We start from the raw sequence: 56,444 nt of genomic DNA on the forward strand, positions 1-56,444 counted from the left end.
CCGCCAATCCCACGCCGGCGCAGCCGGCACGCCCGCTGCGCGCTGCCGCGCACGGCCTCGCCACCTGCGAGCGCTGCGGGCTGTTGGCACGCATGCCCAGTACGCAAGTCGCCAGCGAGCCCACGCTCGCGCACGACGACGCGCCAGAGCCGACCGCCGCGCCGGTCTGCCCGCGCTGCCTGTCGCCCATGCACGCGCGCAAACCCGACAGCCTGATGCGTTGCTGGGCCCTGCTGATCGCCGCCGCCGCCATGTACCTGCCGGCCAACGTCTTGCCCGTGATGATTACCGAGACGCTGCTCGGCGCGCAGCAGGACACCATCATGAGCGGCATCGTCTATCTATGGACGACGGGCTCGTGGCACCTGGCCATCATCGTGTTCATCGCCAGCTTCTTCGTGCCGCTGGCCAAGCTGGGCATCCTGGCGGTGCTGTGCCTGTCGGTGCAGCAGCGCTGGCGCTGGAACCCGCGCCTGCGTACGCGCCTGTACGTGATCGTCGAGGCGATCGGCCGCTGGTCGATGCTCGACGTGTTTGTCGTGACGCTGCTGGCGGGGCTGGTGCACCTGTCCACGCTCGCCATCATCAAGCCCGGCCCCGGAGTCGGGCCGTTTGCCGCCGTGGTGGTGCTGACCATGTTCGCCGCCCGCTGTTTTGACCCCCGCCTGATCTGGGACGCCGTCGACGAGCCAGATCCCGAAGAGACCGACGCATGACCGATCCCGTACAACCCGACAACGTCCCGCCGCCGCGCCGCATGAAACGCAAGCGCTGGCTGCCTTCGCTGATCTGGCTGGTGCCGATCGTCGCGCTCGCGGTGGGCGCCACGCTCATGGCACGCGTGATCCTGGCGCGCGGCGCGCAGGTGGCGGTCACGTTCAGCTCCGCCGAGGGCATCGAGGCTGGCAAGACACGCGTGAAATACAAGAGCGTCGACATCGGCGTCGTCAAGGCCGTCGGCCTGACGGAAGACCGCTCCGGTGCCGTAGTCCTGATCGAACTCACGCACGACGGCAAAGCCTTCGCCTCGGCGGACACGCGCTTCTGGGTGGTCCGCCCACGCGTGGCGGCCGGCAGCATCTCGGGCCTGGGTACGCTGCTCTCGGGCGCCTACATCGGCGTGGACGGCGGGCGTTCGCACGAGAAGAAATCCAGCTTCAAGGGCCTGGACACGCCACCGGCCATCTATGCCGACACCCAGGGCAAGCAATTCAAGCTGCGCGCGTCCGATCTGGGTTCGCTCGACATCGGGTCGCCGGTGTACTTCCGACGCGTGCGCGTCGGGCAAGTGACCGCCTATGACATCGACCCTGACGGCAAGGGCGTGAGCCTGCACGTCTTCGTGAACGCGCCATTCGATAAATTCGTCACGCGCGGCACGCGCTTCTGGAACGCCAGCGGCATCGACCTGAAGGTTGACGCCAATGGCCTGAAGCTCGATACGCAATCGCTGCTGACGGTAGTGCTGGGCGGCATCGCCTTCCAGACGCCGGAAGGGGCCGAGCATGACCCGGCCGTGGCGGATGCCGAGTTCGATCTCGTGCACAACGAAACCCAGGCACTCAAGGATCCCGAGCACATCTCGCAGACCGTGGTGATGTACTTCCACCGCTCGCTGCGCGGCCTGACGGTGGGGGCGCCGGTGGAGTTCAAGGGCATCAACGTGGGCGAGGTCAAGTCGATCGGCATCCACTACAACCGCAAGCGCAAGGAATTCGTGTTGCCGGTCACGGCCACGCTGTACCCGACCCGCTTCGGCATGGACATCCGCGACGACAACGCGCAGCACGAGGCTGATGACGTGCGCATGCAGTTCGACGCGCTGATCAAGAACGGCATGCGTGCGCAGTTGAAGAGCGCTAGCCTGCTGACCGGCCAGCAGTTCGTGCAGCTCGATTTCATCGACGCGGCCGACCGCGAGAAGACGCCTCCGCGCTTCGGCATGCGCGAGCGCGACGGCGCCTACATCTTCCCGACCGCCGACAATCCGACCGACGATATCGAAGCGCAAATCGCCAGCATCGTGAAGAAGCTCAACAAGGTGCCGTTCGAGCAGATCGGCCAGGACGTGCATCGCACGCTGACCACGCTCGACGCCACACTCAAGCAGACCGAGCAACTGGCCAAGACCGTCAACAGCGACCTGGCCCCGCAGATGAGGGACACGCTGGCCGAGGCCCGCCGCACGCTGGACGCCGCGCGCCAGGTCTTCTCCGAAGACTCGCCGCTGCAGCACAACGCGCGTGACACGCTGGAGCAGGTTGCCAAGGCGGCCGCGTCGGTGCGCGTGCTGACCGATTACCTGGACCGCCACCCGGAAGCGCTGATCCGAGGCAAGGCAAAGGACGCGCAATGATGCCGACGACGATGCTGTCTTCTTCCCTTCGAACGGCCTGCGCGGTTGCGGCGGCCATGTTGATGACCGCGTGCGCCTCGCCCGAGCCGACCCTGCATACGCTGTCGGCTCGCCCGGCGACGGTGGACACCGTGCGCTTTGAGCGCGCCTTCCGCCTGTCTGGCGTGCGCGTGCCCGATCGTCTGGACAAGCCGCAGATCGTGCTGCGCACGTCCGACAGCGAGGTGCAGGCGCTTGAGCTACAGCGTTGGGCCGCCCCCTTCGGCGCTGAGCTGCGCGATGCGCTGTCAGCCAATCTGGCCAATGCGTTGTCGGCGGTGGACGTGGGCGGCGGCGCTGCACCGGCGGGCGTGCCGCTCTACCGCATCACGACGGACATGCGCAGCTACGATGCGCGCCCCGGCCAGCGCGTGACCGCGCTACTGACCTGGCGTGTGACACGTGATGCAGCAACGCGCGGCCCAGCGACCTCGGCCCTCACTTGCCAGACCGCACTCACGGAACCGGTGAGCGGAGGCGAGAATGCGGGCATTGATGCAGTGGTCGCATCGACGCAGCGCTTGGTGCAGCAGTGGTCTGAACAGATCGCGCAGAGTGTGCTTGGCCTGGAGTCACGCTCGGCTGTGCCGGCGTGGTGCCGGTAACAGGCTGAGAGGCTGAGTCAGGCCTCCGCCAGTTGCTGCGTAAGCTGGCCAAGCGTGGCCAGCGCCGCTTCCAGGTTGGCCGAAGGCGACAGCCCGAAGCAGATGCGGAAGTAATGATCGAAGCGATTCAGGTTCGAGAACATCGTCCCCGGCGCAATGCGGATGCCCTGGGCCAGCGCCACATCGAACAAGGCCGTCGACGACACGTTGGCAGGCAATTCCACCCACATCGCCAATCCGCCCGCCGGCACCGACAGCCTCGTGCCAGCCGGGAAGCACCCCGCAATCGATTCGGCCATGCGCTCGCGCTGCTCGCGCAGTGTCTGGCGCAGCGCGCGGATATGCCGGTCGTAGGCACCGGACGCGATGAAGCGCCCAGCCAGCACCTGCGACAACGAATCGTTCGGCCGCGATTGCGCAAACTTCAGCATCTGTACGCGCTCGTGCCAGCGGCCCGCGGTCATCCAGCCCAGGCGCAGCCCCGGCGCTACCGTCTTGCTCAATGACGCGCAGTAGATCACGTTGCCCGTGCGGTCCCACGCCTTGAGGGCCTTGAGCGGCGTCGGGCTGTCGGCCAGCGGGCTGTAGGTGTCATCTTCGATCAGCGCAATGTGGTTCGCTTCGCAGAAGGCCGCCATGCGCCGCTTGGCGGCATCCGGCATGATGCTGCCCAGCGGATTCTGCAGGTTGGGCACCACCACCACGGCGCGGATGTTGCCGTAGGCCTGCACCGCCATCTCCAGTGCTTCGAGCGACATGCCCGTGCGCGGGCTGGTGGGAATCTCGACCGCGCGCATGCCCAGGCTTTCCAGCACCTGCAGCAACCCGTAGTACGTGGGCGATTCCACCGCCACCGTGTCGCCGGGCTGCGCGACGGCGCGCAGCGCCAGGTTCACCGCCTCGATGCAACCGTGCGTGACGACCACGTCGTCCGGCGCGATCTGCATGCCCATGTCGAGCGCGCGGCGTGCCACGGCGGTCTGTAGTTCCGGATGCCCGTTCGGCGTGACCGCCTGCGTGAGCAGTAGTGGATACCGGCGTAGCACCTGCGTGGCAATCCGGTTGAGCGCCGTCGACGGATACAGCGTGGCCGCCCCGCTTGCCCCCGACAGGTCAACCCGCACGTTGGCCTGCTGCCCGCGCGCCACGATGGCCGACACGCGCGCATGCACGCCCACGTAGGCGGCAGGGTCGGGCGTGGCCACCTCCGGCTCCTTTACCGGCGCAAGCAGCGCGCGGCGCGGCTGTCGGACAAAGTACCCCGAACGCTCGCGCGCTTCCAGCCAACCTTCGGCCTCAAGATGCCGGCACACCTGCAGCGCCGTCGACAGGCTCACCCCGTGCGTGCGCATCAGCGCGCGCACCGAAGGCATGCGCTCGCCCGGGGCCAGCACGCTGCTGCGAATCGCGCCGAGATAATGGTCGGCCAAGGTCCGGTACAGCGGCTGCGCGGGCGGTGGAGTCAACTCGACGATCGACATGGCGGGCAGGTGACGATGAGGTGTCGAGCACATCTTGCCGACACGGCCGTCACCAGAACAGATACAGACAACGCAAAACTGTACCGTAACAGATAGACACAAAGCCGGTGCTGTTGCGTGGTGAGCAGTCATTTCTGTGTCTGTTGCGGCTGTTGGCATCTCCCTACGCTGCAGTCATGCACAGGAGATCGACATGACTGTCTCGACACAACATCCCGCCCCCCACGTCGACTGGCCCACCCTGCACACCGGCCAATCCCGCCTCGCATGGCTGCCAGCCGGCACCACGGTGATTGTCCTGGCCGGCAACGTCACACTGGAATACCCGCCCCGCTGGCTAGCTGGCGACACGCTCGGGATTCGCCACACCGTCACCGAAGGACACGCTCACGTGCTGGACACCTCCGGCTGGTGGGGCCTGTATGCAGACCAGCCAGGCGGCGCGCAACTACGTGTATTCGTGGCGTCGGTGGAGACGCCCCGGTGGCGGTGGCTGACACCGCTGCGCGACTGGCTGGCTGCGCTGCGGGCGCGACGCCTGACATCGCGAGGCCGGGCATAGGGCCTGCACGGCACGTGAGCACGCCCTACACTGGCGGGCGGCACGGTGCTTGCTGCAGCAAGGGACCGGCCCCCCTTCCACGCTTGAGCGAATGTCCCAATCTGCCATGACCCATCTGCGTTTTTCCGCTAGCGCCCGCGGTGCACTGGTGCTCGCCTGCCTTGCCGCCGTACCGTTGGCGGCCTCCGCGCAAGGCGCACCCGCCCGAGTGCGCGCCACAATCACCGCTGTACACGGCAATACCGTCGACGTGACCGATACGTCGGGCAACAAGGCCAGCGTGGCCCTGCCCGCCGACCTCAACGTCACCGAAGTCACGCCCAGCGAGCCCTCTGCCATCCAGGCCGGCAGCTACATCGGCACGGCCGCGGTCAAGCAGCCCGACGGCACCTTGCGCGCGCTGGAGGTGCACGTGTTTCCCGAAGCCATGCGCGGCATCGGCGACGGCCACCGCCCGTACGACCTGGGCCCGGACAGCAGCATGACCAACGGCTCGGTCGAGCAGGCAGGCGCCTTGACGGGCGCGCAAGGGCGCACGCTGTCGGTCAAATACAAGGATGGTGAGCAGCGCATCGTGGTGCCGCCGGAGGTGCCGATCGTCACCTTCGCGCCCGGGCGGCGTGATGAGCTGAAGGCCGGCGCGCACGTGGTGATGTTCGTGCGCGCCGATGCGCAAGGTGCACTGACGGCGCAGCGCGTGCTGGTCGGCAAAGACGGGCTCGTCCCACCGATGTAACGGGAGGTTGGGCCAGCCTCGGTGTGCCGGCCCGTGCTGCTTAGAAGGGCTTGCTGACCGACAGCAGGAACGTGCGGCGCGGCGCGAACTGCGGCGCGCCCACGCCGATGCCCGTGCCATCGCGCAACTGGTAGCTGCGGTCAAACACGTTGAGCACGCTCAGGCGCGTCTTGAGCTTGCCTAGCATCGGCAGATTGAAGTCGCGCGCGGCACCAAAGTTCATCTGCCAGTAAGCCGGCATGTGATCGGTGTTGGCGAAGCCACGGCGCAGCCCCGTGCCGAACAGCGCGTCGGCCATCCACGTTGTGCCCCAATATTTGTAAGACACACCGGCCGAGGCGGTCAGGCGCTGGTCGTGGTCGAGATTGACCCAGTGGCTGTTGATGTACGCAAGTTCTGCGTCGTCAAAGTTGAACTGGCCGGTTTCGATGCCCTTGCCCTGTGCCCGCGACACGCCCACGTTCAGGTAGGCGCCGAAGTTGCCCTCGCGGTAGTTGGCGCTGCCTTCCAGGCCGTAGATGCGGCCACGCTCGAAGTTGAACGCCGAGAACAGCAGCGCGTTACCGAACTGCCCTTCATCCTGCAGGTGGCGCACGTCGCGGTAGTACGCATCCAGGCCCAGCGTCAGGTGCGGCGTGAGCTGGTGCGAGACACCCAGGTCAAAGTAGTTCGAGCGCTCCGACTTGACGGCCGTGTTGGCATCCGAGGGCAGCGCATTGGTCGTGCCCTGAAAGGCCTGCACCGAGGTGGCGTCGAACTTCTCGGTCGGCGGCGGCGTGAAGTAGCGCGCGTAGCCGGCATGCACGCGGGTGCGGCTGTCGACGTCGTAGGTCAAGCCCAGGCGCGGGCTCAACTGCTGCTCGCTGACGCTGGTGTTGACGTGGTCGTAGCGTGCGCCGTAGTTGATGGTGAGCTTGTCGGTGGGCTTCCACTCGTCCTGCAGGTAGACGCCGAGCGTGGTGCCGCTGCCGCTGTGGTTGTCGACGACGGTAAACGGGGTGTTGCTGGTCTGCGCGCCGGTGCTGTCAGCGGGGAACACGCTGGAAGTGTTGTCGGCCACAAAGCGCTCGCGTTGCACGAACACGCCGGCACGCAGCGTGTGGCGGTCGTTGAGCTTGTAGCTGGCATCGCCCTGCACGCCGTAGGCCTCGTTGCGACGCGTGATGTCGGCGGCCACGCCGTTGTAGACGAGGTCGCCCACCGGGTCGGGCATGTAGTCGATGCGGCTCGAACGGCGGAACAGCGACACCTGATAGTCCAGCTTGGGCGACACCTTCTGCTGGTACGTCAGGATCTGGAAGTCGGTCTTCTCGCGCTGGTTGGCGTTGAGCGCCTCCGACGCCGGCGGCACGGCGCCGTCCAGCGTGAACTGCGATTCCAACCCGGGGCGCGTCGGAATCTGGAAGCGGCCGTTGGACGTGCCGAACATGAAGCTCACGCGGCTGTCGTTGTCCAGCAGGTACGAGAGCATGCCGAACGACTTGTTCTGCGTGGTGTGGTCGTGCGTGGCGTTGCGATTGCCCGTCGGGTTTTCGATGCCGAGGTTGTTCTCGGCGAATACGCCACTGAGGTAATAGCTAAAGCGATCCTTCGTACCCTGGATCTGCGCGTTGACCTCATGCGTGGCGTTGCTGCCGAGCACGGTGCCGATCTCGCCGCTGATGGCCTTCGGTTGGCCGTCTTCGTCGCTGGCGGCGCCCTTGGTCTGGATGTCGACGACACCCGCGGTGCGGTAGCCGTACTGCGCCGGCAGCGCACCGGTCAGCACGTTGATCTGATTGGCGAAGCGCGTGTCGAGCATCTGCCCGAAGCCGCTGATCGGCTCGGGAATGATCACGCCGTTGATGCGGTACTGCAGGTTGGCGTGATCGCCACGCACGTGCAGTTGGCCGAACGAATCCTGCACCACGCCCGGCGCCTGCAGCAGCACCTGGTTCAGCGGCGTGGCGTCACCCAGCGGCAAGCGGGCGATATCGTCGGTATCGAACTTGTAGACGGAGCTGCCGGTGTCGGGGGATAGCGCGTTGCGCGCGGCGTCCAGGCGCTTGGCGGTGACGCGGGTTTCGCCGAGGTCGCGCACGTTGGTGGCAGGCGCGACATTGGACGAGGCGGCAGCAGGCGTGGCGGCTTCCTGCGCGAACGCGGAAACGGCTGCAACGGATGGCAAGACGGCGACAAGCGCCATCACCAGCTTGGTAGGCTGGAACGGAATCATGAAAAACCTTTGAATCGAGCGGATGCGTCAAACGGCAGCCCGCGCGTCAACACGCGGGCCGGCAGGCTGGGCAGGAATCAAAGGCGGAACGGCGGGTCGCGCGAGCAGACGGCGACCGGAAAGACCGGCGCCCCGGCATGAAAGCCGATATGCGGAAAATGCCAGCGCCGCGTGCTGCGCAGGCGCAGCGCCACCAGCATCGGCAAGGCTGCCGCAAGCGCAGCAAAGGCAGCGCATTGCAGACACGCCGCGTGCTCTTGTACGGGCTGGCTGCGCTCGGCGCCGGCGGGCTTGGTCGTAGCGCTGAGTTCAGCGGGCGCCCCTTCGCTCCAATCCTGAATGTGCGAAAGCGCATGCCGCAGCGCGCCCTGCTGACCGAACAGCAGAAGCGCAGCCAGCAGGCAAGCGAGCCAGCGCAGATGCAGGAAGGGGGAACGGAAGGAGCGCACGGTCAGGGGTAGACGCAGGTGCATGAGGTCACACACAACGCACCCCAATGCAACTAAGTTGCGAATTCTGACACCGGCCGCCCGATTCGGCAATCCGTCGGGCGGGGGGCGGAGGCAGAGAGAAGGTCAGCCCACAACCATAGCGTCCGTGTATTACAAACGCGTGTGCGCAAAACTTGGCGCGAAGCCGGTCGGCATCCCCAGGCTCGGCACGGACACGCGCTTCCAGTTCGGGCGAGCCTTGCGGGCCGTTTCGGCGCGGTGTGCCGGCGCACCCACTTCGGTGGCGTCATGCAGGCCGGCCAGCCATGTGCCGTAGTCAAACCAACCGTCGCGCACGAGCTGTTCGCCCACGCAATTGGCGAAGCGGTCCGACTTGGGCAGGAAGCACAGTTCGAAGCCTTCGGTCTCGCGGCGGCCGTGCATCCAGCGATGCGGCACCTGGTGGTTGGCCAGTGCCTCTGACAAACGCGTGCCGTAGCGCTGCTGCCCCTGGCGTCGCGCCCCGATCACGTAAAAGCTGTCGAGCAGCCGGCGCAGCCCTCGTGCGGAGCGCGCATGACGGACCTCCGCGTCGATCAGCAGTTCGCGGTTCTGCGTTCGCGCCTGCAACGCCAGCGCAGCGAAATGGTGCGCGCCCCACTCGTTCATGTAGAAGAGTTCGCCGCCAGCAAAATCGTAGGCGCGGAATACGTTGGTCTGGTCTGCGTAACGGAACACATGGCGCCGGTTGGCGGCAAAGTCGGCATCCGTGCTGTGCGGAATGCGGCGGCAGTGCTGATGCGCAAACACCAGCATGCTGGGGAACGAGTGCACCGAGCACGGCGACTGCGCCAGCCCCGTCACCGCGCGAATGTCGATCCTGCAATGCTCGCGGCGCACGCCCACGAGCTGGCTGAGATGGTGCTGAAGTTCGTCCACCCACTCGGCGCCCGGCAGATGCTTGGGAAACAGATGGTGTGCGGGCTCGGCTAGGCCGCCCTCGAACAGGAACGGCACGCTCTTGTGCCAGATATCGAGTTTCCAGTGCGACAGCGCATCGCTTTCCGTGCGATGGTGTGCAACCGATTGCGTGACATTGAAAGCCCGTGACTGGATCACCCAGTTCGAGGCCGCATGCAGCAGGTTGGAAACGTTCATGTCACCCCCCGGAAGACTGAATCGTTCGTTTGTCAGGTTACCGACATCACTCTGTGTGTGGCGATTGTTCGGCAATGTAAAAACCAACGACTCAACGGTACCCCACTTTAGAGGGGTATGCCATGAAGTTTGTTGAAGTCCGTGTTAAGAAACATACACAAAGGTCGTGGGGACTTGCCAGATCAATCTCAGACCAGGCACATGTCGGAGACTTCCTCGTCCGACAAGCCCCAGGTGGTGGCATCTTCCACGGTGACGATGACATCGTCGGACTTGCCCAGGCTGATGCGCTCGGGGCGCACGCGCGTCTTGGTATTGCCGGAATAGAACACCACCACGTCGGGCTTGAGCGCCGAGGCCTCGTTCTGGTTGACGACCACGCCCAGCCGATTGGTACGCAGCTTGACCAGCGTGCCGACCGGATAGATGCCCACGCTGCGTGTGAAAGCCTGGAACACGGTGCGATCGAACTGCGTGTCGGTACGCGCCATCATGTACTTGAGCGCCTGCGCCGGCGACCACGCATGGTGGTACGGGCTGCTCGAGGTGAGCGTGTCATACACATCGCAGATGGCGCCCATCTTGGCCCACAGCCTGATCCCGTCTGCCTTCTGCGCGTCGGGGTAGCCGCTGCCGTCGATGCGCTCGTGGTGGTGCAGGCAGATTTCGCGTGCGATGTCGCTGAACTGGCCGGTGCCCTGCAGCAGATGGTGGCCGCCCACGGCATGGGTCTGCAGCAGCGCCAGTTCTTCCTTGGTGAGCGCCGTGCTCTTGTCGAGCAACGTGCGCGGCATGGCCGATTTTCCGATGTCATGTACCAGCCCGCCCAGCCCGCATTCGCGGATCTCGTCTTCGGGCAGGCCCAGCGTGCGGGCCAGCGCAACCATCAGCGCGCACACCGCAAAGGAATGCAGATAGGTGTAGTCGTCTTTGTTCTTCAGGCGCGCCAGGGCGATCAGCGCATAGGAGTTGCGCGCCAGCGAGTTGGAGACATCATCCACCAGCAGCAGCGCCTTGTCGGTCTCCAGCGCGCGGCCCATGCGGGCTTCGGCAAACATGTGCCCGAGCGTCGCCTTGCCGTTCTGCATCAACTGCTGGGCGTATTTCCACTCTTCCTTGAGCGACGTGGGGGTCAACGGCGGGCGGGCCGCCACGCTCTCGCGCGTGAGCGGCTCGGGTTCGGGCGCGGCCACAGGGGCTGGGGTTGGCATCAAGGCCTTGGGCAGGACGTCCTCGCCGCGCTCCGGGTCGATCCAGATCTCGGAAATGCCGGCCTTCAGGATGTCGTCGACCTGACCCTGGTGCGATAGTTGGAATTGCGAACGCCAGAATGGATGCTTCAGCCAGGACCCGCCCAGCTTCGTGACAAACATACCGACACGCAATTGGTTCGCATCGATTCGCTTCATACCCTGCCTGCCTCGGCTCGAAGTCCGGTTTTTTGATTGAAATTGAGATGCGGCACGCCAGCCGACACTGGCACTCTGTTCGCCGATCAAGACCCTGCCTCACAAAGCGTGCAGGCACATCTCTGGTGGGGCCGGTCTCAGTGTGGATGCTCTGGGCCACTAGCGAAGCAGACCGCGCTTGGCTAATCGGCACGCTTGCGCAAAACTTGAGGAAAAGAAGTGGATCAGGCGGCGCCGGCCGAATCAAACGCCTGGCGCGTCAAGACCCTCGCCCGTCGGGCTGGCGGCCGGGCACAGGCAGCGTACACTAGCCATCATGGATGCGCATCCGACATGACTCACGATCCAACATCCCAACGCAAGCGGTCCAGCGCCGATGATTTCGCACTCAACCGCGAGGCCATCCGCTGGCTGGCGTCCCTGCCCGACGAAGTGCGGCCCATCGAACTCGGCCGCAATTTCCCGCGCATCATCAACACCATCGCCGCCAAGTGGGCCGATTTCATCGGCTGCCGGCGCTACCTGAACAGCCTGCAGATGGACGACCGCGGTGGCCGCCAGGGCTTTCCGTTCGTGATCGTGCAGGAGATCTGCACGCTGCGCGAGTACTTCGATTCGCTCTACCCGCCCGACAAGGATCTCTGGCAGAAGGCAATCGACGCGGATAAACGCTAAGCCAACGTCAAGAAGCAACGGCCCGGGGCAGTCCAAAACCCCGGGCCGTTTTTCATGTGTGATTTGTCATTCATGCCGCTTCCGGCCCCGCCGCGAGTTTGTTGAGCAGCACCAGCAAGGTCCGCCGCTCCTCGCCGGACAGGTGCGCCGTCACGCGGGCATCGTGGGCGGTGACGGCACGCGTGATCTCGTCCAGCGTGGTTGCCCCCTTGGCGGTCAGCACCAGCCGGAAGGCCCGGCGGTCTGTCGGTGACGGAAGCCGTTCGACCATGCCCATGCCTTCCAGCGTATCGACCAGCATCACCGCGCCCGAGCGCGCCACACCCAGAATGTCGGCCAGTTCGGTCAGCTTGAGGTTGGGATTATGCGCGATCACGGTCATGGCCGAGAAGCGCGGTGGCGTGATGTTCCACGCCTGCAGCGAGCGCACGAAGTCTTCGTAGATGTGGAGCTGCGCGCGCCGCACCGCATAGCCGACCAGCCCGTCGAGCGCGCCGTACTCCACGTCCATCACGTGCGGGTTGAAATGGCCGGCTTCAGCCACGGCAGGGTATAGGTCGTCGGCTTTGGGGTGGCGAGGCATTGGGGGCGAGGTTCATACGGGATACGTCGATTATCGTTGGCGACGCACCCGTCATCCATGAACCGAGGAGAGCTTCAGTTCTTCGTGACGTCCCGATCCGCCGGCAGCAACTTCCATTTGCCGTGATCGATGGTCAGCAGCACACGGCCGCGCGCGTCGAAGCCGAAGTGGTCGGTGGCGGTGTAGTTCAGCACGCCGTGCGAGACGACGATGTCGCGCTCGGTCTCCAGCGCATCCTTCAACGCGCGGCGGAACTCGGGCGTGCCGGGCTTGGCCTTCTTGAGCGCCACCGGCACGATCCGCTGCAGCACCTGCAGCGCGTCCCACGTGTGGGCGCCGAACTGCGTGCGGGTGTCGGGGCCGTAGGCCTTCTCATAGCGCGTGACGTACTCCAGCGCGGTCTTCTTGCTCGGGTGGCTATCAGGCAACTGCTCAGCCACGATCACCGGGCCGGCCGGCAGGATGGCTCCGTCGACGGCCTTGCCGCCGATGCGGATCAGATCCTTGGTGGCCGCGCCGTGCGTCTGGTAGATCGGCCCGGCATAGCCGCGGTCACGCAGCGACGTGTGCGGCAGTGCCGCGCCCGTGCCGGCGCCCGCCACCAGGATCGCATCGGGCTTGAGGCTCACCAGCTTGGCGACCTGCCCCGTCACGTTGGTATCGGCGCGCGCGTAGCGTTCTACATCCACCACCTTCAGCCCGTGCGGCGTGGCGGCGGCGGTGAAGTCTTTCAGCCAGCTCTCGCCGTACGCATCTGCAAAGCCGATAAAACCGACGGTCTTGACGCCGGACGCCGCCATGCGCGCCGCAATCGCCTCGGCCATCAGCGAGATCGGCTGGGCCAGCCGATATGTCCAATCGCCCTTGCCGGGCTTCAACTCCACCGGTGCCAGCGACAACTGCGGCGTCTGCGATTCGGTGGCCACCTCGGCCATCGCAATCGACGGCGCCACCGCCGACGAGCCGACAATCAGATCCACGTGGTCTTCGGTCACCAGCTTGCGCGCCAGGCGCGTGCCGGTGGCTGGGTCGGAGGCGTCGTCCACCACCACCAGGCGCAGCTTCTCACCGCCGATCGAATCCGGATAGAACGCCAGCGAGTTCTTCTGCGTGATGCCGAGGGACGCCGACGGCCCCGTGGTCGACAAGCTCACGCCCACCACGATCTCGGCATGGGCGGCGGTGGCAAGCAGCAGTGCGGCTGCGGCGCAGATGGTGCGGCGGATGGTCATAGGTCCCCTCCTCTCTTTCGGTCTTGGTTGTGGCCGCTCAAGCAGACACGTGAGCGCGGCCAGGCATCGGTGGCTGATCGCGCAGCGATTGCGGATCGAAACCGGCCAGTCTTTTATAGCGCATCGCGATGCCTTCCAGCTCGGCACGCGGGATCACGTCGTCGATGCGTGCGAAGCCTTGCGGTGCGCGCTCGTGCGCGAGCTGCATGACCTGCTCCGGCCCGTTGAGCCGGTTGCGCAGCACGATGCCGGCGGTGCGCGGCAGACGATCCGCCTCGTACTCGCGCAGGGCGATGCCAATGTCGCGCGTGGCGAGCAGGCAATCGACCAGCGCACGCGCATCGAGAATCGCCTGCGCACTGCCGTTCGAGCCGATCGGATACATCGGATGCGCCGCATCACCCAGCAGCGTGACGCGGCCAAAGGTCCAACGCGGCAGCGGGTCCTTGTCGACCAGCGGGAATTCGTACACGGCCTGGGCGCCATCGATCAACGCGGGAATGTCGATCCAATCCCATTTCCAATCCGCAAAGGCGCTGCGGAAGATGGCGCGGTCGACCTCGCGGTTCCAGTCGCTGCGCGGCGGGGCTTCATCGGGCACGCGCAATTCGGCGATCCAGTTGATGCGCGAGCGGCCCTGCTGACGCAGTGGCTCGGAGATGGGGTAAGCGACGAACTTTTGGTCCTGGTGGCCGGCCATGAACATGGTGCGGCCGTCGAGATATGGCGCGGCTTCGGTGACTGCGCGCCACAACATGCGGCCAGCAAAACGCGGGGCATCGCCGCTCGGATAGAACTGGCGGCGCACGGCGGAGTGGATGCCATCCGCGCCGATCAGCACGTCGGCCGACGATTCGACGACAGTGTCGTCGGCCCGATCCCGCAGCGTGAAGCGCACCGGGCCGCCGCTCTCTCCCGTCGATTGCACCGCCTCAAAGCTGTGGCCAAGGCGGATGCAACCGGGCCCGAGCCGCTCGGCCACGGCGTCGGCCAGCGCCATCTGGAATTCACCGCGATGAATGGAGAACTGCGGCCAGTCGTAGCCCGCCGCCAGCCCGCGCGGCTCATGCCAGATCGGTTGGCCGAAGCGGTTGTAGTAAGCCAGCGCCGAGGTACGGATCGCCAGTGCGCCGAGCGTGTCTTCCAGACCGAGTTCGCACAACTGGCGCGCAGCGTGCGGCAGCAGATTGATGCCCACACCCAGCGGCCGCAGCGTCTGCACAGCCTCCCATACCTCGACCTCGAAGCCCTGGCGCTCGGCCATCAGCGCGAGCGTGAGCCCGCCGATGCCAGCGCCGATGATGGCGATCTTCATGGCTGTCTCCGTGAAATTTGTTGCAGTCTATAACAAATAGACTGAATGACCAGACCACGCGGGATCAGGGCATTCCCTAAATGCCCGTGGGCACCATCATGTTCTGTGCCACGCAGCCGATCATCGGCGAACTCGGCTTTGGCGAAGCGTTCAACATGGCGCTGATCGACCCGGTATCCGGCGGCGAGCTGCGCCATCGGTATGCTGTCGACACGCTGCCCGTTGAGGGCTGAAGCGCCCCACCCACCGGAGATTTCCGCATGATGACGCCCCGCCCGAACATGATCCGCACCTTGGCTGCAGAACTGGCCAGTGGCCGCACCACCAGCGTCGCCCTGACCGAGGCGGCGCTTGAGCACGCCAAAGCACACCGCGCAGCCGGTGGTGCCGCCTACGTCAGCATCGACGCACAGGCCGCGCTGGCCATGGCGCGCGCCGCCGATGCCGCGCGCGCAGCAGGCAACGTGCCCTCGCTGCTGGCAGGGCTGCCGGTGTCGATCAAGGATCTGTTTGACGTAGCGGGCCAGGTGACGGCCGCAGGCTCGCGCGCGCTAGCGCACCAGCCGCCCGCCACTGCCGATGCCACGGCGGTCTCGCGCTTGCGCGCTGCGGGTGCTGTACTGCTGGGGCGCACCAACATGAGCGAGTTTGCGTTCTCGGGCCTGGGGCTGAACCCGCACTACGGTACGCCGCGCACACCGGCGGACGGCACACGCGCTGCGGGTGGTTCGACTTCGGGCGGTGCGGTGACGGTTGCTGGCGGCATGGCTGTCGCCGCGCTGGGCACCGACACGGGCGGCTCGATCCGCATCCCCTCCGCCTTCTGCAATCTGACCGGCTTCAAACCCACCGCGCGGCGCGTACCGATGACAGGCGGCGTGCCGCTGTCCACCTCGCTCGATTCGGGCGGACCGCTGACCAACTCGGTGGATTGCTGCGCCATCGTCGACGCCATCCTCAGCGGAGATACCCTCGACACCGACGCCGTTCCGCTGGCCGGCCTGCGCTTTGGCGTCACGCAGGACTACGTGGGCGCGGACCTCGACGACACGGTCGCCAGCGCATTCAACCGCGCGATCGTCCATCTCGGACGTGCGGGCGCACACATCGTCCGCTTCGATTTCCCCGAGCTGCTGCAACTGCCCGAGATCAACGGCGGCGGCGGTCTCACGGCCGCCGAGGCGTGGGCGTGGCACCGCCCGCTACTGGCGCGCGCCGAGGTGCAGTACGACCAGCGCGTTGCCGCGCGTATCCGCCGTGGCGAACAGATGGGTGCCGCTGCCTACATCGACGTGATGGATGCACGCGCACGCATGATCGCCGCCGCGCGCAAACGCCTGGGCAACGTCGATGCCTGGCTGATGCCGACGGTGGCCATCGTGCCGCCGGAAGTGGCGCCGCTCGAAGCCGACGATGCACAGTTCTTCCGCACCAATGCACTGACGCTGCGCAACCCGAGCGTCATCAACTTCCTGGACGGCTGCGCGTTGACGCTGCCCATCCACGCCGCCGGCGAGCTGCCGGTCGGCCTGTCGCTGTGCGGTCTCGCCGACGATGACGCACGCATCCTGCGCGTCGGCCGAGCGGTGGAGGCTGCCCTGCGGTGATCGACTAGCCAGCACGCTCCCTGCTTGCGTCCGGGCCACGCGAGCGAATTCTCGTCGTCAGCCACCAACGCGCGCATCAACGGCCTGTTCATGACATCGCTCGCGATTGCCGGCGTGGTGGGCGGCCCAGTGCCGGGCTTCACCATGAGCGGCACGGAAGGCGTGAGGCACCTCGCCAACTGGCAATGGCTGTTCCTGCTCGAAGGTATTCTGTCGGTGGTGGCCGGCTTCGTCGCGCCGTACATGATCGGCTGGCTGAAGACGAGCACCGGCCACCTCTCGGCCGGCCTGTACTTTGTAGCGGTGCTGGAGCTAGGCGCAGCGGTGTTGGTCACCCTAGGCACGCGCAAGCAATAAGCACACAAGCAGCCCACGAAAACCAACCTTGGCGCAAACCCGTGCGCCCAGACGGTTTGGCCGTACCCTGCCCTATGCGGCGCCTTGAATTTTTGTGAGCGGGCGGAAAAGGAAGGAGGCTTGTCTGAGCGAAGCGAGTTTGCCTCCTTCCCCGCCCGGTCACGGAAATTCAAGGGGAAGTCGCCGCATCGGGCGCGCCTTTCTTTGCTTACTTTCTTTGGCAAGACAAAGAAAGTGAGTCAGCCCCGGCAGGGGATGAAACCAGGGATGGACCAAAAGAAAAAAAACTACCCCGCCACCCGATACCCAATCCGCACCCCACCCCAGTGCCGCCCCTTGACATAGATAGGCGCCGACACATCCTTCATCATCGCAAACGTGCCATTGCCCATATCACGGCGATAGGTCTGCAACAGGAAAGACTCCGTGTTGCGCGCGGCACCCAGGCCAGTGCGGTCAGTGAACAGCCGTCGGTTGCGGCTGTTGGCAGCATTCCAGGCCGGATCACCGCCCTGCGGCTGCGAGAATTTCAGGTTGTGCGTCGGCAGATAGCCATTGGTATCCACCGCCGCGCAAAACACCACGCGCGGGTCAAGCTTGAGCAGCGGCTCCTGCACCGTCGGCAGCACGCGGTCGGTGAAGGTGGTGAAACGCGCCAGGTGCTGCGGCGGGTCGGTATCGGGAACCGGTTGGTACGCGTGATCGAACAGATCTCCCTCGCTGATATCGCCACGCGCCAGCGCCGACTCGAACAGCGCGCCAATCTTGCACGCGGCGGCCTGCACGGCGTCGATGAACGGCGTGTCGGTGCTCTGCACGCCGGTGGACGCCGTCAGCCGGATCAGCGTTTCCGATGAACCCAGCAAGCCAGAAAGCTGCTGCCGCGCATTGTCGATGTTCTGGCTCGATTGCCGCACCCCCTCGGCCATGGCCTCCACCTCGTGCGCGAGCGACGCGCATTCGCCTTCAATGGCAGCAGTGGATTCGGCAATGTTGGTGGCCTCGGCATCGAAGCGCGCGATGGCCTCGCCCGCCACACCGATCACCGCGCCGATGGCCTGCGTGCCCGTATCCACGCGCTGGGCACGCGCGACGTTGGTGCTGCTGTCGCCGATGAGCTTGTCCGTCTGGCCGGACAAGTCGGCCAGCGTGGTCTCGATGCGGTGCGTGGCCTCAGCGGTCTGACCGGCAAGCTGCTTGACGGCACCCGCCACCACGGCAAAGCTGCGGCCGGATTCTCCGGCGCGCGCCGCTTCAATGGCCGCGTTGATAGCCAGCAGATTGGTCTGCTTGGCAATCTGCGAAATCTGCTCGGCCGCCTGGGCCACGTGCACCAGCGCCTCGCGCAAGGCGGCAATCTGCTGCTCCATGCTCGCCACGCCCACGGCCAACTCGCGGATGTCGCGCAGCGATGCATCCACCGTGGCGCGTGAGCCGCTCACCTCCTCGCTGGCGTGCGACGCGACTTCGCGCGCGTGGCGCGCCGCCACGGCGATGTCGTGGTTGCCGCGCATGGTGGCATCTGCGGCGCTGCGCAACTGATCGAACACATCGGCCTGGCGGCGCAGGCGCGCTGCCACGTCCTCCACGTTACCGGACACCTCGCAGATGCCCATGCCCACGCGGCCTGCCTCTTCGGCAATGCGGGCCACGAGTTCGGGAGAGGCTTTCGGGCCACGGCCCCAGGCAAATCGCTTCACGGCCATCGGTCTCCAATCGTTGTTGTGTGCGCCCTTGCTAACGGCGGAGGGCGGTCCTCTATGAGGTTATCGGCGCGAGCGAATGCGCGCTTGAGCGACGCTACCTGCGCTTACTTACGCGCGCATTACGCCCGCGCGGGGTAGCTGCGGCGCAGACGCGCTTCGTAGGCGGCCGCCGTCATGGGCGGACCGAACAGAAAGCCTTGTAGCTTGTCGCAGCCGGCGGCCTGCAGGAATTCCGCCTGTTCGAGGGTCTCGACGCCCTCGGCAGTGACGGTCATGTCGAGCGACGCGGCCATCGCCACCACCGCACGCGAGATCACCACCGAATCACGATGGCGAGGAATGCCGGAGACGAACGAACGATCGACCTTCAGGTTATCGATCGGAAAGCGCTGGAGATACGACAGCGACGAATATCCCGTGCCAAAATCGTCGATCGAGATGCGGATGCCCAGCGCCGTGATCGCGTCGAGCATCGGCATCACGGCGGCGGTGTCGCGCATGAGCAGGCCTTCGGTAATCTCCATTTCCAGCGCGCCGGCGGGCAGGCCGGCCTCGGCCAGGCAGCGTGAGATAGTCGGTACCAGCCCCTCGCCAAACTGGCGCGGTGACAGGTTCACGGCGACGAAGAAATCCGGCAGGCAGGTGGCACGCCAGTGCGCGGCTTGATGACAGGCCCGTGCGAGCACCCATTCGCCAATCTCGTGAATGAGGCCCGCGTCTTCGGCCACGGGGATGAACTCGGCGGGCGACACTTCGCCCAGCTCCGTGCTGTGCCAACGCAGCAGCACCTCGGCGCCGACAATCTCCATCGAGGTGGCATCGACGATGGGCTGGAAACGCAGCGAAAGCTCCTCGGCAGCGAGCGCGCGGCGCAGGTGGTATTCGAGCTGAAAGCGCCGCTGCGCGCGCTGCGACAGCCGCGCCGTGTACACGCGGTGCTGGTTGCGCCCATTCTGCTTGGCGTTGTACATGGCGGCGTCGGCGCAGCGCAGCAACGTGGCGGCATCGCTGCCGTGCTCGGGGTACACCGCAATGCCGATCGATGCGCCCAAGTAATACTCGGTGCCACTGGTGGAGAACGGCTGCGCGATCGACTCGACGATGCGCGTGGCCAGCCGTTCGGCCTCGGCGAGCGAGCGCACGTTGTCGAGCAGCACGACGAATTCGTCGCCACCCAGGCGCGCCAGCGTATCGCTCTGACGCACGCATGCCGACAGGCGCTGCGCCACGATGCGCAGCAGGTGGTCGCCCGCTTCATGGCCGGCGGTGTCGTTGACCTTCTTGAAGCCGTCCAGATCCAGGAACAGCACGGCCACCTGGCGGCCATCGGTAACGGCCTGGTCCATCACGGCCTGCATGCGCTGCGCGAAATACGCGCGGTTGTACAGACCGGTCAGCGCGTCGCGCTGGGCAAGGAAGGTGAGTTGCTGCTGGGCCGCGCGCGCGGGGCCGATGTCGTTGAACGAGATCAGCACGGCGGTGGGCGCGTCGTCTCCGGGGCGCACGATGGGCAGCACGTTCTCGTGCACCCACACCACGTCGCCGTCCACCAGCTCCAGACCGATGGTCAGGCCCAACAGCGGGCGACCGGTGGAGAGCACCACGCGCGTGGGCCGTTCAGCAGAGGGGATCTCGCTGCCGTCGTCACGCAAGGAGCGGCGCATCAACTTCAGGTGGCTGGCGCCCACCGGCGATGCGCTGCCCGCGCGCAGGATGCGCCGGGCGCTCGGGTTGCACGCGAGGATGGTGCCGTCCGCCGCCTGCACGACGATGCCCTCGGTCAGGTTGTCGACCGCCAGACGGTAGCGCTCCTCGCTCTCCTGCAACTCGCGCGCGATATGCGCCTTCTGGATCGCCACACCGACAATGTCGGTGATGCCATCGAGCAGCCCCATGGCATCAGGCGTGGGCGCGCGCGGTGTGTCGTAGTAGATGCCCATCGCGCCAATCATCTGCGCGTTGTCGCCACGAATTGGGGTGGACCAGCAGGCCCGCAGGCCCAGCGGAGCAACGATGTCGCGGTAGTCGTCCCACAGCGGGTCGGTGTCAATGTCTTCCACCACCACGCACTTGTTCAGGAACATGGCCGTGCCGCACGAACCGACCGAGGGCCCGATCGAGATGCCAATCAGCACCTGCGAGAGCATGACCGGCAGCGACGGCGCTACCGCCTGCGTGATGTGCTCGCCGTCGCTAGACAGCAGCACCGAGCACATCGCCCCATCATCGAGCAGCGTCTCGACCAGCCGGCACACTTCGGCCAGCAGGTCGGGCAGCGGCACGTTGCGCGAGCTGAGTTCGAGCACGGTCTTCTCGCAGCGCAGCAACTCCTTGGCGCGAGCGGTCTCGGCGGCCAATACCCGGTAGTTGGCTTCGGATTCGCGCAGAGCCTGCTCGGCATGCTTGCGCTGGGTGATGTCGCGCGCGACCACCTGGATGGCGGTACGCCAGCCAAGTTGCACCGGCGCGGAAAGCACCTCGACGTCGACCGGCGTGCCATCGCAGCGCAGCAGGGTCTGCTCCACGGGCGGCAGGCCCGCGCCGTGCGCCACCATCCACTCGCGGCGCTGGCGGGCGAGGTGCATCGAGTCGCCATGCACGAACTCGTCCAGCTCACGGCCGACGATGTCGCGCGCGCTCCGTGCCCCGAACAGCCGTACCCCCGCTTCGTTGATGAAGACGATGATGTCGTCCGCCACGATGTAAAGCGCATCCGGCATCTGCCGGACGAGCGCCTCGTAGCGGTCGTCAGCCAGCGGTAGCGGCCGCGCTCCGGTTGCATCCGGTTCGGGGCGATCGGGTCGCTCGGCGGAAGTGGCGTCCATATGGGCTGGTGGGGCCTTTGGGCCTGTTTTTATCGATATCGACCATCGTGTCAGGAAAGTTAAGGTGTTTGGATGCCCCTCCCCACTTCAGAGTGGGGGAAATGACTGATGTCGCATCGGGCGGCATGGCAGTTGCGGCACAATGCGAGCACAACATCCGTGCATAAGAACACCGGAACAGCGCCCAGGTTTTCGCAAAGTCATCACATGCAATCGTTTTCGTCCTCCGTCGGCCACGTGGCCGGCCTTGTCTCGCGCCGTACCCTGCTGGCCGAAGGGCTGGCCGAAGCTGCCGTGCAGTTCCGCGACGGGCGCATCGCCGCGTGTGATGCCAACCCGACGCGCGGCATGCTCGACTGCGGCGACTTGCTGGTTCTGCCCGGCATCGTCGACCTGCATGGCGACGCCTTCGAGCGTGCCGTCATGCCGCGCCCGGGCGTGGCCTTTCCGTACGAAACCGCCCTGGCCGACGTAGACAGCCAGTTGCTTGCCAGCGGCATCACCACCGAATTCCATGGTGTGACGTATTCGTGGGAAGGCGGCCTGCGTGGCCATGCCTATGCGCTGCGGATGCTCGACACGCTCGAAGCCATGCGAGAGCACCTGGGTGCCCAGCACCTGATGCATCTGCGCTTCGAGCTGCACCACGCCGACGGCGTGGCCGATGCGCTGGCCTGGATGGCCGCCGGCCGCGTGCATTTCCTGTCGTTCAACGACCATCTGCCGATGATGCGCGACAAGCTCGGCGATGCGCGCAAGCTCGCGCAGTACGCCGACCGCGCCGAGTGCGATGTCGACACCTTCCGTGCGCGCCTGAACACAGCCGCCGTCAACAGCGGCAAGCTCGACGCGGTACTCGGCACGCTCGCGCGGGCGGCCCGGCAACGCGGCATCCGCATGGCCTCGCACGACGAGCCCGACATCGCCACGCGCAACACCTTCCACGCCCATGGCTGCACCGTCACCGAATTCCCGCTGACCGAAGCGGTGGCCCGCGCGGCGCGCTCGCACGGCGGGCACATCGTCTTCGGCGCGCCCAACGTGGTGCGCGGCGGCAGTCACAACGGCGCGCCCGATGCGGCGGCCATGGTGGCGGCCGGGCTGGGCACGGTGTTGGCTTCCGACTATTACTACCCCGCTTTGCTGGCTGCGCCGTTCAAGCTGGCCGAGCACGGTGTGGCGCCGTTGGCGCAGGCGTGGGCGCTGGTGGCGGCCAACCCGGCAGAGGCTGCCGGCCTGAGCGACCGCGGCACGCTCGCCACCGGCCTGCGCGCCGATGCCATCGTGGTGGATGATCGCCGCCCCGGCCTGCCGCGCGTGGTGGCCGCCGTGGTGGGCGGCCGGCTGCGCCACGCGACCGGGCATCTACCGCTGATCGACTGAACTGCCAACATGGAAGCGCCGCAGCCAGCGTTACAAGCGTTACCCAGAGCCCACCGATACGCGCTCTACCTGCTGCCGCCCGAACCGTGGTACACGCTCGGCACGCGCTGGCTCGGCCGCTGCGCGCGGCGCAACGAACCCATCGACGCCGATCTGCGCCAGCCGCTGGCCCACGACGCCCGCATCGACCTCACCACGCTCGACCGCTGGACCGAGGCACCCCGCCACTACGGCCTGCACGCCACCTTCAAACCGCCCTTCCGCCTGGCCGACACGCACACAGTCGAAGACCTCGACGCCGCGCTGCGCCGGTTTGCGCCGCAGCGCGACGCGTTCATGATCGAGCCGGCGTTGCAGACGCTGCGCGGCTTCCTGGCTTGGCGCCTGCGCCATGGCGACCCGGCGCGCGACGCCCTCCACCGGTTCGCAGATGCCTGCGTGCGCGAGTTCGACACCTTCCGCGCTCCGCCCCCCGCCACAGAACTGGCGCGTCGGCGCCAGGCTGGCCTGTCCGACGCGCAGGAGCATCACCTGCAGCGCTGGGGCTACCCGTACGTGTTCGACACCTTCACGTTCCACATCACGCTTACCGGCCGGCTGGGCCATGCCGAGCAGCTCGCCTGCTACCGCGCCCTGGAGGCCGCCCACGTGGTCCTGCCGCCCACCATGCAGATCGACCACATCGCGCTGTTCACGCAATCCGAGCCGGAGGCGCCCTTCACGGTCGCGCGCATCTACCGCTTCGACGGCAGCGTCGAATGATGTCGCGGCAGGTCATGTCGCGACACACAAACGCGCTCAGCGTGTGAGATCCACTACGTCGATGACCTGCGTCTGACCGTGCTGCTCGACCTCCTGGCGCATCACCACGCCCGCCTCCGGGCAGAACCAATCGGTGATGTGGGCAACGGTCGGGGCAGGCTCGATCGATTCATCGCCCAGACGCAGCACACCCAGCATGGCCGTGCGCGTATAGCGGATCGGCCTGCACTGCAGGATGCCAACCACCGTGTTCACCGGTTGCGGCGGGCCCACTTGGCGCTCGGACACCACTACCTTGGCCTTCTCGGCCCGCATGTGCCCGACCGAAATCCCCAGGCGGGGCGAAACCACGTCAAAATCGAAACTCGATTCGTACGTATCGCCGGGCAACATCTCGGCCTCGGGTGCCAGGCCCGCGCCGTACAGGAACATGCCCGAGATGGCGGTGCTCACGGTACCGACCAGATCGGCATGCTCGCTTTGCGCAAATACCCGCCCGTTGATACTTACGATGCGCGTGACCACGCCGGCTTCGTCCACCAGCAGTTGATGCTCCTGCACGGTCTCGATCGGCCGACCGCCCAGCGCCACCAGGCCCGACTTGGCGTAGATATGCAGGCCGATCTCGCAGCCGTCCGGGATATCGCGATTGACGTCGTGCAGGGTGAACTCGACGATCATCGGCGTCTTGCCGTTGCCGTCCAGCCGCAAGCGGCTGCCGTCATGCACCCACGATGCCGTGCACAGGCCTGCGGCATGCGCTGTTGGCGCAAGGCCCGCCACCACCAGCACTACGAGCATCCAAAAAGAAAAACGCCGATGCACCGGGTGATGCATCAGCGTCTTCATGAACCCGGATGGCACGGGGTTACTGCTTCGCGTTCGGGTCCTTGCTCTTGGCACCCTGGCTGTACGGGTCAAACTTGTCGCCGGCCTTGGCGCCTTGGGTGTACGGGTCGAACTTGTCGCCAGCCTTGGCACCTTGGGTGTACGGATCGTACTTGCCTTTCTCGACATTGGCCGGCTGGGCGCCCGGGTTGAGCGCGCTGGAGGTGCTGTCGGCGCCTTGCGTGTACGGATCGAACTTCTTGTCGGCGTTGGCGCCCTGCGAATACGGGTCAAACTTGTCGCCGGCCTTCGCACCCTGGGTGTAGGGATCGTACTTGCCGCCGGCGTTGGCGCCCTGGCTATAGGGGTCGAACTTCTTGTCGGTCTGTGCGTGGGCCATGCTGCCGATGGCTGCCACGACAGCAGCCGCTGCCACGAGAGTGAGACGTTTGTACGGCATTTGAAGCTCCTTTCCTATGGGTCGTTTGGGCTGCGTATGCAGCCTCGTTTTGAACGTATCCCGATGCCGTCTCACAATCAGATCATGGCGACGACGCCGGAAAACCCCCTCTCCTCGCCGTAAGCTATGGCAAGCGCACGCGAAAGTCAACGCACAGAAACTGCTTATTTTTTTAGCAATTTGAGCGAAATCAGCGATGCGCTTTGGGGCCTTTCGGTCGAATGGCCCCCGGCCCTGCCACGGCAATCAGCGCCATGGTAAGCGCCACAACCGACAGCCCCCAGCGCAAGTCGGAGCGATGCGCAATCAGCCCGATGATGACCGGGCCGATCAGCAGGCCCACGTAGGCGAAGCGCGCCACCGCCGCGATGCCTTCTGCCGCCGGCACGCCCGGCAGGCGCGATGCCGTGATGAAGAAGATCGGCACCATGTTGGCCGCGCCCACGCCCATCAACGTGAAGCCCGCCAGCACGGCAGCCGGGGCCGGCCACAGGAGCGCAAGCAGGATGCCGCCCGTGGCCAGCACGCCGCTGGCGCCAAGCACGCGCGTATTGCCCCAGCGTCCGCGCGCGAAATCGCCGCCGAAGCGCGCGAGTGCCATACCGCCCGAGAACGCCGCATAGCCCGCGCTGGCTATGGCCTCGGGCGATTGGGCGATCTCGCGCATATAGACGGTGGTCCAGTCGTACATCGCGCCTTCGCCCAACAGCCCAAAGAAGGCCAACAGACCGAGCACGAAAAGCGTGCGGCCAGTGGTTGGATGCGCGGGTTCGCCTTCCGCATGCACATGGTCGGGCAGCATGAACGGCCCTGCGCACAGCGCCGTCGCCATCAAGACCAGCGCCATGCCACCGCAATGCACGGCCGGGGGCACACCCAGATCCAGCAGCACGCCACCCACGGCCGCGCCCACCATGCCGCCCAGGCTGAACATGCCGTGCAGCGACGAGATGATCGGCTTGTGGTGGTTGGCCTCTACCGTGGTGGCCTGTGCATTGATGGCCACGTCGAAACCCACGGTGCTGATACCGAACAGAAAGAGCGCCACCAACAGCGCCGGGTAGCTTGGCATCAGCATGAGTAACGCCAGCATCGCGCTGAACGCCAAGCCGCCCCGCATGCTGGCGTGCTGCGTGCCAACGCGTGCCACCCAGCGGCCCACAAATTTGATGGAGAGGATGGCACCCGCGGCGACCATGAACATCGCCAGCGACAGCGACGCCTCGGATAACCCGAAGCGCGCCTTCACGGTGGGAATGTGGATGCCCCAGGTCGCAAACGTTGCACCGTTGACGAAAAAGAGCGCCATCGTCGCCGCGCGGGCTGACAACGGTAGCCGGCGTGGCTGCAGGACGCCGGCGGGTTGCACGAGTTCAGACACAAATTCGGAAGACATGGAGGACTGCAAGAAAACCATCCGTGGCGCCGCTATGCCGCGCGCCACCAAGGCGCCAATGCTACCGCGTCATCCTGATCAATGCTTTGCAGCGTGGCATTGCCTGCGTCGGCATGCCGATGACGGAGCCGTCACACGTATGCGATTCCGCACGAATTGGACGACAAACGCCTTGTTGCTTGTCGGCCGAAGCGCAGGGCTGCTGCGTTAACATGCCTGCGTCCGCACATAACGCACGCGCATGTGCCTCACCCTGCCCTTCCCGATGGCCCGAATTCGTCCGACCCGTTTGCTGAACCTGTCGCGCTGCGCGCTCACCTGCGCAGCCCTTTTGGCCCTCATCGCGGCGCCGCAAGCCGAAGCCAGGAAACCCAAGGCCCATACCGCAACCGTTGCCAGTGCCGCGCAAAAGCGCCAAGCCGCGCACAACCCGGCCGGGTTGCCCGCCAATGTGGCGATGGCGTTTTCCCGCGCGCACATCCCGCTCGATGCGGTCAGCGTGTTTGTGGTCCGCACCGGCAGTGCCACGCCCATCCTGCAGTGGAATGCCGACATCGGGATGAGCCCGGCGTCGACCATGAAGCTGCTGACCACCTTTGCCGGGCTGGACCTGCTGGGCCCGGACTTCCGCTGGAAGACCTCCGCCTATGCGGACAATCAGCCCGACCGGGGCGTGCTCAGCGGCAACCTCTACCTGCGCGGCCAGGGCGATCCGAAGCTGATTCCCGAAGAACTCGTCAAGCTGGTGAACGACGTGCGCCGCGCCGGGGTGGACGAGCTTGCCGGCAACATCGTGCTCGACCACACGTACTTCGAAAATGGTCTGTCCGAAGCCCCGCCGCTGGATGGTGACAGCGCGCGCGCCTACAACGTCGCGCCCGATGCGCTGCTGTATTCGTTCAAGACGCTCACCTTCACGCTCACCCCTGATGCGGGCAATGGCTCGGTCAACATCGACGTGTCGCCGCCGCTGGCGCAATTGCAGATCGACAATCAGTTGCAGGTCACGCGCGGCGGTTGTGGTGACTGGAAGACGCTCTCCGGCGCCAACATCGCCACGCAAACCGACGGCCGTGTGCTGGCCAGCTTCGACGGCCGCTACGCTGCAGCCTGCGGCGAGCGCGTCTTCAACATCGCTGCGCTCACGCATGCCGATTTCATCTGGGGTGGATTCCTGGCGTTGTGGCAGCAGGCCGGCGGCAAGACGCGCTTCACGCCCGGCATCCGCGAAGGCAAGGTGCCGCGCCAGGCCGTGCTGCTGGCCACGCATTACGGCCCGACGCTGGCCGATGTCGTGCACGACATCGACAAATATTCGAACAACGTGATGGCCCGCCAGCTCTTCCTGACTATCGGCGCGGAGATCGGCCGCAAACCCGCTTCGGTGCAGCAGTCGACCGAGGTCATCAACCGCTGGCTCGCCCGGCAGAACCTGACGATGCCTGAACTGGTGATCGAGAACGGCTCGGGCCTGTCGCGCATCGAACGCATCAGCGCGCGCAACATGGGGCGCCTGCTGCAGCAGGCCGATGCCAACCCGAACGGCGGCATCCTGCGCGATGCGCTGCCGGTGGTGGGTGTGGATGGCACCATGCGCAACCGCCTCACACGTGCCGGCGTGGCCGGCAACGCCGAGATCAAGACCGGCACGCTCAACGACGTGCGCGCCATCGCCGGTTACGTGGAAGGCGAGAACGGCCAGCGCTTCGTGGTGGTCAGCATGATCAACCACCCGAATGCCAGCGCCGGGCAGGCTGCGCACGATGCGCTGCTGCAGTGGATCTACCAGGGCGCGCCGCGATGAGTACGCCTGCGCTTCTCGGCATCACCGGCACCTCGGGCAGCGGCAAGACCACGCTCATCGAGCAACTGATCGCCCGCTTCGTGCGCGATGGACGCCGCGTGGCCGCCATCAAGCACACGCACCACGGGTTCGATCTCGATACGCCGGGCAAGGACTCGCACCGCATGCGCGAAGCCGGCAGCGCCGAGGTGGTGCTGGTGGGCGGCGAGCGCCTCGTGCTGATGCGCGAATTCATGCCCGCCCACGAGCCGGAACTGGCCGACGTGCTGGCGCTGCTCTCGCCTGAAACCGACTTGGTGATCGTCGAAGGCTACAAGCGCAGCGCCTTCCCGAAAATCGAAGTGTTCCGGCCCGCGCTGGGCCGGGCGCCGTTGTGGCCGGAAATTGGCGGCGTGGTGGCCGTGGCCACCGATGCGCCTGATGCGGTGCAGGTGCCCGAAGGGGTGACGGTGTTGGATCTGAATGACGTGGAGGCGGTGTATCGGTTTGCCTTGCAACTGGTGGGCGCCTCTTAGCGCGGTCGCTCGGGAGGCTAGCTTGCGCACGTGGCAATTCGTTGATGCTGGTGGTGCGTCCTGTGTTTCGTCCCCTGCCGGGGCCGACTCACTTTCTTTGTCTTGCCAAAGAAAGTAAGCAAAGAAANNAAGGCGCGCCCGATGCGGCGACTTCCCCTTGAATTTCCGTGACCGGGCGGGGAAGGAGGCAAACTCGCTTCGCTCAGACAAGCCTCCTTCCTCTTTCCGCCCGCTCACAAAAATTCAAGGCGCCGCATAGGGCATCAACGGCCAAACCGGCTGGGGGGCGTAGGTTGGCGCCCAAGCGAGTTCGGTCGATCGTGAGGCGGTTCTCAGGACCGCTTGGCGACCAGCGTCAGGATGTCGTAGCTTGCCACCAGTTCGTCGTCTTGGTTGGTCACTTCCACGTCCCACGCCACCACGCCTTGCCCGACGCCGTTGGCGTCGCGCTTGTTGCGGTCCACCTTGCGTTTGCACGTCAGGCGCGCGCGGATGGTGTCGCCAATGCCCACCGGCTTGATGAAGCGCAGCGTATCGAGACCGTAGTTCGCCAGCACGGGACCCGGCGCCGGCGACACAAACAACCCGGCTGCGGCGGACAGCACGAAATAGCCATGCGCGATGCGCTTGCCGAACTGCGATTGCTTGGCGGCGATGTCGTCAAAGTGCATGTAGAAGTAATCGCCCGACAGGCCGCCAAAGGCGACGATGTCAGCCTCCGTGACGGTGCGCCGATGCGTGAGCAGCGAATCACCGATCTGCAGATCCTCGAACCAGCGGCGAAACGGATGCTCGGCCGATTCGTGGACACGTGCGCCGCGCACGTGCTCGCCGGTGACGGCGCTCAGCATGGTCGGTGAGCCCTGCACAGCGGTGCGCTGCAGGTAGTGCTTCACCGCACGGATGCCGCCGAGCTCTTCGCCGCCACCCGCGCGCCCCGGCCCGCCGTGCTTGAGCGCCGGCAGCGGCGAACCATGGCCGGTCGATTCCACCGCCGCTTCGCGGTCGAGCACCAGAAGCCGGCCGTGCCATGCCGCAGCCACGGGAATGGCCCTGGCGGCAATCTTCGGATCGCGCGTCACCAGCGTGCCCACCAGGCTGCCGCGCCCGCGTGCGGCAAGCGCCAGCGCCTCGTCCAGATCGTCATACGGCATCAGGGTGCTGACTGGGCCGAAAGCCTCGATGTCATGCACCTCGGCATTGCCTAGCGGGTCTTGGCACAGCAGCAGCGTCGGTGCAAAGAACGCGCCTTCTGCAACGCCTTCGCCCACTGGCGTGAAGCTACCCTGATCCCCGAGGACCAACTCTGCATGTCGGCGCAGCATCGCCACGCGTTCTGCCACGTCGGCCTTCTGCGCGTGCGAAGCCAGAGCGCCCATGCGGACGTCTTCACGCGCCGGGTCGCCCACCACCGTCTTGGCCAACCGAGTCTTGAGCGCGTTCGCCACCGCATCCAGATGCTGGCGCGGCACGATGGCGCGACGGATGGCCGTGCACTTCTGCCCTGCCTTGACTGTCATCTCGCGGGCAACTTCCTTGATGAAGAGATCGAACTCCTCGTCATCGGACGTGACATCGGGTGCCAGGATCGCGCAATTGAGCGAGTCCGCCTCGGCGTTGAACGGGATGGAGCGGCGGATCAGATTCGCATGCACGCGCAACTTTGCTGCCGTATCCGCCGACCCCGTGAACGTCACCACGTCCGGCTCCTGCAGGCGATCGAGCAAATCGCCCGTGCCGCCGATGACCAGTTGCAGGCTACCCGGCGGCAGAATGCCCGACCGCTCGATCAGCCGGACCGCTGCCTCCGTGACGTAGCAGGTGGCCGTGGCCGGCTTGCCGATGCAAGGCATGCCCGCCAGAAAGCTCGGCGCGAATTTCTCCAGCAACCCCCAGATGGGGAAGTTGAACGCGTTGATATGCACGGCCACCCCCGCACGCGGAACCAGAATGTGCGTGCCCGCAAACGTGCCCTGTTTGCCCAGGGGAATCGCCGGGCCTTCGTGCAGCAGGTTGCCGGAGGGCAGCTCGTTGCTCCCCATGCTGGCGTAGGCGAACAGCGTGCCGATACCGCCGTCGATATCGATCCAGCTATCGGTGCGCGTGGCCCCGGTGTGCGCGGAAATTGCGTACAGCGATTCCTTGTGTTCCGTCAGAAACTTGGCCAGCGCCTTGAGCCGCTCTGCGCGCTGCTGAAAATCGAGCGCAAGCAGCGACTTGCCTGCGGTACGCGCAAAGGCAACGGCCTCGCCAAAATCGATGGCTTCCGCGTGCGTTGCCGCCACAGGGCTGCCATTGACGGCGCTGCGCAGCACCTGCGCGCTTTCCTGGCCGATCCAGCGGCCGCCGATGAAGCTTTGAAGTGTGGTCGTCATGGGGTTCTCAGACTCGTTCAACCTGGAAATTGGGGCACGGTCGGCCAGGCGACCATGCGTCGCATACCGGCCTTGCGGGGGGATGTCGGATCAGCGCTCGTCGAACGACAGGACGACGCGTTCGGTCAACGGATGCGCCTGGCAGGTGAGCACGAAGCCGGCTTCGACTTCGCTCTTGTCCAGCGCGAAGTTGCGCTCCATGCGGACCTTGCCTTCCAGCAGCTTGGCGCGGCAGGTTCCGCACACGCCGGAGGTGCACGAGTAAGGCACCTCCAGGCCCGCAGCGGACGCGCAATCGAGAATGCTCGGCTGGTCCTTGCGGAACTCGATCTCGCGCGAGAGCCCATCGCGCACGATGACGACGCGCGCCTGCTCGGCATCGCCCGGCTTGGCCTCGTGCACGACGGCATCCACCTGGCCCTCGGCCTGCTTGGCCAGACCGAAGCGCTCGATGTGAATGCGGTCTTCGGGCACGCCTGCGGCGAGCAGGGCGGCCTCGGCATCGTCGTTCATCTGGAACGGGCCGCAGATGAACGCGTGGTCGATGCCCGAAGCCGGCACCAGATGTTTGAGGAATGCGCCGATCTTCTCCTCGTTCAACCGGCCCTGGGTCAGCGGTGTGTCGGTGTGTTCACCCGAGAACACGTAGTGCAGGACGAGGCGCGACATGTACCGGTTCTTCAGATCCTCGATCTCTTCCTTGAACATCGTCGAGCGCAGATAGCGATTGCCGTAGATCAGGGTGAAGGTGCTGTGCGGCTCGCGCGCCAGCACGGTCTTGAGGATCGACAGGATGGGCGTGATGCCGCTGCCGGCGGCAATGCCGACGTAGTGCCGCTGCTCTGCCGGATTGAGTGGCACGAAGAAGCGGCCTTGCGGCGCCATCACCTGGACAACATCGCCCGCATGCAGGTGCGCGTGAATCCAGTTGGAAAATGCGCCACCCGATACCTTGCGCACGCCGATGCGCAGCGCGCCGTCGTCCATGCCAGCGCAGATGGAGTACGAACGCCGTAAGTCCTTGCCGTCAATCTCGGTGCGCAGCGTCAGATGCTGGCCTTGCGTGAAGGCGAAGACGTCGCGCAGATCCTCCGGTACGTCGAAGGAGACGACCACGGCATCTTGTGTATCGGGCTCGACCGAGCGTACACGCAAGGGGTGGAATGTGAAGTTCATGACGGTCTCGGTAGTCTTGGATGCAGGGCACTCAAATGGGCTTGAAGTGCTCGAACGGTTCCCGGCACGATAGGCAGCGATACAACGCCTTGCACGCCGTCGATCCGAATGCGGACAGCCGTTCGGTGTGGACGCTGCCGCATCGCGGACATGACACGGGTGTCTCGCGCTCGCGGCGGCGGACGAACTGCATCGGCACGGCATCGCCGGCGGTGACGGCGCCCGGCGGCGCAATGCCGTATTCGCGCAGCTTGCGGCGGCCGTCTTCGCTGATCCAGTCTGTGGTCCATGCCGGCGCGCGCTGAAGGCGGACATGCGACGGCCCCAGCCCTGCGGCGTCGATGGCGTCGAGCACGCTGCGCTCGATCGCTTCGGTGGCGGGGCAGCCCGAATAGGTCGGGGTCAGGACAATCTCAAGCTCCTGCCCGTCGAGGCACACATCCCGCACGATGCCCAGATCGCGGATCGACAGCGCGGGCACCTCGGGGTCGAGCACGGTGCCCAGCAGATTCCAGGCGCGTTGCACGCGCTCGGCTGCGCTGACGGACACGATGGACGACGGCGTGCTCACCATGCACCTCCGGGGTAAGTACGCTGCAGGTACTGCAGCTCGGTCAGGATGTAGCCCATGTGCTCGGAGTGGACGCCCCGCTTGCCGCTGCTGCGGAACGCCTGCTCTTGCGGCATCGCCAGACCGGCCTCTTCCAGCAGCGCCGCCATTTCGGCGTGCCATGCGTCCTGCAACTCAGACCAGCGAGGCCCAAGCCCGGTGCTTGCCGCAAAGGTGTCGACGGCATCGTCCTCGAAGAACTCCGGCGTATAGAGCCAAAGCTGGCTCAACGCTGACTCGATGCGCTTGCGCGATTCGGCCGTGCCACCGGCCAGCCGGACCACCCAGTCGATGGAGTGCTGCACGTGGTAGCGCGCCTCCTTCACCGCCTTACCGGCGATGGCAGCCAGTTCCGCATCGGAGGACTGCGCCAGGCGCTCCCACATCAGCCTTAGGAAGATGGCCGTCATGGCGTTGCGCAACACCGTTACAGCAAAGTCGCCGCGCGGCAGCTCCGCCATGGTCAGGTTCAGGTAGTCGCGCTCCTCGCGCAGGAAGGCGAGCTGGTCTTCATCGAAGCCCTGCCCTTCCCTGGCGCCGGCATGCGTGAGCAGCGCACGCGACTGGCCGATCAGGTCCAGCGCGATGTTGGCCAGGGCGATGTCTTCTTCGAGAATGGGCGCGTGGCCGCACCATTCGCCCAGGCGCTGCCCCAGCAGCAGGCAGGTGTCGCCCAGGCGCAATACGTATTGGACGCCAGGAGACCGACTCGGTTGGATGGATGCTTGCATGGCCGGCCTCACATGTGATTGACGGATTCAGGCAGCGTGTAGAAGGTCGGGTGGCGATACACCTTGTCTTCGGCCGGATCGAAATACGCGCCCTTCTCGCCCGGATCACTGGCGACGATGTCGCTGGAGCGCACCACCCAGAGGCTGGTGCCTTCCTGGCGCCGCGTGTACACGTCGCGCGCCATCTGGATCGCCATCTTGGCGTCTGCCGCATGCAGGCTGCCACAGTGCTTATGGTCAAGACCTGCCTTGGGCCGCACGAACACTTCCCACAGCGGCCATTCGTTTTGCGTCGTCATGTCGGTTCCTCTCTGTGCTGAACTCAAGCCTCAAGCGGCTTGCTTGGGCGCAGTCTGTTTGCTTGCATAAGCCAGCGCGGCCTCGCGCACCCACGCTCCGTTTTCCCAGGCCTTGACACGTGCGCCCAGGCGCTCGCGATTGCATTGACCGTTGCCGCCAATGACACGCCAGAACTCATCCCAGTCGATGGGGCCATGGTCATAGTGCTGGCGAGCTTCGTTCCATTTCAGGTCAGGATCGGGCAGCGTTATGCCCAGCACCTTGGCCTGCTCGACCGTGGCATCGATGAACTTCTGGCGCAGCTCGTCGTTGCTCACGCGCTTGATACCCCAGCGCATCGACTGCGCGGAATTGGGCGACTGGTCATCCGGTGGGCCGAACATCATCAGGCACGGCCACCACCACCGGTTGACGGCGTCCTGCACCATGGCGCGCTGCGCGTCGGTGCCCTTCTGCATCATCACCAGCAGCGAATCGAAACCCTGGCGCTGGTGGAAGCTTTCTTCACGGCAGATGCGGATCATGGCGCGCGCATACGGCGCGTAGGAGCAGCGGCAGATGGGCACCTGGTTCATGATTGCCGCGCCGTCGACCAGCCAGCCGATCGTGCCGATGTCGGCCCAGGTCAGCGTCGGGTAGTTGAAGATCGAGCTGTACTTGGCCTTGCCAGTATGCAGAGCGTGCAGCATCTCGTCGCGCGAGGTACCGAGCGTCTCGGCGGCGGCGTACAGATAGAGGCCGTGGCCGCCCTCGTCCTGCACCTTGGCCAGCAGGATCGCCTTGCGCTTGAGCGTGGGCGCACGCGTGATCCAGTTGCCCTCGGGCAGCATGCCGACGATCTCGGAGTGCGCGTGCTGGCTGATCTGGCGCACCAGCGTCTTGCGGTAGTGCTCCGGCATCCAATCCTTGGCTTCGATGTAGCCGCCTTCATCGATGCGGGCATCGAAGCGCGCCAGCAGCGCGAGCTCATCGGTAGAGCGCACGGCCTTGGCTGCGTCGTCCGGCTCCTTGCCCATGGTGTCCATGGCTTGCGTGTACATAGCGTTTCCTCTTGTGTTGATGCAGCGGCCGTCGCGCTAGCGCGGGCGCGAATCGATCACGCGCCGCGCCTTGCCCGTCTGCGTACGCTCGACTGAATTCGGTGCGAGCACCGAGACCTTGGTGGAGATACCCACCATCGTCTTGATCCGGTGCTGCAGCCATCCGGCAATCGCGTGCCGCTCGTCGCTGCTCATATCACCGGCCTGGGGTTGCAGTTCGCAGCGAACCTCGACCTGGTCGAGCAACCCCTCGCGGCTGATGACGAGCTGGTACTGGCCGGAGAGCTTCGCGTGCTGCAGCACGATCTCTTCCACCTGGGTCGGGAAGACGTTGACGCCCCGGATGATCAGCATGTCGTCGCTGCGGCCGACGATCTTGCCCATGCGCCGGAACGCGCGCGCCGTCGGCGGCAGCAGGCGCGTCAGGTCGCGCGTGCGGTAGCGGATGATGGGCAACGCCTCCTTGGAAAGCGAGGTGAACACCAGTTCGCCCTCTTCGCCGTCGGGCAACACCTCGCCAGTCTGCGGATCGACGATTTCCGGATAGAAGTGGTCTTCCCAGATGACCGGGCCGTCCTTGGATTCGATGCATTCGCTCGCTACGCCCGGGCCCATGACTTCGGACAGGCCGTAGATGTCCACCGCATCGATGCCGGCTTTCGCCTCGATGTCGCGGCGCATGGCTTCCGTCCAAGGCTCGGCGCCAAAGATGCCGACCTTGAGCGAGCAAGCAGCCGGGTCCAGCCCCTGGCGGACGAACTCTTCGATGATCACCTGCATATAGCTCGGCGTGACCATGATGATGTCGGGCTTGAAATCCTGGATTAGCTGGACCTGCTTCTCGGTCTGGCCGCCCGACATGGGCACCACTGTGCAGCCGGCGCGTTCGGCGCCGTAGTGCGCACCCAGCCCACCTGTGAAGAGGCCATACCCATACGCCACATGCACCATATCGCCGGCTCGCCCGCCCGCCGCGCGAATGGAGCGGGCGACCAGATCGGCCCAGGTGTCGATGTCGCGCTGCGTGTAGCCGACCACGGTCGGCTTGCCGGTGGTGCCCGACGATGCGTGCACGCGCGCCACTTGGCTGCGTGGCACGGCAAACATGCCGAACGGGTAGTTGTCGCGCAGATCCTGCTTGGCGGTGAACGGAAACTTCGACAGGTCGGCAAGTGACTTCAGATCGCCCGGATGCACGCCCTTCTCGTCGAACACCTTGCGATAGTGCGGCACATTCTCGTACGCGTGCGCGAACGTGCGCTTGAGGCGCTGCAACTGCAGCGCGGCGATCTCATCTCGGCTGGCCCGCTCGATCGGGTCCAGGTCTTCGGCGTGGGGGCGAATCATGACCATGGGGCGTCCTGGGTGGTGATGCGGCATCTCGCTCGTGAACCAATTGAGCGACCGTGGGCACCATTTCTGGTGCAATCTATTTATTAACCGACCGGTCGGTACATAATAATATTGTTGGCAGGTTTGATGGAGGTCAATCGCGTAGGTGAAAACCCTCCCCGCTTTCAAGCGGCTCACACGAGAGTCCGGTTGCAGCCGCTTTCCGAAGATCTAGCTCCTCAGCCTCTCAAGCGCAAACAAAAACGCCCGCTTACGCGGGCGTCTTGCTGAATGCGGAGTGCGTCCCGATCAGTGCATCAGGCTGTCAGCCAAGAGACGTTGCAGCACGTTGCTGGCGATCAGGCGATGGCCGCCGGTGGTCGGGTGCACGCCGTCGGCAAACAGGTACGACAGATCCGCACCCGCCGCCACCAGCGTATTGGCCGAGCAGAACAGCGAGCTGCCGCCCGCGCCCGGCACCAGCGCGTTGATCTTCGTCGCATCACATGCGGGCGTGCTGGTGTTCGAGAAACCAAACGAAACACCGTTCTGGATCACGGCCGTCAGTTGCGAGTTGAAGTCGATCACGCGGGCGGTGGTGCCAGTCAGGCCAGCCTGCAGCGTGGTGTTGAACGTGCCCACCAGCGCGTGCAGCAGCGCCTGACCCGCCACGCCGCCAGCCACGCCCTGCGGCGTCAGGCTACTGTCAGGCAGGTTGAACACATAGAGCTGCGTCGCGTTCTTGCTGATCATGTCCTTGATATAGCCGACCAGATCGGTCGCGGCCTGCTGCACCTGCGCGGTGGCAATGGCCGGCGTCACACCCGAGTTCGGCGTGGCCACGGCGGCAGCCCAGTAGAAGATGTCGTTGTTGCCGCCGAACACGAACACCACGTCGTTGCTGCCGTTGAAGGTGTTGTTGCTGGCCGCGTAAAAGTTGGCGAGCTGCTGCTTGACCGGATACGTGAGCGCGCCAGCGCCATTGTTATGACCGATGCCGTTCGGGTCGGTCACGCGCGAGCCACCTTGTGCAAAGTCGAAGCAACCGGGCTTCGGGCAAGTCTGCACCTGATTCGCGTAGCCCATCACGGCCGGCGTCAGCGCCACGCCCAGTTGCGATGCCACGGTTTCCGCCCAGATCGGGCCGGGATTAGTGGTGAACTTGCCGCCGCCCACGGCTGCCGCCGCTGGCGTGTAGGTGCCGGCGTCGCTCAGGCTATCGCCGAACACCACCATGCGCTGTACCTGGGCAACATTGGGATTGCCGCTTTGATCGGATTCGCCGCCGCAAGCGGTCAGGCCCAAGGCGAGGGCCGCCGATGCAACCCCCATCCATTGACGCAACTTCATGGTCTGTCTCCCGTGTGGAATTTTTTTGATGTGTGGTGCCGCGGTGCGTAACCTCGCCGCGCGCGTTTGAAGCACGCAGGACGACACAACGCCCAAGTGTAGCGAGGTTGCCGGGCGCACGGCGAACGCGTGCCCCGTAAGAATTAGAGGCTCGATTCGAACGCGGCGGCGGCGCGACGCAAGCGGTCGTTGACGGCAGCCCAGGCGGGGGTATCGGCTAGGGTTTCTACCCAGATGGCGTCGTAGCCGCCGCGATCGAGTTCGCGCAGCAATGCATACAGCGCGTTTGCGTAGCCAGCGGGCGTGGTGGGGGCGAGGCGCTGGTCGCTGCCGGCTGGCAGTGTCACGGGTGACCCCAGCCAGACGATGCGCTTGCCGGCAGGCAGTGAGGCCAGACGCGCGGGCACGTCATCGGCGGACAACATGTATAGCGGCGTGCGCGGCGCGTAATGCGCCTTCAACGTGCCGGAAGCACGCGGTGCAGCCGCATCGGGCAGCGAAGGCATCTCGCCGGTCACGCGCTCGATGTCTTCGGGTGTGATGGCCCCCGGGCGCAGCAGCACCGGGCCAATGCCCTGATCCAGGCGCGAGAGGTCGACGATGGTCGATTCGATGCCGACATCCACGCCATCGCCTTCGAGCACGAACACCGCGTCGCCGAATTCATCGCGCACATGCTGCGCGGTGGTCGGGCTGACCTGGCCGAACTTGTTGGCCGACGGTGCCGCAATGCCGCCACGCCCGCGCTTGAAACGCGACAGCAGCGCCTGCGCCACCGGATGCGATGGGCAGCGCAGCCCGATGCTGTCCTGTCCTCCCGCCACCGCCGCGGGGATGTGCGGCGCACGCTTGAGGATGAGCGTCAGCGGGCCGGGCCAGAAGGCTTCGATCAGTTGCAGCGCAATGCCGGGCACATCGTCGGCCCAGTAGGAAATGTCGGCGCCGTCCACCACATGCACGATCACCGGATGGTTGGACGGCCGGCCCTTGGCCGCATAGATCTTGGCGATGGCCTGCGGGTTCTCGGCATCGGCGCCGAGGCCATAGACGGTCTCGGTCGGGAAAGCAACCAGCTCGCCCGCCTCCAGCCTGCGCGCGGCCTCATCGAGGCGTTCGCGCGGAGGCATGACGTACGGCGTGGTCGACTTGTGCATGATGACGATGCGTTCTTAATCAGGCTGCAGGCCGAGCACGTGCGCGGCATGGCGGAAAGCCTCGTCCACCACTTCGGGCGAGGTACCGACACAATTCACGTGGCCCATCTTGCGGCCCGGCCGCGCATCGGCCTTACCGTACAGGTGCACCTTGGCGCCGCTGTGCGCCATCACCTGGTGCCACGCGGGCGTACGCTCCAGGCCGTACTCGAACCACACGTCGCCCAGCACGTTCAGCATACGCCCCGGCGAGTGCTGGCGCGTGCTGCCCAGCGGCAGGCGGGCCATGGCGCGCACCTGCTGCTCGAACTGGCTGGTCTCGCACACGTCCATGGTGATGTGCCCCGAGTTGTGCGGACGCGGCGCCATCTCGTTGGCCACCAGCGAGCCATCCTGCAGCACGAAGAACTCGATGCACAGCACACCGACATAGCCCATCTCCTCGGCGATCATCGCCGCAGCCGCGCGGGTGCGCGTGGCAACGTCGTCCGACACGCTACGCGAAGGCATGATGGTCGAGAACAGGATGCCGTCCCGATGCTCGTTCTCGGCCAGCGGCCAGGTGGCGGTGCTGCCGTCGACGCCTCGGGCAGCCAGCACGGACACTTCGTACGCCAGCGGCAGCATCTTCTCCAGCACGCACGGCACATGCTGCATGGCAGCCCAGGCGACACGCAATTCGTCGACGGTCGACACGCGCGCCTGGCCCTTACCGTCATAACCCATGCGGGCGATCTTCAAGATGCCGGGCAGCAGGTCAGCAGGCAGTTGCTCGATGTCGGCTTCGTGCTCGATCACCCAGCTCGGTGCCGGGTGGATTCCGGTACGTGCGGCGCACAGCGCGAAGAACTTCTTCTCGGCGATGCGGTTCTGCGCGATCGATACGCAATTGGCACGCGGCGCAACGAACGCGCCGAGTTGCTCCAGGCGATCGAGCGCCATGGCCGGCACGTTCTCGAATTCGGTGGTGACAGCCGGGCACAGCGCAGCCATCTCGGCCAATGCGGCTTCATCGGTATAGCCTGCGCACAGATGGCGCTCCGCGATGGTGCCGGCGGGGCTGTTCGGGTCCGGGTCGAGCACGCAGACCTTGTAGCCCATCGCCTGCGCGGCGTGCGTGAACATGCGGCCGAGCTGGCCACCGCCCAGCATGCCAAGCCAGGCATCGGGCAGGATCGCGTTGGGGACGTTCAGCGCGCGGGATTCAGCGGAGTGCGCCTGTGACAGGCGAGGGTTCAGATCATCAGCCATAGCGGGATCAGATGGGCAGCGTCATGCCACGCGCCACTTCGGTCTGCTGTGCGCGGAAGGCTTCGAGCTTCTCTGCCAGAGCCGCATCGATGGTGGCAATGGTGGCGATGGCCGCGAGCGCCGCGTTGGCCGCGCCTGCCTCGCCAATGGCAAACGTCGCCACCGGAATGCCCTTGGGCATCTGCACGATGGACAGCAGCGAGTCTTCGCCGCGCAGATACTTTGACGGCACCGGCACACCGAACACCGGCACGATGGTCTTCGCGGCGATCATGCCCGGCAGGTGCGCTGCCCCGCCGGCCCCGGCGATGATGGCGCGCAAGCCCCGGCCGCGTGCGGCTTCGGCGTAGCGGAACATGTCGTCAGGCATGCGGTGCGCCGAGACGACCTGCGCCTCGAACGGAATGCCGAACTGCGTGAGCATGTCGGCGGCATGGCGCATGACCTCCCAGTCGGAGTTCGAGCCCATCACCACGCCAACCAGCGGAGCGGATTGCTGTGCGGTCATCGCGTCGCTCCTTTATTTAGCGCAGGGTTTCGCCGGTCAGGCGGGTCAGCGCTTCACGGTACTTGTTCGCGGTCTTTTCGATCACGTCGGCGGGCAGCTCGGGCGCCGGGGCTGTCTTCGGCCAAGGCTTGCCGTCGATGCGCACGGCTTCGAGCCAGTCGCGCACGAACTGCTTGTCGAACGACGGCGGGTTGGTGCCAACCTGGTACGAATCGGCCGGCCAGAAGCGCGACGAATCGGCGGTGAGCGCCTCGTCCATCAGCGTGAGGGTGCCGTTCTCGTCCAGGCCGAACTCGAACTTGGTGTCGGCGATGATGATGCCGCGCGTGGCGGCAAAGTCGGCGGCTTCCTTGTACAGGCGGATGCTCACGTCGCGGATCTGCGCGGCGAGCTCTTTGCCGATACGGCGCTCGACTTCATCGAAGGAGATGTTCTCGTCATGCTCGCCCACGTCGGCCTTGGCGGCCGGCGTGAAAATCGGCTCGGGCAGCTTCTGCGCGTTCTGCAGGCCAGCGGGCAACTGCACGCCGCACACGGCGCCGGTGGCCTGGTAATCCTTCCAGCCGCTGCCGGCCAGATAGCCGCGCACCACGGCTTCCACCAGGATCGGCTTCAGGCGCTTGACCACGATGGCGCGGCCGCGCACCTGGTCCGCTTCATTCGGGGCCACCACGGTTTCCGGTGCAATGCCCGTCTCGTGCGTCGGCACGATATGGCGCAGCTTGTTGAACCAGAAGTCCGACATCTGCGCGAGCACGCGGCCCTTGTCCGGAATCGGCTGGCCGAGGATCACGTCAAAGGCCGACAGGCGGTCGGTGGTAACCATCAGCAGCTTGTCGTCGCCGACGGCGTAGTTCTCGCGCACCTTGCCCCGGCCGAGCAACGGCAGGCTGGTGATCGACGATTGATAAAGGGCGGAGGCGGCAGGGGTGGCGGACACGGCGGAACCCAAGTGGATGTGAAAAACGTGGAAGGCCGACATTATACGGGCCGGCCCCATGCAAAACGGCTGGCGCAGTGCCAGCCGTTGCTCTACTTACGACGCAAAATGCTTATTGCACCACTTGCGCCAGGGCGCCGCTCTGGTACTGCTGCGCCATCACCGACATGCCGACCGGCTTGATCTTGCCGGCCTGACCTTCACAGCCGAACTGGATGTAGCGCGCCTTGCAGACCTGCTTGGCGGCCTCGCGCGCAGGCTTGAGCCATTCGCGGGCGTCGAACTTGTCCGGATTCTCAGCCAGGAACTTGCGCACCGCACCCGTCATTGCCAGGCGGATGTCGGTGTCGATGTTGATCTTGCGCACGCCGTACTTGATGGCTTCCTGGATTTCCTCGACCGGCACGCCGTAGGTTTCCTTCATCTTGCCGCCGTACTGGTTGATGATGGCCAGCAGTTCCTGAGGCACGCTCGACGAGCCGTGCATCACCAGGTGGGTGTTCGGGATACGCGCGTGGATTTCCTTGACGCGGCTGATCGCCAGGATGTCGCCGGTGGGCTTGCGCGAGAACTTGTAGGCGCCGTGGCTGGTGCCAATGGCGATGGCCAGCGCGTCAAGCTGGGTGGCCTTGACAAACTGGGCGGCCTCTTCCGGATCGGTCAGCAGGGCCGAATGGTCAAGCTTGCCGACGGCGCCGTGGCCGTCTTCCTCGCCCGCTTCGCCGGTCTCCAGCGAACCCAGGCAGCCGAGTTCACCCTCGACAGTGACGCCAACCTTGTGCGCCATCTCGACTACGCGGCGCGTCACGTCGACGTTGTAGTCGAAGTCGGCCGGGGTCTTGCCGTCTTCGCGCAGCGAGCCGTCCATCATGACCGAGCCGAAGCCCAGGTCGATCGCGCCCTGGCAGATCGCCGGGCTTTGGCCGTGGTCCTGGTGCATGACCAGCGGGATCTCAGGATAGGCTTCTACGGCAGCCTGGATCAGGTGCTTGATGAAGGACTCGCCGGCATATTTGCGGGCGCCCGCGCTGGCCTGCAGGATGACCGGCGCGCCGGTTTCCTTGGCGGCTTCCATCACAGCCTGGACCTGCTCCAGGTTGTTGACGTTGAACGCCGGCAGGCCGTAGCCGTTTTCCGCGGCGTGGTCCAACAGTTGGCGCATCGAGACGAGTGGCATGGTTTTCTCCTATGGGTCGATCTGTATTCGGTCTCAGGGACGCCAGCAGCAACCGGCATACCCGACAGCGCGTCAGTGCATGCCGACGCGCACAATCTTGAGCGTATTGGTGCCGCCCGCCTGCCCCATCGGCTCACCGACGGTCAGGACGATGAAGTCGCCGCGCTGCACGACACCGCGCGCGACCAGCAGTTCTTCCGCCTGGTGCAGCGCCTCGTCGCGGTCCAGGCTGGTCGCCAGCGGCAGCGACTGCACGTTGCGGTACAGCGCCATCGCGCGCTGCGAGCGCACATTCGGCGTCATCGCATAAATCGGCACGTTGATGCCATGACGGCTCATCCACAGCGCGGTGGCGCCGGAATCCGTGAGCGCGGCAATCGCCTTCACTTGTAAATGGTAGGCCGTGAACAGCGCCCCCATGGCGATCGATTGGTCGATGCGGGCGAACGTTTGGTCGAGGAAGTCCGTATCCAAATGGACCGGCTGCGACTTTTCGGCCTCCACGCAGATGGCTGCCATGGCTTCGATGGTCTCGACCGGATAGCGGCCGGCGGCGGTTTCGGCGGAGAGCATCACCGCATCGGTGCCGTCGAGCACGGCGTTGGCGACGTCCGACACCTCGGCGCGTGTCGGCACCGGGTTGACGATCATCGACTCCATCATCTGCGTGGCCGTGATGGCCAGCTTGTTGGCTTCGCGCGCGAGCCTGATCATGCGCTTTTGCAACGCCGGCACGGAGGCGTTGCCCACCTCCACCGCCAGATCGCCGCGCGCCACCATGATGCCGTCGGAGGCTGCCAGGATCTCTTCGAGCACGCCCGGGCGGATGGCCTCGGCACGCTCGATCTTGGCGATCATCCTGGCCTTGTGGCCGTGCGGCGCACCGGCCACGGCGGCCAGTTGGCGCGCCATTTCCATGTCGGTGGCGTTCTTGGGGAAGCTGACCGCGACGTAATCGGCACCCAGCGCCATCGCGGTCTTGATGTCTTCCATGTCCTTGGCGGTGAGCGCCGGGGCCGACAGCCCGCCGCCCTGGCGGTTGATGCCCTTGTTGTTGGACAACTCGCCGCCGATCTTGACGATGGTTTCGATCTCTTCACCGACCACGCGCTCGACCTGCAGCACGATCAGGCCGTCGTTGAGCAATAGCAAATCGCCAGGGCCAACGTCGCGCGGCAGCTCCTTGTAGTCGAGGCCCGCGCGCTCCTGGTTGCCCAGCTCGCAGCGGGCATCGAGCGTGAAGCGATCACCCGGGCTGAGTGTGATCTTGCCGTTTTCGAACTTGCCCACGCGGATCTTCGGGCCCTGCAGGTCAGCCATGATGCCGACCTCGCGGCCGACCGAGCGCGCCACTTCGCGCACCAGTTGCGCACGGTCGATGTGATCCTGCGCGCTGCCGTGCGAGAAGTTCAGCCGCACCACATCCACCCCGGCCGCGATCATGCGGGTCAGAACTTCCTGCGTGCTGGATGCAGGGCCGAGCGTAGCGACGATCTTGGTGGAGCGGGTCATGGGCGGCGGTGTCTCGTTGGTGTTGTTGAGCGATGCGGCAGACGGCGCGTGACGATCAGGCCCGCGCTGCCTGATTCTGGGCGCGCTGCTCCAGGATTTCCACAGCCGGCAGGGTCTTGCCTTCCAGGAACTCCAGGAACGCGCCGCCGCCGGTGGAGATGTAGCCCACGCGGTCGGCGATGTTGTACTTGGCGATGGCCGCCAGCGTGTCGCCGCCGCCCGCGATCGAGAAACCCGACGACGAAGCGATGGCCTCGGCCAGCACCTTGGTGCCGTTGCCGAACTGGTCGAACTCGAACACGCCGACCGGGCCGTTCCACACGATGGTGCCGGCGGCCTTCAGTTGGTCGGCCAGCTGTGCGGCAGTCTTCGGGCCGATGTCGAGAATCATGTCGTCGTCCGCCACATCCTTCACGTCCTTGACGGTGGCAGCAGCGGTTGCGCTGAACTCCTTGGCGCACACCACGTCGACGGGAATCGGCACCGAGGCGCCGCGCGCGGCCATCAGATCAATGATGGTCTTGGCATCGCCCACCAGATCCGGCTCGGCCAGCGATTTGCCGATCTTCAGGCCCGCAGCCAGCATGAACGTATTGGCAATGCCGCCGCCAACGATCAGGTTGTCCACCTTGTCGGCCAGCGACTTCAGGATGGTCAACTTGGTCGACACCTTGGAGCCTGCCACGATGGCGACGAGCGGACGCGCCGGCTGGCCCAGGGCCTTGCCCAGCGCATCGAGTTCAGCAGCCAGCAGCGGGCCGGCGCAGGCAATCGGGGCGAACTTGGCGATGCCGTGCGTGGTGGCTTCCGCGCGGTGGGCGGTGCCGAAGGCATCGTTGACGTAGACATCGCACAGCTTGGCCATCTTCTGGGCCAGTTCGTCGCTGTTCTTCTTCTCGCCCTTGTTCACGCGGCAGTTTTCCAGCAGCACGACCTGGCCGGGCTTGACTTCCACGCCGTCGACCCAGTTCTGCACCAGCTTCACGTCACGGCCGAGCAACTCGGACAGACGCCGGGCGACCGGCGCCAGCGAGTCTTCGGGCTTGAACTCACCCTCGGTCGGGCGACCCAGATGCGAGGTGACCATCACGGCGGCACCAGCATCGAGTGCGGCCTGGATGGCCGGCACGGAGGCGCGGATGCGCGTGTCTTCGGTGATGTTGCCGGCATCGTCTTGCGGCACGTTCAGATCGGCGCGGATGAACACGCGCTTACCGGCAAGCTTGCCTTCGGAGATGAGATCGGACAGACGCAGGACGTGAGGCATGGCAGCAACAAAGAGGAGATCGCGGAAAACGACGATTTTACCTGATCACCCTTGCCTCCTTGCCAGCCGAACGAACAAGCGAAAACCCGGATCCCTCCGGATAGAGGTGCGCGCCCATCTTCACAATTCCTCACAAAGCTACAATGTGCGCGCCAATAAACATAACAATGTCGGGAGTATCACGATGCGCCATGCGCCATCCACGGGCCGCGCCGCGCTGGCGGCGGCCTTGACCACCTTGTTGCTGGTCGCCTGCGGAGGCGGCGACGGCGGATCCACCAACACCACATCCGGCACAACGGCAGATGGCACCCCAGGCGCACCGGGCAGCCCCGCCCTGCCAGCCGCCGGCCCGCTGACACTGACCAAGCTGGAATTCGCGCAGACGCACGTGCTGCCCGAGGGCGGTCTGGCGTGGACGCTGCCCAACACTACCGGCTCGTTCAAGTTGATCGGCAATCGCGGGGCGCTCGCGCTGGTCGCTATCGGGCAGACCGACGTGCAGCAGCCCAAGCTGGAAGCCTGGCGCAACGGCACACTGCTCGGCAGCCTCGCGCTGAACGCGCCGGCCGCGCTGCCGCCGACCGAATCCAACGGCCGGCCCTATGCGACCGACCGCTGGAGCGCGACCGTACCCGCCGCATGGATGGCACCAGGCACATCGTTCCGCGTGTCGGCGGCCAACTACACGGCCAGTGATGGGCACACGCCCAGTTTTGGCACTGACGCCGACATCACCCTGCGCGTGCTGCCGTTCTACCTGTTCGGGGCCAACGACACGAACACCAAGCCGCTCTCGTCGGTCAGGGCACCGGATACGGCCACGCAGCAAGAGATCTTTGCCAAGTGGCCGGTGTCCGCGCTGAAAGCGACGAACCATCCGATCGGACGTGTGGCGTGGTCAAACCTCGTGATCGGGCCGCGCAATGACAGGAACAACGTCGCGCAGCCCGCCTACGCAATGACGGCGATGAACCAGCAGCAAGACGGCTACGCCGTGATGAGCGCCGTGCTGAGCCTGATTGGCGGCCTGCGTGCAGCCAACGGCGAAAGCCCGACCAACAACCAGTACTACGCGCCCATCCTGTCGGTCGATCCATCGACGGGGCGGGAGTTCTTCCTCGGCGGCGGCCTTGGCAGCATCGGCGGGGGCACCGGCGTCGGCGACGAGAACTACACCGGCATCTTCATCCACGAGCAGGGCCACGCCTTCGGCCTGCCGCACGCGGGCGCTGCCTACACGGCCGGCACGTATCCATATGCGGGCGGCAGCCTGACCGGCTCGGTATGGGGTTATGACCCGAACCACAATCAATTCCTCGACATCCGCGTGCCGACCACGGCCAGCAGCTACGCCAATTGCGCGAGCAGCCACCAGACCGACTCCGCCGGCCACTGCATCAAGCAGGATCCGATGCAGGGCGGCGCGGGCGATCAGTCGCCTGGCTACAAGTTCGCCACGTTCTCGGATTTCAATGCGGGGAAGATGCAGGCCTGGCTGCAGGGCCAGATCCTGACGGACGCGGCCTCGCCCACGGGCTACAGCAAGTGGGATGCGAACGCCCAGGCGCGCGTTGCCTATACGCCCGCCACCACCAGCAACGGCCTGTACGGCATCAACCAGAACCTGCCGGCGCAGACCAATGTGCCGGTGGTTGCGATTGCCATCACGTTCAGCCGTGCGGGCACGGCGGGCGTCTCGCAAATCTATCCACCGCTGCCCTACACCGGCAACCTGATCCGCACGTTCGATCCGGCCAGCGCCGCCGACCGCGCGGCCATTGTGCCCAATACCGGCACGTACGCGTGGTACTGCCATGCCAGCGGCTGCGACTACACGGTGCGCGTCACGTATGACGACGGCTCGCAGATCACCCGCGTGCTGCAGGGCGGCTTCCGCCCGTGGTTCAGCCCCACGGGCACGCCGGCGGCCAACACCACGGACCCGAGCAATGGCGCCAGCTTCAAGCTGTGGACCATCAACGTGCCGGGCGACAAGGCCATCGCCAAGGTCGAACTGCTCGATACGCCGACCGCGTGGAACGGTCTGCCGGCTACGCCAACCGTGCTACTTAGCCGATAAGGCCTGGGGGTGCTGCTGCAGGCGCAGCGCGCCCTCGGCGCTATAGAGCGCCAGTCCGACCCAGATCAGCACATAGCCGGCCACCTTGGGGCCGGCGAACGGCTCGTTGTACAGCCACACGCCCAGCAGCAGTTGCAGCGTGGGGCTCACGTACTGCAGCAGCCCCAGCAATGACAGCGGAATACGCCGGGCGCCGGCACCGAACAGCAGCAGCGGCAGCGCCGTCACCGGGCCGGCCAGCGCCAGCAGCAACTGCGTGCCGGACGATGCCGCCAAGAATACGTTCTGGTGTTGCGAAGCCAGCCAGCCCAGGTAGCCCAGCGCCAACGGAAACAGCAGCAGCGTCTCCAGCGTCAACCCTTCCAGTGCGCCCAGCGGCGAAGTCTTGCGCAGCAGCCCGTACAGCCCGAACGAAAACGCCAGCGCCAGCGCGATCCACGGCAGGCTACCGGCCTGCCACGTGAGCCACACCACCCCGGACGCCGCCAGCGCCACCGCCACCCACTGCACCGGCCGCAGCCGCTCGCCGAGCACCAATAGCGCCAGCATCACCACCACCAGCGGGTTGATGAAGTAGCCAAGGCTGGCATCGACCACGTGGTCGTGGTTGACCGCCCAGATGTAGGTCAGCCAATTGGCCGCCAGCAGCGTGGTGCTGGCCGCATAGCGCCCCACCACGCGCGGCTGCGTGCGCAGCGCCCACAGCCAGGCCCAGTGGCGCTTGATGAGCAGGATCACCGCCATCACCGCCAGCGACCAGATCACCCGGTGCGACAGGATCTCCACCGGCGAAACCGTCTTGAGCAGCTTGAAATACAGCGGAAACAGGCCCCACATCGTGTAGGCCAGGAAGGCAAAAATCGCGCCGTTGCGAGTGGAAGCTGACACGTTCATCCCCAGAGACGCAGCACGGTAAACACCCCCATGCCGACGAAGATCATGCCCAGCATGCGCCGCGTCGCCACGTAGAACGCGGTGGCAGCGATGCCGGCCATCAGGCGCGGATTGGTCCAGCTCGGGTCGAAGTGGCTCTGGTTCCAGAGCAGGTCAGGCAGCACGATGGCGATCAGCGCCGCGGCCGGCGCAAAGCGCAGCGCGTGCTGCAGGCGCATCGGCAGCGTCACGCGCTCACCCACGATCAGGAACAGCGAGCGCGTCACGATGGTCACCATCGTCATGCCGGCGATGACCAGCCAGATTTCCAGCGCACTCATGCGTCTTCCTCCTCGGGCGTGGCCTGCGGGGTTGCCTGCAAGGCACGGCGGCGCTGCCATTGGAGGCGCGCGGCAGCCTCGTCGGCGGCCAGGCCGGCGGCCATCGCTCCGGTCACGGCAATCACCAGGCTCAAACGGTAAGGCAGCTTGAAGGCGACCAGCGCCAGCACCGCTGCCACCGCCACCGCCATGAGGGTGGCACGGCTTCGAATGGTCGACACCATGACAGGAATCAGCGCCAGCGTCCCGGCCAGTGCCAGGCCCCACGCATCAGGAAACAGGCTCGCCGCGACGATGCCCACGATGGACGACACCTGCCAGGCCACGAAGCTCAGCAGGACCATGCCCCAGAAGTAGCCCTCCTTGCCCGCCTCCGGCGCGGCCGACGGGTACTTCTGGGTGAACAGCACAAACGGCAGATCACCGTTGAACACGCCCAGGACAACCCGCCGTACGAACGGCAGATGTCCGAAATGCTGTGCCAACCCCGCGCTGAAGATGATGAAGCGCACGTTGACGATGAACGCCGTCAGCAACACCGTCCAGATCGGTAGCCCGGCCGCCAGCAGCGGCAGCACCGCCAGTTGCGACGACCCCGCATAGACGAAGATCGTCATGCCGATCGCCTGCGGAATGGTCAGCACCGACTTGCTCATCGCCACGCCGGTCACCGTGCCCCAGGCAAGCACCGGCGGCAGCGACGGCATGTAAGCCCGCATGCCGGCGAAAAAACCGGCGCGCTCGGCTGGGTCGATCGCCTGCCAGCGGCGTTGCAGCGCGGCGCTCCAGCGGATTAACGCCATGACGCCCTCACAAGCGGCGGATTCGTCTCTTTTTGATCGGCCGGCCAGGGATTGCCGGTAACGCGCAAACGTTGGAATGTCGGGGGCGACATGGGTGGCTCGCAGGAAACGGACGATTATACTTTTTGTGTTAAGTGCCCGCTTAATGCCGATCCGAATACGACAGACAGCGTGCGCCGATTCGTGCCGGGCGCCACGGTGAAACATTCAGCGTTGGCGTGCCAGCGCCCACCCCTTACAATTTCGCCTTTGTCGGCATTTGAGCCTGCGGCCATACAGGATGTGGCTGACCCTCGGTCAGACCCCATCGGCATTTCTCACCTCATCATGACCACGCATACCGCACCCACGATCGAAATCGGCGCTGACGACCTGCCGCTGCATTGCCCGACCGCCAAGACGCCGGCCTGGAACTACCACCCGCGCGTGTTCCTCGACATTGCCGACACCGGCGAGGTCAAGTGCCCGTACTGCGGCACGGTCTACAAGCTGGCCCCCGGCGTAGAACTGAAGGGCCACCATTGAGCCGTCTTCACCCGTTGTACGCTGGTCGCAACCCACTTCCGGCGAATCGATGATGCGCAAGATCCTCGTAGTCGCCCCTAACTGGATCGGCGACGCGCTGATGGCGCAGCCGCTGTTTGCGCAGATCAAGGCGCGGCACCCGCGCGCGCAGATTCACGCCATCGCCCCCAAGTGGGTGGCGCCGGTGCTCGCACGCATGCCGGAAATCGCCCGTGTGTTGCCCACCGACCTCGCCCACGGCAAGCTGCAGCTCGGCAGCCGCACGATGTTCGCCCAGCGGATCAAGGGCGAAACCTTCGACGTGGCCTACGTGCTGCCGAACTCGTTCAAGAGCGCGCTCATTCCATGGCTGGCCGGCATTCCGCTGCGCATCGGCTACAAGGGCGAATCGCGCCTGGGCGTGCTCAACGTGCGCTACCCGAATCCGCCCAAGAACGAGCGCCCGCCAATGGTGCAGCACTATGCAGCGCTGGCCTTCAAGCCTGGCGCCAAGCTGCCCGACGCCCTGCCCGACCCGAAGCTGGACGTCGACGTGCAACGCGTGGCGGCCACATCGGCCAAGTTCGGTATTCCGGGCAATGCGCGGCTGATCGCCTTTTGCCCCGGCGCGGAATACGGCCCGGCCAAGCGCTGGCCCGCCGAGCATTTCGCCGAGCTTGCGCAGATGCTGCGCCGCTCGTTCCCGTACGCGCAGATCGTCACGCTCGGTTCGGGCAAGGACCGCGAGATGGCCGATGCCATCGTCGAGCGCGCCCCTTTCGTGCGCAACCTCTGCGGTGAAACCTCGCTCGACGAAGCCATCGAACTGCTCGCCCGGTCCGAGGCCGCCATCTGCAACGACTCGGGCCTGATGCATGTGACGGCCGCCCTCGGGCGACCGCAGGTGGCCGTGTTCGGCTCCAGCGACCCGCGCCACACGCCGCCCCTGTCACCCGCTGCGAGTATCATGTGGCTCCATCTGGAGTGCAGCCCGTGCTTTGCACGCGAATGCCCGCTCGGCCACTTGCGCTGCCTGCGCGACATTGGCCCCGAGATGGTGTTTCATGAATTGCGCCGGCTGCTGCAGCCGGTATAAATGCACTCAAACAGCCGCTCCAGTACCGTCAGTCCCCCCTCAAACTCTAGCTGCCATGCCACGATTTGCCCGCCTGTTCGAAGCCGCCGAGGACATCCTCGAAGCCTATCGCGATGCGCTCAAGCGCCGCGATGCCGACAGCGCGCTCAAGCTGTGGCTGGACGAAGACTCGGTGAGCTTCATCCTGCCCGACGGCCAGCGCCTGTACGGCCACGAGCAACTGCGCGGGTGCCTCGACGCGCTGGTCGAGAAGAACCCGGTCTGGATCGAATGCCTCTCCCAGCAGGTGCACTCGTCGCTGGGCGTATCGATCTTCGAGGCGACCGAAGCGCTACGCTTCTCCGCCACCTCCACCGAAGCCGATCTGTACGTGCACACCACCTACGTGCTGATGCAGAACCATGAAGGCTGGCGCATCGCCCACGTGCATTCCAGCCAGGCGGCGGAAGAGCGCGTAGCGGCCTCCATGGCCAGCGTTTCGCACTCACTGCACTGAGCCGCACCACATTCGGCGTGGCCGCTGGATTCGCTACACCCGCTGCCCGATGACCTACTCGTCTCGCCATGCTGCCCCCGCTGAACTGAACCTCGGCGCCATGCTGGCGGGGCCGTTCGAGCCGCATGCGTTCCGCTCGCCGTGGTGGCTGATCGGCGGCAACGCACAGACCATCGTGCCGGCGCGCCTGTGGCGCTTCCCGCGCATCACCTACCGGCGCGAGCGCTGGGACACGCCCGATCAAGACTTCATCGACCTCGACTGGACCACGCACGAGGCAGACGCCCATGCGCCGCTGGTCGTCATGTTCCATGGGCTGGAGGGCGACTCGCGCAGCCATTACGCGCGGCTGATGATGGATGCGCTGCGCGCGCGCCGCTGGCCGGGCGTCGTGCCGCACTTTCGCGGCTGCTCGGGCGAGATGAACCGCGCACCCCGCATGTACCACTGTGGCGATGGCGCCGAGATCGCGTGGATCCTGGAACGGCTCTATCAGACGGTCTGCCTGCCCCAGGGCCGCAAACTGCTGGCCGTCGGCATATCGCTGGGCGGCAATGCGCTGCTGCGCTATCTGGGTGAGCACGGTACCGGCGCGCGCCATCTGAGCGCTGCGGCGACGGTCTCCGCGCCGCTGGACATGCGAGCCGGCGGCGCTGCGCTTTCGCGGGGCTTCAACATGGTGTACACGCGCATGTTCCTGCGCACGCTCAAGGAAAAGGCCAACGCGAAGCTCGACCAGCACCCCGGCCTGTACGACCGGGCCACCATGCTGGCTGCACGCAACCTGAGCGAGTTCGACAACCTCGTCACGGCGCCACTGCACGGTTTTCGCGATGTGCTCGACTACTGGACACGTGCTTCATCCAAGCCGATCCTGCGTGAAGTGCGCGTGCCGACGCTGGTGCTCAACGCGCGCAACGACCCCTTCCTGCCTGGACAGCACCTGCCCGGCCCGGCCGACGTATCGCCGGACATCGTGCTCGACCAACCGGAGCATGGCGGCCATGTTGGCTTCCTGCTGCGTCACGATGGCGGCCTGCGCCACATGGCCGGCCGCATCGATTGGATGCCGGCGCGCGTCCTGCGCTTCTTTGACGACGCGCTGGGCAGCCCGGGCCCGCTGCTGCCCGCACAGCCCAATGGCATGGTGGGAGGCATCCATGGATGAGATCGTCCGCCAGGCCATGGCCAAATGGCCGAACGTGCCGAATTGCTTTGGCTGGCTGGCGCTGGACCGCCGTGGCCAATGGCGCATGCGCAATGAATTTGCGCAGGCCAACAAGCTGTCGGGCGACCCGATCCGCCATACGCCGCTCATCGACTTCATCGCGCGCAACTACGCGCATGACGATGCGGGCCGCTGGTTCTTCCAAAACGGGCCGCAGCGGGTGTTCGTCGAACTCGATTACACGCCGTGGATCGTGCGGCTGATGCCTGACGGTGCGCCGCCCGCCTTCGTCACCACCTCAGGTGCGCCCTTCGTGCCGACCGGCTGCTTTGCCGACGAGCTCGGCAACGTGCTGCTGTCAGGCCGCGTGGCCGGGCTGGAAGCGGAAGAGACCATCGCCCTGCTGCACGATCACGACCTCGAGCCGTTCTCGTCACTGGCGCAATGGCTTGGCGAGGCGTGCAGCACCGCGCTTGGCACGCTGGCCGTGGGCGATGGCACGTTCGATATCGAGCCGATCCATAGCGCCGAGGTGCCGCGGCGTTATGGCTTTGTGCCGCATCCAACGGCGTAGCGGCGAGGGTCGGCCGTCCGCCCTTTCCTACTTCGGCAACGCCTTATCCTCCGCCTTCTCCTCCTTGTACTGCCGCTCCATCTGATGCAAGCGCGCATCCACTTCGGACAGCGTGTAGAAATCCGCATCGCCCGCTTCGCGCGCCAGCTTGAGCTGCTCCACCGCTGAACCCCACGCGCCATCGCGCGCGTACTTCTCGGCCAGCGCTCGGTGCTGCTCGACGTGCTTGCCCTTGTCAGCATAGGCGCGCGCGAGCATGTCCCACCAGATCGACTGCGTGGTGTCTTCGCGGGCCTTGTCCCGCAGATAGGGGATCGCATCATCCGTGCGACCGGCCGCCAGCAGCGTCTGCGCGTAGGTGATGCCGACGGCGCGCGACAGCGGATACGCGGTGAGCGCTGCACGCGCCAGCGTCAGCGCTTCGGGCGCGTGGTTGCCGGCGCGCGCCAATTCGATGGCGGTGACGTCCAGATCGACGCTGCCCGAGGTGATGCCGGGAATGTTGCCGTACAGGCGCCGCGCTTCCAAAAGCGCCTGCTCGGCCTCGGCCAATCGCCCGGCCATCTGGTTGGCAACGGCCACGCCGTACCACAGCGCAGCCCGCTTCTCGACGGGCGCATCCGGCGCCGACGACAGTTGCGACTGCATCGCATTGCGCACGTCGAGGTAGGCACTGGTCGACGTCTCCTGCAGCACGCGCGCCCGCGCCTTGGCAAAGCCGAACTCGGGCCGGCGCGGCTGGCGCGGGTGCGGCAGGCCACGTGCGCGGTCCTCCATGTCGGCAATGCGCTCGCCCGTGAGCGGGTGGGTGCGCGCATAGCCGGGGATCACGCCGGTATCCGCAATGTTCGTCACACGCTGCAGGCGGCGGAAGAAGTCGGGCATGCCCTCGGGGTTGTAACCAGCGCCCGTGAGCAGCGTAAAGCCGACGCGGTCAGCCTCGCGCTCTGCGCTGCGCGAGAAGGCAAGCTGGTTCGACACCGCCGCCGCCTGCCCGCCCACGGCCAGCGCCTGCGCCGCGTCGCCGCTCTTGGTCGCCGCAAGCCCAGCCAGCAGGATCGACGCCAACGCAATCCACATCGACTCGCCCGACTTGTCGATGCCGCGCGCGATATGCCGCTGCAACACGTGGCCCATTTCGTGGCCGAGCACGGAGGCCAGCTCCGACTCACTCTCAGTGGCCACCAGCGTGCCCGTATTCACACCGATGTAGCCGCCCGGCAGCGCAAACGCATTGATGCCCGGGTCGCGCACGGCGAACAGCTCAAAGCTCGACGCGGAGCTACTGCCCCCCACGCGCTGCCGGCGTGCTGCCTCGATCAGCTTGTAGGCAATGGTGTTGAGGTAATCGGCGAGCAACGGGTCAGGCACGTAGTCCGGATCGCGGCGGATCTGGCGCATCACACGGTCGCCCAGGCGCCGCTCCATCTCCGGCGACAGCGCCGCCGTGGACGGGTCGCCCATGTCGGGCAACTCATACGTCGGCGCATCGATGACGGTCGGGTCTTTCTGCAGGTACGGCGACTGGCGGCCGATCTGTACGCTGCGGTTCAGGTTGCTCTGCACCTGGTCGGCTGCCGGCGCAGATGCCGGCCCCTGTGCCAGCACAGGCAGTGGCAACGGCACAAGCCAAGTCGACAACACCACAGCGGCGGTCAACTTGCGAGCGCGCGGCTGGAAGAGGAAAAGCGTCATACGGAAAGCGCGGTGGGCGAAATCGATCCGGCAACGTCGCCGAAAGCCGGGTGCTTGCTATCATAAAACGCTTCGTATTCTGCCCCCTGATTCCGCTGTCATCCATGCCGCAACTCACCCATTTCGATTCCGCCGGACAAGCCCATATGGTCGATGTCGGCGACAAGGCCGTTACGCATCGCGTTGCGGTGGCTACCGGCACGATCCGCATGCTGCCGCAGACGTTTGCGCTGGTGCGCGACGGTACGGCCAAGAAAGGCGATGTGCTGGGGATTGCGCGCATTGCGGCGATTCAGGGGTCCAAGCGAACGTCGGATCTGATTCCGCTGTGTCATCCGCTGGCGTTGACCAAGGTGGGCGTGGAGTTTGAATTGGATGAAGTTGCTCACACCGTACGCTGTACTGTTCGCGCTGAGACGCGTGGGCAAACTGGGGTGGAGATGGAGGCGCTGACTGCTGTGCAGGTTGGCCTGCTGACCATCTACGACATGTGCAAGGCCGTGGATCGGGGGATGGTGATTGGGGATGTGCGGTTGATGGAGAAGCGGGGGGGGAAGTCGGGGGAGTGGGTGTCGGATTAATACGCTTGCATGCTGCAGATGAAAAGAGCGTCCTGGGACGCTCTTTTTGTTTGTGTGCGCGGAAGTTAGCGGCACTCGGCAGGGGCGTATTTGGCATCCAGACTAGGAGACTTCTTCTGCGTCACGCCTGAATCTGGCTGCGTTTTCCCGCTTGCCGCACAAACCCATTGGATAGCTGCCGCAGGGATACTCCCGGCCTTTAAATTTCGACCCTCAGAATATGGCGTTAGCACCAACTGGTTCTTCGTGTCAGGTACAAGTTTCGGATCAAATGTGATCACAATTTCGCCAGTAGCGTCATCAACATCGAGCTTCGAGACGTTCTTGGTTGGAAAGAAATCCGATATTCCTTTCGAAAGTCTATCTTGGCCAGCAATAGCGTTTTCCGCCACAAGCGTTTTTGTTTGCGCAGCCAATGCGAGCCCTTCGGTTACCTTCGCTCGGACGGTGTAATCCTGATACGCCGGTACGGCAATCGCCGCCAGAATACCGACGATAGCGACAACGATCATGAGCTCAATGAGGGTGAACCCCTTTTGAACCCGCTTAGCAACGCGATGCTTCAACATGTCGACAACTCCCAGTTCGCTTTTGATGACAAAGAACTCAGTGGCCAAACTTCTTTTATCGAAATTAGCCCTTGAGAACCCCAAGCCTAAGCGAATCGGAAACAATTCATGTATCGCGCAACAATTTTTGATAATAAGAAAAAATCCCTTCCAAAAATAACAAAGCGCTCCGAATGGAGCGCTTTTTGTCGCGAGGCAGAAAGCTAATTCTTATTTACCGACGGGTCTGCAACAATCAGCAAACGTTCGGATCGGAGCCGGGCACAGAAAGCCTCGAGCGCATCGGCACGCTGTGCGCATGCCCCGGTCAGATCCGTGGATTGTGTGGCATAGTTGGTCCAGTACTGGTGATGAAGCCGACGGACTTGGGTCACCGCTTCGTCGGTCTTGCCCTGCAGAGCGAGCGCCAACGCGTAGCGCTGTACGGTGCCGGAACCAGGGTAGAAATGCACTGCCTCACGCTCCAGCGCGGACATAATCGGTGCCACTCCGTAGGTG

The 56,444-nt window shown here is 65.6% G+C and carries 53 protein-coding genes and 1 pseudogene (1 of these 54 running past the window's edge); 20 read left to right on the forward strand and 34 right to left on the reverse strand.

All coding sequences use genetic code 11. From position 1 onward, the window contains the following. Positions 1-35: 35 nt before the first annotated feature. From B4F51_RS03965 to B4F51_RS03975, 3 genes are read left to right on the forward strand one after another with little or no spacing between them, the layout of a single operon-like run. The gene (locus tag B4F51_RS03965) at positions 36-716 is read left to right on the forward strand and encodes a paraquat-inducible protein A (protein ID WP_296223927.1); all 681 of its coding nucleotides are present in this window, start codon (positions 36-38) and stop codon (positions 714-716) included. Then, entirely contained in the window at positions 713-2,356 is a 1,644-nt protein-coding gene (locus B4F51_RS03970; RefSeq protein WP_296223792.1) for an intermembrane transport protein PqiB, read from the forward strand. The genes B4F51_RS03965 and B4F51_RS03970 overlap by 4 nt, the downstream gene beginning before the upstream one ends. Continuing rightward, positions 2,353-3,000, forward strand: a complete 648-nt coding sequence (locus B4F51_RS03975; RefSeq protein WP_296223793.1) for a PqiC family protein — start codon at positions 2,353-2,355, stop codon at positions 2,998-3,000. Before B4F51_RS03970 ends, B4F51_RS03975 begins: the two co-directional genes overlap by 4 nt. Before the next feature lie 17 nt (positions 3,001-3,017). On the opposite strand, the gene B4F51_RS03980 is transcribed toward B4F51_RS03975, so the two are convergent. Continuing rightward, positions 3,018-4,481 (reverse strand): PLP-dependent aminotransferase family protein, encoded by a 1,464-nt coding sequence (locus B4F51_RS03980; protein WP_296223794.1) that lies wholly within the window; start codon positions 4,479-4,481, stop codon positions 3,018-3,020. A gap of 193 nt (positions 4,482-4,674) precedes the next feature. On the opposite strand from B4F51_RS03980, the gene B4F51_RS03985 reads away from it, so the two are divergent. Further along, positions 4,675-5,043 (forward strand): hypothetical protein, encoded by a 369-nt coding sequence (locus tag B4F51_RS03985; RefSeq protein WP_296223795.1) that lies wholly within the window; start codon positions 4,675-4,677, stop codon positions 5,041-5,043. Positions 5,044-5,149: 106 nt separating this feature from the next. Further along, entirely contained in the window at positions 5,150-5,779 is a 630-nt protein-coding gene (locus B4F51_RS03990) for a hypothetical protein (protein ID WP_296223796.1), read from the forward strand. Positions 5,780-5,819: 40 nt separating this feature from the next. Here the strand turns inward: B4F51_RS03990 and B4F51_RS03995 are convergent, their stop codons facing one another. The 4 genes from B4F51_RS03995 to B4F51_RS04010 all read right to left on the reverse strand — a co-directional run bounded on the left by B4F51_RS03995 (position 5,820) and on the right by B4F51_RS04010 (position 10,992). After that, a complete protein-coding gene (locus tag B4F51_RS03995; RefSeq protein WP_296223797.1) occupies positions 5,820-7,994 on the reverse strand; it encodes a TonB-dependent receptor in 2,175 nt (724 codons plus the stop codon). A 77-nt stretch (positions 7,995-8,071) separates the two neighbouring features. Next, positions 8,072-8,467, reverse strand: coding sequence for a hypothetical protein (locus B4F51_RS04000; RefSeq protein ID WP_296223798.1), 396 nt, complete (start codon positions 8,465-8,467; stop codon positions 8,072-8,074). A gap of 129 nt (positions 8,468-8,596) precedes the next feature. After that, the gene (locus B4F51_RS04005) at positions 8,597-9,583 is read right to left on the reverse strand and encodes a DUF6685 family protein (RefSeq protein ID WP_296223799.1); all 987 of its coding nucleotides are present in this window, start codon (positions 9,581-9,583) and stop codon (positions 8,597-8,599) included. Positions 9,584-9,771: 188 nt separating this feature from the next. Beyond that, on the reverse strand, positions 9,772-10,992 hold the full coding sequence (locus tag B4F51_RS04010; RefSeq protein ID WP_296223800.1) for an HD-GYP domain-containing protein: 1,221 nt from the start codon (positions 10,990-10,992) through the stop codon (positions 9,772-9,774). A gap of 333 nt (positions 10,993-11,325) precedes the next feature. Here B4F51_RS04010 and B4F51_RS04015 point away from each other — a divergent pair, with 333 nt between their 5' ends. Continuing rightward, positions 11,326-11,667, forward strand: coding sequence for a hypothetical protein (locus tag B4F51_RS04015; protein ID WP_296223801.1), 342 nt, complete (start codon positions 11,326-11,328; stop codon positions 11,665-11,667). 70 nt (positions 11,668-11,737) lie between these two features. Here B4F51_RS04015 and B4F51_RS04020 read toward each other — a convergent pair whose 3' ends face one another. From B4F51_RS04020 to B4F51_RS04030, 3 genes are all read right to left on the reverse strand, one after another. After that, positions 11,738-12,250 carry a MarR family winged helix-turn-helix transcriptional regulator gene (locus tag B4F51_RS04020; RefSeq protein ID WP_296223802.1) on the reverse strand — a complete coding sequence of 171 codons (513 nt, stop codon included), beginning with the start codon at positions 12,248-12,250 and terminating at the stop codon, positions 11,738-11,740. A 74-nt stretch (positions 12,251-12,324) separates the two neighbouring features. Further along, positions 12,325-13,482, reverse strand: a complete 1,158-nt coding sequence (locus tag B4F51_RS04025; protein WP_296223803.1) for an ABC transporter substrate-binding protein — start codon at positions 13,480-13,482, stop codon at positions 12,325-12,327. 37 nt (positions 13,483-13,519) lie between these two features. Then, positions 13,520-14,797 carry a flavin-dependent oxidoreductase gene (locus tag B4F51_RS04030; protein WP_296223804.1) on the reverse strand — a complete coding sequence of 426 codons (1,278 nt, stop codon included), beginning with the start codon at positions 14,795-14,797 and terminating at the stop codon, positions 13,520-13,522. 80 nt (positions 14,798-14,877) lie between these two features. On the opposite strand from B4F51_RS04030, the gene B4F51_RS04035 reads away from it, so the two are divergent. The 3 genes and pseudogenes from B4F51_RS04035 to B4F51_RS04045 all read left to right on the forward strand — a co-directional run. Beyond that, positions 14,878-15,030, forward strand: a complete 153-nt coding sequence (locus tag B4F51_RS04035; RefSeq protein ID WP_296223805.1) for a DUF2848 family protein — start codon at positions 14,878-14,880, stop codon at positions 15,028-15,030. Positions 15,031-15,057: 27 nt separating this feature from the next. After that, positions 15,058-16,404 (forward strand): amidase, encoded by a 1,347-nt coding sequence (locus tag B4F51_RS04040; protein WP_296223806.1) that lies wholly within the window; start codon positions 15,058-15,060, stop codon positions 16,402-16,404. A gap of 69 nt (positions 16,405-16,473) precedes the next feature. Continuing rightward, positions 16,474-16,635, forward strand: a pseudogene (locus tag B4F51_RS04045) (MFS transporter); the annotation flags it as partial. A 413-nt stretch (positions 16,636-17,048) separates the two neighbouring features. Here B4F51_RS04045 and B4F51_RS04050 read toward each other — a convergent pair. Beyond that, on the reverse strand, positions 17,049-18,461 hold the full coding sequence (locus tag B4F51_RS04050; RefSeq protein ID WP_296223807.1) for a methyl-accepting chemotaxis protein: 1,413 nt from the start codon (positions 18,459-18,461) through the stop codon (positions 17,049-17,051). A 125-nt stretch (positions 18,462-18,586) separates the two neighbouring features. Beyond that, positions 18,587-21,292 (reverse strand): bifunctional diguanylate cyclase/phosphodiesterase, encoded by a 2,706-nt coding sequence (locus tag B4F51_RS04055; protein WP_296223808.1) that lies wholly within the window; start codon positions 21,290-21,292, stop codon positions 18,587-18,589. Between the two features lie 207 nt (positions 21,293-21,499). Here B4F51_RS04055 and B4F51_RS04060 point away from each other — a divergent pair, with 207 nt between their 5' ends. Next, positions 21,500-22,675: an alpha-D-ribose 1-methylphosphonate 5-triphosphate diphosphatase gene (locus tag B4F51_RS04060; protein ID WP_296223809.1), complete on the forward strand. Its 1,176-nt coding sequence runs from the start codon at positions 21,500-21,502 to the stop codon at positions 22,673-22,675. A 9-nt stretch (positions 22,676-22,684) separates the two neighbouring features. After that, the gene (locus tag B4F51_RS04065) at positions 22,685-23,437 is read left to right on the forward strand and encodes a DUF1045 domain-containing protein (protein WP_296223810.1); all 753 of its coding nucleotides are present in this window, start codon (positions 22,685-22,687) and stop codon (positions 23,435-23,437) included. Between the two features lie 36 nt (positions 23,438-23,473). Here the strand turns inward: B4F51_RS04065 and B4F51_RS04070 are convergent, their stop codons facing one another. From B4F51_RS04070 to B4F51_RS04080, 3 genes are all read right to left on the reverse strand, one after another. After that, positions 23,474-24,286 carry a hypothetical protein gene (locus tag B4F51_RS04070; RefSeq protein WP_296223811.1) on the reverse strand — a complete coding sequence of 271 codons (813 nt, stop codon included), beginning with the start codon at positions 24,284-24,286 and terminating at the stop codon, positions 23,474-23,476. A gap of 19 nt (positions 24,287-24,305) precedes the next feature. Next, complete coding sequence (locus B4F51_RS04075) at positions 24,306-24,725, reverse strand: hypothetical protein (RefSeq protein WP_296223812.1); 420 nt, start codon at positions 24,723-24,725, stop codon at positions 24,306-24,308. A gap of 190 nt (positions 24,726-24,915) precedes the next feature. Continuing rightward, positions 24,916-26,121, reverse strand: coding sequence for an MFS transporter (locus B4F51_RS04080; protein WP_296223813.1), 1,206 nt, complete (start codon positions 26,119-26,121; stop codon positions 24,916-24,918). A 265-nt stretch (positions 26,122-26,386) separates the two neighbouring features. Here B4F51_RS04080 and dacB point away from each other — a divergent pair, with 265 nt between their 5' ends. Next, positions 26,387-27,925: a D-alanyl-D-alanine carboxypeptidase/D-alanyl-D-alanine endopeptidase gene (gene dacB / locus B4F51_RS04085; RefSeq protein ID WP_296223814.1), complete on the forward strand. Its 1,539-nt coding sequence runs from the start codon at positions 26,387-26,389 to the stop codon at positions 27,923-27,925. Next, a complete protein-coding gene (mobB, locus tag B4F51_RS04090) occupies positions 27,922-28,440 on the forward strand; it encodes a molybdopterin-guanine dinucleotide biosynthesis protein B (RefSeq protein WP_296223815.1) in 519 nt (172 codons plus the stop codon). The genes dacB and mobB overlap by 4 nt, the downstream gene beginning before the upstream one ends. Positions 28,441-28,772: 332 nt before the next feature. Here the strand turns inward: mobB and paaZ are convergent, their stop codons facing one another. The 15 genes from paaZ to B4F51_RS04165 all read right to left on the reverse strand — a co-directional run bounded on the left by paaZ (position 28,773) and on the right by B4F51_RS04165 (position 45,163). Further along, positions 28,773-30,815, reverse strand: a complete 2,043-nt coding sequence (paaZ, locus tag B4F51_RS04095) for a phenylacetic acid degradation bifunctional protein PaaZ (RefSeq protein ID WP_296223816.1) — start codon at positions 30,813-30,815, stop codon at positions 28,773-28,775. A gap of 90 nt (positions 30,816-30,905) precedes the next feature. Beyond that, entirely contained in the window at positions 30,906-31,991 is a 1,086-nt protein-coding gene (paaE, locus tag B4F51_RS04100; RefSeq protein ID WP_296223817.1) for a 1,2-phenylacetyl-CoA epoxidase subunit PaaE, read from the reverse strand. Positions 31,992-32,022: 31 nt separating this feature from the next. Then, the gene (paaD, locus tag B4F51_RS04105) at positions 32,023-32,565 is read right to left on the reverse strand and encodes a 1,2-phenylacetyl-CoA epoxidase subunit PaaD (protein ID WP_296223818.1); all 543 of its coding nucleotides are present in this window, start codon (positions 32,563-32,565) and stop codon (positions 32,023-32,025) included. Then, the gene (gene paaC / locus B4F51_RS04110; protein ID WP_296223819.1) at positions 32,559-33,332 is read right to left on the reverse strand and encodes a 1,2-phenylacetyl-CoA epoxidase subunit PaaC; all 774 of its coding nucleotides are present in this window, start codon (positions 33,330-33,332) and stop codon (positions 32,559-32,561) included. Before paaC ends, paaD begins: the two co-directional genes overlap by 7 nt. Before the next feature lie 8 nt (positions 33,333-33,340). After that, on the reverse strand, positions 33,341-33,631 hold the full coding sequence (paaB, locus tag B4F51_RS04115; protein WP_296223820.1) for a 1,2-phenylacetyl-CoA epoxidase subunit PaaB: 291 nt from the start codon (positions 33,629-33,631) through the stop codon (positions 33,341-33,343). A 30-nt stretch (positions 33,632-33,661) separates the two neighbouring features. Then, on the reverse strand, positions 33,662-34,672 hold the full coding sequence (gene paaA / locus B4F51_RS04120) for a 1,2-phenylacetyl-CoA epoxidase subunit PaaA (protein WP_296223821.1): 1,011 nt from the start codon (positions 34,670-34,672) through the stop codon (positions 33,662-33,664). Between the two features lie 36 nt (positions 34,673-34,708). Then, positions 34,709-36,019, reverse strand: a complete 1,311-nt coding sequence (gene paaK / locus B4F51_RS04125) for a phenylacetate--CoA ligase PaaK (protein ID WP_414706673.1) — start codon at positions 36,017-36,019, stop codon at positions 34,709-34,711. A gap of 294 nt (positions 36,020-36,313) precedes the next feature. Then, positions 36,314-37,354, reverse strand: a complete 1,041-nt coding sequence (locus B4F51_RS04130; protein WP_296223823.1) for an SGNH/GDSL hydrolase family protein — start codon at positions 37,352-37,354, stop codon at positions 36,314-36,316. A 143-nt stretch (positions 37,355-37,497) separates the two neighbouring features. Next, positions 37,498-38,508, reverse strand: coding sequence for an L-threonylcarbamoyladenylate synthase (locus tag B4F51_RS04135; RefSeq protein ID WP_296223824.1), 1,011 nt, complete (start codon positions 38,506-38,508; stop codon positions 37,498-37,500). A 15-nt stretch (positions 38,509-38,523) separates the two neighbouring features. Beyond that, complete coding sequence (locus tag B4F51_RS04140) at positions 38,524-39,759, reverse strand: 5-(carboxyamino)imidazole ribonucleotide synthase (protein ID WP_296223825.1); 1,236 nt, start codon at positions 39,757-39,759, stop codon at positions 38,524-38,526. Between the two features lie 7 nt (positions 39,760-39,766). Beyond that, positions 39,767-40,267, reverse strand: a complete 501-nt coding sequence (purE, locus tag B4F51_RS04145) for a 5-(carboxyamino)imidazole ribonucleotide mutase (protein WP_296223826.1) — start codon at positions 40,265-40,267, stop codon at positions 39,767-39,769. A gap of 16 nt (positions 40,268-40,283) precedes the next feature. Continuing rightward, a complete protein-coding gene (locus tag B4F51_RS04150) occupies positions 40,284-41,249 on the reverse strand; it encodes a phosphoribosylaminoimidazolesuccinocarboxamide synthase (protein ID WP_414706674.1) in 966 nt (321 codons plus the stop codon). A 70-nt stretch (positions 41,250-41,319) separates the two neighbouring features. Then, positions 41,320-42,384, reverse strand: a complete 1,065-nt coding sequence (fba, locus tag B4F51_RS04155; protein WP_296223828.1) for a class II fructose-bisphosphate aldolase — start codon at positions 42,382-42,384, stop codon at positions 41,320-41,322. Between the two features lie 72 nt (positions 42,385-42,456). Next, complete coding sequence (pyk, locus tag B4F51_RS04160) at positions 42,457-43,896, reverse strand: pyruvate kinase (protein ID WP_296223829.1); 1,440 nt, start codon at positions 43,894-43,896, stop codon at positions 42,457-42,459. Between the two features lie 55 nt (positions 43,897-43,951). Next, the gene (locus B4F51_RS04165) at positions 43,952-45,163 is read right to left on the reverse strand and encodes a phosphoglycerate kinase (protein WP_296223830.1); all 1,212 of its coding nucleotides are present in this window, start codon (positions 45,161-45,163) and stop codon (positions 43,952-43,954) included. 184 nt (positions 45,164-45,347) lie between these two features. On the opposite strand from B4F51_RS04165, the gene B4F51_RS04170 reads away from it, so the two are divergent. Then, complete coding sequence (locus B4F51_RS04170) at positions 45,348-47,246, forward strand: M66 family metalloprotease (protein ID WP_296223831.1); 1,899 nt, start codon at positions 45,348-45,350, stop codon at positions 47,244-47,246. Here the strand turns inward: B4F51_RS04170 and rarD are convergent. From rarD to B4F51_RS04185, 3 genes are read right to left on the reverse strand one after another with little or no spacing between them, the layout of a single operon-like run. Next, the gene (gene rarD, locus B4F51_RS04175; protein ID WP_296223832.1) at positions 47,232-48,134 is read right to left on the reverse strand and encodes an EamA family transporter RarD; all 903 of its coding nucleotides are present in this window, start codon (positions 48,132-48,134) and stop codon (positions 47,232-47,234) included. The two genes, B4F51_RS04170 and rarD, sit on opposite strands and share 15 nt — an antisense overlap. A 2-nt stretch (positions 48,135-48,136) precedes the next feature. After that, positions 48,137-48,460: an AzlD domain-containing protein gene (locus B4F51_RS04180; protein ID WP_296223833.1), complete on the reverse strand. Its 324-nt coding sequence runs from the start codon at positions 48,458-48,460 to the stop codon at positions 48,137-48,139. Then, positions 48,457-49,263: an AzlC family ABC transporter permease gene (locus B4F51_RS04185; RefSeq protein ID WP_296223834.1), complete on the reverse strand. Its 807-nt coding sequence runs from the start codon at positions 49,261-49,263 to the stop codon at positions 48,457-48,459. The genes B4F51_RS04180 and B4F51_RS04185 overlap by 4 nt, the downstream gene beginning before the upstream one ends. 327 nt (positions 49,264-49,590) lie before the next feature. Here B4F51_RS04185 and B4F51_RS04190 point away from each other — a divergent pair, with 327 nt between their 5' ends. From B4F51_RS04190 to B4F51_RS04210, 5 genes are read left to right on the forward strand one after another with little or no spacing between them, the layout of a single operon-like run. Beyond that, entirely contained in the window at positions 49,591-49,788 is a 198-nt protein-coding gene (locus tag B4F51_RS04190; RefSeq protein WP_296223835.1) for a zinc-finger domain-containing protein, read from the forward strand. Positions 49,789-49,837: 49 nt separating this feature from the next. Continuing rightward, positions 49,838-50,863, forward strand: a complete 1,026-nt coding sequence (waaF, locus tag B4F51_RS04195; RefSeq protein WP_296223836.1) for a lipopolysaccharide heptosyltransferase II — start codon at positions 49,838-49,840, stop codon at positions 50,861-50,863. A 55-nt stretch (positions 50,864-50,918) separates the two neighbouring features. After that, complete coding sequence (locus B4F51_RS04200) at positions 50,919-51,359, forward strand: YybH family protein (RefSeq protein WP_296223837.1); 441 nt, start codon at positions 50,919-50,921, stop codon at positions 51,357-51,359. Positions 51,360-51,408: 49 nt separating this feature from the next. After that, positions 51,409-52,527, forward strand: a complete 1,119-nt coding sequence (locus B4F51_RS04205; RefSeq protein WP_296223838.1) for a YheT family hydrolase — start codon at positions 51,409-51,411, stop codon at positions 52,525-52,527. Further along, positions 52,520-53,101, forward strand: coding sequence for a DUF2946 family protein (locus B4F51_RS04210; protein ID WP_296223839.1), 582 nt, complete (start codon positions 52,520-52,522; stop codon positions 53,099-53,101). Before B4F51_RS04205 ends, B4F51_RS04210 begins: the two co-directional genes overlap by 8 nt. Positions 53,102-53,128: 27 nt before the next feature. Here B4F51_RS04210 and B4F51_RS04215 read toward each other — a convergent pair whose 3' ends face one another. Next, entirely contained in the window at positions 53,129-54,796 is a 1,668-nt protein-coding gene (locus B4F51_RS04215) for a M48 family metalloprotease (protein WP_296223840.1), read from the reverse strand. A 104-nt stretch (positions 54,797-54,900) separates the two neighbouring features. Between B4F51_RS04215 and moaC the strand changes: the two genes are divergently transcribed. Continuing rightward, the gene (moaC, locus tag B4F51_RS04220; RefSeq protein WP_296223841.1) at positions 54,901-55,377 is read left to right on the forward strand and encodes a cyclic pyranopterin monophosphate synthase MoaC; all 477 of its coding nucleotides are present in this window, start codon (positions 54,901-54,903) and stop codon (positions 55,375-55,377) included. Between the two features lie 65 nt (positions 55,378-55,442). Here moaC and B4F51_RS04225 read toward each other — a convergent pair whose 3' ends face one another. Together B4F51_RS04225 and B4F51_RS04230 are read right to left on the reverse strand one after the other, a co-directional pair. Next, positions 55,443-55,946 (reverse strand): pilin, encoded by a 504-nt coding sequence (locus B4F51_RS04225; RefSeq protein ID WP_296223928.1) that lies wholly within the window; start codon positions 55,944-55,946, stop codon positions 55,443-55,445. 203 nt (positions 55,947-56,149) lie between these two features. Continuing rightward, positions 56,150-56,444, reverse strand: the 3' portion of a protein-coding gene (locus tag B4F51_RS04230) for a PglL family O-oligosaccharyltransferase (protein WP_296223842.1). 1,460 nt of this gene lie beyond the right edge of the window; 295 of the gene's 1,755 nt are visible here — the last part of the coding sequence; the start codon falls outside the window, past its right edge; its stop codon occupies positions 56,150-56,152.

The sequence above is a fragment of the Ralstonia sp. UBA689 genome, assembly GCF_002298975.1.
Taxonomy (GTDB): Bacteria; Pseudomonadota; Gammaproteobacteria; order Burkholderiales; family Burkholderiaceae; genus Ralstonia.

Bases quoted from the DNA above. Each gene is read 5' to 3' on its own strand.
- B4F51_RS04000 (WP_296223798.1), bottom strand. From the start codon at position 8,467: ATGCACCTGCGTCTACCCCTGACCGTGCGCTCCTTCCGTTCCCCCTTC.
- purE (WP_296223826.1), bottom strand. From the start codon at position 40,267: ATGACCGCACAGCAATCCGCTCCGCTGGTTGGCGTGGTGATGGGCTCG.
- B4F51_RS04185 (WP_296223834.1), bottom strand. From the start codon at position 49,263: ATGGCGTTAATCCGCTGGAGCGCCGCGCTGCAACGCCGCTGGCAGGCG.
- B4F51_RS04190 (WP_296223835.1), top strand. From the start codon at position 49,591: ATGACCACGCATACCGCACCCACGATCGAAATCGGCGCTGACGACCTG.
- B4F51_RS04040 (WP_296223806.1), top strand. From the start codon at position 15,058: ATGATGACGCCCCGCCCGAACATGATCCGCACCTTGGCTGCAGAACTG.
- B4F51_RS04080 (WP_296223813.1), bottom strand. From the start codon at position 26,121: ATGTCTTCCGAATTTGTGTCTGAACTCGTGCAACCCGCCGGCGTCCTG.
- B4F51_RS04225 (WP_296223928.1), bottom strand. From the start codon at position 55,946: ATGTTGAAGCATCGCGTTGCTAAGCGGGTTCAAAAGGGGTTCACCCTC.
- B4F51_RS04070 (WP_296223811.1), bottom strand. From the start codon at position 24,286: ATGAAGACGCTGATGCATCACCCGGTGCATCGGCGTTTTTCTTTTTGG.
- dacB (WP_296223814.1), top strand. From the start codon at position 26,387: ATGGCCCGAATTCGTCCGACCCGTTTGCTGAACCTGTCGCGCTGCGCG.
- B4F51_RS03980 (WP_296223794.1), bottom strand. From the start codon at position 4,481: ATGTCGATCGTCGAGTTGACTCCACCGCCCGCGCAGCCGCTGTACCGG.
- B4F51_RS03975 (WP_296223793.1), top strand. From the start codon at position 2,353: ATGATGCCGACGACGATGCTGTCTTCTTCCCTTCGAACGGCCTGCGCG.
- B4F51_RS04005 (WP_296223799.1), bottom strand. From the start codon at position 9,583: ATGAACGTTTCCAACCTGCTGCATGCGGCCTCGAACTGGGTGATCCAG.
- paaK (WP_414706673.1), bottom strand. From the start codon at position 36,019: ATGATTCGCCCCCACGCCGAAGACCTGGACCCGATCGAGCGGGCCAGC.
- B4F51_RS04060 (WP_296223809.1), top strand. From the start codon at position 21,500: ATGCAATCGTTTTCGTCCTCCGTCGGCCACGTGGCCGGCCTTGTCTCG.
- waaF (WP_296223836.1), top strand. From the start codon at position 49,838: ATGATGCGCAAGATCCTCGTAGTCGCCCCTAACTGGATCGGCGACGCG.
- B4F51_RS03990 (WP_296223796.1), top strand. From the start codon at position 5,150: ATGACCCATCTGCGTTTTTCCGCTAGCGCCCGCGGTGCACTGGTGCTC.
- B4F51_RS04210 (WP_296223839.1), top strand. From the start codon at position 52,520: ATGGATGAGATCGTCCGCCAGGCCATGGCCAAATGGCCGAACGTGCCG.
- paaD (WP_296223818.1), bottom strand. From the start codon at position 32,565: ATGGTGAGCACGCCGTCGTCCATCGTGTCCGTCAGCGCAGCCGAGCGC.
- B4F51_RS04165 (WP_296223830.1), bottom strand. From the start codon at position 45,163: ATGCCTCACGTCCTGCGTCTGTCCGATCTCATCTCCGAAGGCAAGCTT.
- fba (WP_296223828.1), bottom strand. From the start codon at position 42,384: ATGCCACTCGTCTCGATGCGCCAACTGTTGGACCACGCCGCGGAAAAC.
- B4F51_RS03985 (WP_296223795.1), top strand. From the start codon at position 4,675: ATGACTGTCTCGACACAACATCCCGCCCCCCACGTCGACTGGCCCACC.
- B4F51_RS03970 (WP_296223792.1), top strand. From the start codon at position 713: ATGACCGATCCCGTACAACCCGACAACGTCCCGCCGCCGCGCCGCATG.
- B4F51_RS04215 (WP_296223840.1), bottom strand. From the start codon at position 54,796: ATGACGCTTTTCCTCTTCCAGCCGCGCGCTCGCAAGTTGACCGCCGCT.
- B4F51_RS04015 (WP_296223801.1), top strand. From the start codon at position 11,326: ATGACTCACGATCCAACATCCCAACGCAAGCGGTCCAGCGCCGATGAT.
- moaC (WP_296223841.1), top strand. From the start codon at position 54,901: ATGCCGCAACTCACCCATTTCGATTCCGCCGGACAAGCCCATATGGTC.
- pyk (WP_296223829.1), bottom strand. From the start codon at position 43,896: ATGACCCGCTCCACCAAGATCGTCGCTACGCTCGGCCCTGCATCCAGC.
- B4F51_RS04020 (WP_296223802.1), bottom strand. From the start codon at position 12,250: ATGCCTCGCCACCCCAAAGCCGACGACCTATACCCTGCCGTGGCTGAA.
- B4F51_RS04140 (WP_296223825.1), bottom strand. From the start codon at position 39,759: ATGGCTGATGATCTGAACCCTCGCCTGTCACAGGCGCACTCCGCTGAA.
- paaA (WP_296223821.1), bottom strand. From the start codon at position 34,672: ATGTACACGCAAGCCATGGACACCATGGGCAAGGAGCCGGACGACGCA.
- mobB (WP_296223815.1), top strand. From the start codon at position 27,922: ATGAGTACGCCTGCGCTTCTCGGCATCACCGGCACCTCGGGCAGCGGC.
- paaE (WP_296223817.1), bottom strand. From the start codon at position 31,991: ATGAACTTCACATTCCACCCCTTGCGTGTACGCTCGGTCGAGCCCGAT.
- B4F51_RS04130 (WP_296223823.1), bottom strand. From the start codon at position 37,354: ATGAAGTTGCGTCAATGGATGGGGGTTGCATCGGCGGCCCTCGCCTTG.
- B4F51_RS04065 (WP_296223810.1), top strand. From the start codon at position 22,685: ATGGAAGCGCCGCAGCCAGCGTTACAAGCGTTACCCAGAGCCCACCGA.
- paaC (WP_296223819.1), bottom strand. From the start codon at position 33,332: ATGCAAGCATCCATCCAACCGAGTCGGTCTCCTGGCGTCCAATACGTA.
- B4F51_RS04180 (WP_296223833.1), bottom strand. From the start codon at position 48,460: ATGAGTGCGCTGGAAATCTGGCTGGTCATCGCCGGCATGACGATGGTG.
- B4F51_RS04035 (WP_296223805.1), top strand. From the start codon at position 14,878: ATGCCCGTGGGCACCATCATGTTCTGTGCCACGCAGCCGATCATCGGC.
- paaZ (WP_296223816.1), bottom strand. From the start codon at position 30,815: ATGACGACCACACTTCAAAGCTTCATCGGCGGCCGCTGGATCGGCCAG.
- B4F51_RS04025 (WP_296223803.1), bottom strand. From the start codon at position 13,482: ATGACCATCCGCCGCACCATCTGCGCCGCAGCCGCACTGCTGCTTGCC.
- B4F51_RS04055 (WP_296223808.1), bottom strand. From the start codon at position 21,292: ATGGACGCCACTTCCGCCGAGCGACCCGATCGCCCCGAACCGGATGCA.
- B4F51_RS04010 (WP_296223800.1), bottom strand. From the start codon at position 10,992: ATGAAGCGAATCGATGCGAACCAATTGCGTGTCGGTATGTTTGTCACG.
- paaB (WP_296223820.1), bottom strand. From the start codon at position 33,631: ATGACGACGCAAAACGAATGGCCGCTGTGGGAAGTGTTCGTGCGGCCC.
- B4F51_RS04150 (WP_414706674.1), bottom strand. From the start codon at position 41,249: ATGTCGGCCTTCCACGTTTTTCACATCCACTTGGGTTCCGCCGTGTCC.
- B4F51_RS04200 (WP_296223837.1), top strand. From the start codon at position 50,919: ATGCCACGATTTGCCCGCCTGTTCGAAGCCGCCGAGGACATCCTCGAA.
- B4F51_RS04075 (WP_296223812.1), bottom strand. From the start codon at position 24,725: ATGCCGTACAAACGTCTCACTCTCGTGGCAGCGGCTGCTGTCGTGGCA.
- B4F51_RS03995 (WP_296223797.1), bottom strand. From the start codon at position 7,994: ATGATTCCGTTCCAGCCTACCAAGCTGGTGATGGCGCTTGTCGCCGTC.
- B4F51_RS04030 (WP_296223804.1), bottom strand. From the start codon at position 14,797: ATGAAGATCGCCATCATCGGCGCTGGCATCGGCGGGCTCACGCTCGCG.
- B4F51_RS04170 (WP_296223831.1), top strand. From the start codon at position 45,348: ATGCGCCATGCGCCATCCACGGGCCGCGCCGCGCTGGCGGCGGCCTTG.
- B4F51_RS04135 (WP_296223824.1), bottom strand. From the start codon at position 38,508: ATGCACAAGTCGACCACGCCGTACGTCATGCCTCCGCGCGAACGCCTC.
- B4F51_RS04205 (WP_296223838.1), top strand. From the start codon at position 51,409: ATGACCTACTCGTCTCGCCATGCTGCCCCCGCTGAACTGAACCTCGGC.